Source organism: Micromonospora jinlongensis (assembly GCF_013410645.1).
Taxonomy (GTDB): domain Bacteria; phylum Actinomycetota; class Actinomycetes; order Mycobacteriales; family Micromonosporaceae; genus Micromonospora; species Micromonospora zamorensis.
This window is the reverse complement of record NZ_JACCHK010000001.1, coordinates 2,285,209-2,342,315: the sequence shown is the minus strand read 5'-3', so window position 1 is coordinate 2,342,315 and position 57,107 is coordinate 2,285,209. Positions and strand designations below refer to the sequence as shown.

Sequence of the window (57,107 nt, the reverse complement as noted above, 5' to 3'; positions counted from 1 at the left end):
CCATCAAGGCGGGCCGCGACCAGCGGCCATTGTTCCGCCGCTATCTCAGCTCCATCGGACTCCTGGAGGACGACGACATGACCCCCGAAGAGCACAACTGGCTGGCCACCGTCCACAAGAACCTCACCGTGCTGGACGGCCGCAACCCGATCGGGCAGATCTACCTGCGGCTGGCCGAGGGCCGGGACGACACCGGTGCGGCGGTGACCGACCACCCGAACCTGAAGAGTCTCGGCGCGCAGCTGACCGCGTTGCAGTCGGCGCTGTCCGCGCTGTCCAGCAAGGACTTCACCGACGAGACGGCGATCGCGCAGGGCGTACTGGCCTCGCTGACGCCGGAGAAGATCGCCGCGGCCATTCCACCCGCCATCGCCAAGCAGGTCGCCGACGAGCTGGCCCGCCGGCTGGTCGCCTGAGCGAGGGGCGGCCCGTAGCCGCCGGGCCGCCCCTCTTGGCAGTCCCAGTCCGCAACAACTGTTGGGCAATAAGTATTGCGCAACGGTCGTCGCGGATGGCATCGTGGCGGTATGGAAACCCCCGCCGTACGCCAGGTCACCGACTCGCGGGTGCTGGCCGCCATGGCCCACCCACTGCGTCGCCGCCTGATGGACGTGCTCAAGGTGCACGGGCCCTCGACCGTCGGTCTGCTCGCCGAACGCACCGACCAGGCACCGGCGAACGTCAGCCACCACCTCAAGGTGCTCGCCGCCGCGGACCTGGTCACCGAGGCCCCCGAGCTGGCCCGCGACCGGCGCGAACGGTGGTGGCGGCTGGTCACCCGCGGGCTGCGCTGGTCCAACACCGACTTCGACGCCGACCCGGCCGCCCGGGCGGTCGCCGACGCCGCCACCTCGCTCAACCTCGACCGGCACGTCGCACTGGCCCGCGCATGGCACGCCGCCGACGAGGCCGAGCAGGCATCCTGGCGCGACGCCGCGTTCTCCACCGACCACTGGCTGCGCCTCACGCCCGAGGAACTGGCCGAGCTGAGCCGCGAGATGATCGGCATCCTCTCGCGGTGGGCCAACCGGGACCTGCCCGACGACGACGCCGAGCGCCGCCCCGTCTTCGTGTTCGTCCACGGCGTGCCGGCGCGACCGTGACCGCCGCCACCCGCAGCGACCGGACCCCCGTCAGCCATGCCGGCGGATTGCTGCGGCACCGCGATTTCCGGCTGCTCTGGACCGGCCAGACGGTCAGCAGCATCGGCAGCAACGTCACCACTGTCGCGCTTCCGCTGGTTGCGGTCGCCGTCCTGGACGCCGGCACCTTCCAGGTGGCGGTGCTCACCGCCGCGGCCTGGCTGCCCTGGCTGCTGATCGGCCTGCCGGCCGGCGCGTGGGTGGACCGGCTGCCCCGCCGACCCGTGATGGTGGCGTGCGACCTGTTCCGCGCGCTGCTCTTCCTCAGCGTGCCGCTCGCCGCCGCACTCGACCGGCTCACCGTCTGGCACCTGCTGCTGGTGGCGCTCAGCGCCGGCGTGGCCCGGGTCTTCTTCGAAACAGCCGACCAGGTGTACCTGCCGGTGCTGCTGCGACCCGAGCAACTGCCGGAGGGCAACGCGAAGCTGCACGCCGCCCAGACCGCGAGCTATGTCGTCGGCCCCGGCGTCGCAGGTCTGATCGCCCAGCTCATCGGTGCGGTCACCGCTCTGCTGCTGGACGCGATCAGCTTCCTGGTCTCCGCGGTGTGCCTGCTGCGGATCCGCACCGTCGAACCGCGCGTTCGCCGAGTGGACCAGTCCCGGTCACTGCGCCGCGACATCGCCGAAGGGCTGCGCTTCGTCGCCCGAGACCCGTACCTGCGGGTGCTCACGGTCTTCGGCGCGGCCAGCAACATCGGGCTGACCGGCTACCAGGCCGTCCTGGTGGTCTTCCTGGTCCGTGAGTTGCGTCTCGAACCGGGCCTGGTTGGCGTCCTGATCGCCGTGATGAGCGCCGGAGGGATCATCGGGGCGTTGCTCGCCACCACGCTGGGCCGGCGCTGTGGCACCGCGCGGGCGCTGCTGATCGGGGCGGCGTTCACCGGCCCGCCGGCTCTGCTCATCCCGCTCGCCGCACCCGGCATCGGGCTGGCCTGGCCAGCCCTCGGAGGTCTGCTGATCGGCCTCGGCGTGGCCATCGGCAACGTCGTCAAGGGCGCCTTCCGGCAGACCTACACGCCGCACCACCTGCTGGGCAGGGTGACGGTGAGCATGCATCTGCTCAACTACGGCACGATCCCGCTGGCGGCCCTGCTGGCCGGCGCGATCGGCGCGCGGTATGGCGTCGGGACAGCAATATTCGTGATGACCGCCTGGTTGGCGCTCACCCCGTTGATTCTGTTGATCGGGCCGATCCGGAGGCGGCGGGACCTGCCCGCCGCCCCGGCGGCGTCTTGAGTGCGCTGCGACGGCGGCCGGAAGACCGGCCGCCGTCACCGGCACGGAGCTACATCGGGCGGACGTTGTCCGCCTGCGGACCCTTCTGCCCCTGGGTCACCTCGAACTCGACCTTCTGGCCCTCGTTGAGCTCCCGGTAGCCGCTCGAAGCGATCGCGGAGTAGTGGACGAACACGTCCGGCCCTCCGCCATCCTGCTCGATGAAGCCAAAGCCCTTTTCCGAGTTGAACCACTTAACCGTGCCGGTTGCCATGCATCTCTCCCTGTTCAAAGCGGCTGACCCTCGGCCTCTGGCCGATGATCGCCCGTACCTGTTCGACAGTAACGGGCAAAACCCCAATCCGCTGGCCGAAGTGCCGTAGGTCTTTGTGTGAAGTCGGGTGAACTCTGCGCGGCGGCATGCGAAACCCGCCCCGACCACCCGCCGCTGGGGCATGCTTGCGCCGATGACAGGTGCCGCAGCCGACGCGCTGACCGAGCTGGAACGCGAAATCGACGCGCCCGGCGCCGGCCTGGACCGGCTCCGGTTGGTCCCCACCCCGTTCGTACCCGAGGTGCGGTTGCACCTGGCCGAGGACGCGATCGTCTGGTGGGCTCGGATGGAAGCCGCCGCAGGCCACGCCCTACCCGCGCCGTACTGGGCGTCCGCCTGGGCTGGAGGCCAGGCACTGGCCCGTCACCTCCTGGACCACCCGGAACTGGCCGCCGGCCGCCGGGTGCTCGACCTCGCCGCCGGGTCGGGACTGGTCGCCATCGCCGCCGCCCTGGCCGGCGCCACGCAGGTGACCGCCAACGACATCGACCCGTACGCCGTCGCCGCCGTCACGCTCAACGCGCGCGTCAACCGGGTCGCCGTCGACGCCGTCGGAGACGACCTGCTCGACAGCGCCGACGCGGAAGCCGACCTGGTGGTCGCCGGCGACGTCTTCTACGACCGCGAGATGGCCGACCGGATGCTGCCGTTCCTCCAACGGGCCGCCGCCGCGGGTGCCGACGTGCTGGTGGGGGACCCCGGCCGGGGCCACCTGCCGACGGACCGCCTGACCGTGCTGGCCGACTATCCGGTGCCCACCACCGAACCGTCGGTCGACTCGTCGCTACGCCGGGTGCAGGTGCTGCGACCCGTCTGAGTGCGGACACCGCCTCCGGGGCGACCCCGAGACCGATACCAGGGGTGCCTGGGGGCTGTAACCGGATGTCCGAAGTGGTGCCGCGGCCATAGCGTACGAGGCATGACGCAATGGCTGGCACAGATCGGTGAACTGCCCGTTCTGCTGCTGATGGGTGCGCTCGGGCTCGTCATGCTCTTCGACGCCGTACCCCTGCTGGGTGTCCTGATCCCCGGCGACGTGGCGATCCTGGCCGCCGTCGGGGTGGGACGCCCGACCACCGGGCTGGCCACCTTCGCCGCAGTCCTGGTCGGCTGCCTGGCCGGCTGGTCGTTGAGCTTCCTCGTCGGCCGCCGCTACTCAGAGCAACTGCGGCACAGCCGGATCGGCGGCTGGATCGGCGAGGCGCGCTGGACGGCGGCGGAGGGCATCCTGCGTCGCGGTGGCGGTCGGATGATGGTCGTCGCGCCGTTCCTGCCCGTGTTCAACGCGCTGCTTCCGCTGGCCGCCGGTGGGCTGCGGATGTCGTACGGCCGATTCCTCGGCTGCGCCGCGATCGGCGCGACCGCCTGGGCCGGTCTCTACCTCGCGCTGGGCACCGCGTCACGGTCGCTGGCCGGGCTGCTCCCGGGGGACCCCAGCCCGCTGCTGGTCACCATGGGGGTCGGGGTGGTGTTGGCTTCCGTCGTGCTGCTGGGGGCTCGGCGGCGGTTGTTCGCTGTGACTGGCTGAGTTCTGGTTGCGGTTGCGGGTCGGTGGTTGCGGTTGAGGGTCGGTGGTTGCGGTGTGGGGGCGGGGCCTGCCGCGCCCGGCTCCGGGCGGTCAGGCTTGATCCCTGCGCCGGGCACGGCAGGCCCCGCCCCCGTCGTGGTTTCGGCTCGTGCGAGCGTTCCGCCGCCGTCGGTGGGTTATTGATCTTGGTGGTTCCTGGTCGACGTTTGGTTTTTGGGCTGGCTGTTACCAGCCTCTTGCTTTCCACTGGGGGAGGGCTGGGCGTTCGGCTCCCAGGGTGCTGTCGCTGCCGTGGCCGGGGTAGAACCAGGTGTCGTCCGGAAGTTGGTCGAACAGCTTGTGCTCGACGTCGTCGATCAGGGCGGCGAAACGCTCCGGGTCCTTGTCCGTGTTGCCCACGCCACCTGGGAAAAGACTGTCCCCGGTGAAGAGGTGCGGGGTGCCGGCCGGGTCCCGGTAGAGCAGTGCGATCGACCCCGGGGTGTGCCCCTTGATGTGGATGACCTCCAGCGCGCAGTCACCCACCGCCACGGTGTCGCCCTCGACCAGACGCTCCGCCTCGATCGGCAGCCCGGCGGCGTCGTCGGCGTGCACCAGCGCCCGGGCGCCGGTCGTGGCGACCACCTCCTCCAGCGCCACCCAGTGATCCATGTGCTGGTGGGTCGTCACCACGGCGGTGAGCCCACCGTCGCCGATCAGCTCCAGCAGCCGGGGCGCCTCGTTGGCGGCGTCGATCAGCACCTGCTCACCAGTGCCCGTGCACCGCAGCAGGTAGGCGTTGTTGTCCATCGGGCCCACCGACAACTTGCTGATGGTGAGCCCGTCCAGCTCCCGTACCGCCGGCGCGCCGCCGTGCGTGACGTCTCCGCTGTATGTCATGACGTTTCTAGATCCATTCCGGTGGAGTAGGCAGGGGACCGTCGGGCGTGACGGAGAGCGGTTCGCCGTCGGCGCGGCCGATCAGCCAGGCGGCTAGGTCGAAAACGGGACCGGTGACGATCGGGGCGCCGTCCCGGTCGCCGAGCACCACGTCGTGCTCGCTCCCGTCCACGCGTAGCACCATCGACGGCGGTGTCGGCCCCGTGGCGTGATGGCTGGCAGCCTCGCGCAGCAGTCGGTGGGCGAACGTCTCCGACCAGTCGGCGGGTCGGTAGTCGGCGGCCAGGTCGAGGTGGTGCACCTCGATCTCCCGCAGCCGGCCCCAGACGAGCAGCGCGGCCGGCCACGGGCCCTTACGCGCCTGCACCGTCGCCGCCCACGCCTCGGCGGGCATCGCCTCGACCGCCTCGGCGAACAGGTCGGCGGTGCGCCGCAGGTCGTCCAGGTGCTCCGCGGGCGGGCGGCCCGAGCCGGCGTCGATGTCCGCGGTGCGGGCCGCCAGCGACGAATACATCGGCAGCGCCTGCCCGGTGCGGGCCGCGGTGAGCAGGTTGACGAAGCCATCGGCGTTGCGCGCCACGTGGGCCAGCACGTGGCCGCGCGTCCAGCCCGGGAGCAGCGACGGGGCCGCCAGGTCCGCGGCGTCGAAAGAAGCGGCGGTACGCAGAAGTCGGCTGGTGGCCGCGTCCACCTCGCCCATCAGCAGCAGCGGGTCCGTGGTCACCCGTCGACCCTAGCGGTCCGCCGTCAGGACGTCGCCGGGGAAATCGCTTTCGGCGCGTCGGCGCGCGACCTACCGTCAGCGGCAGACGCGGCACCGGGACATCGGACGGAGGTGGTTGATCATGCCGGACGTGGCACGCGTGTTCCGCCATCACCAGCTTCGACACGATGAGGATGCCATGACGATCGATCTGACCGCCCTCGGCTGGGACGCCGAGCGGGCGGCGTACGCCGAACGACGCGGCGAGCACCACCCGGGTCGGGTGGCCCGGGTGGACCGGGGCGTCTGCACGGTGCTCACCGCGACCGGCCCGCTCCGGGCCAGCCTGGGCGGGGCGGTGCTCGCCGCCGCCGCCCGGGACCCGTCCGCGCTGCCCTGCGCCGGGGACTGGGTCCTGCTCACCCACTGGCCGGACCGCCGCGTCACAGTGGAGGCCGTGCTGCCCCGGCGGGGCGCGCTGATCCGGCGTACCGCCGGCAAGGACGCCAGCGGCCAGGTGCTGGCCGCCAACCTCGACGCGGCCGCCGTGGTGGAGCCGGTGCACCCCGAGCCGGACGTGGGCCGGATCGAACGGTTGCTCGCCCTGGCCCACGAGTCCGGCGCCCGACCGCTGGTCGTGCTGACGAAGGCCGACCTCGCGGCCGATCCGGCCGCGCTGGCCCGCCAACTCGCCGCGATCGCGCCCGGGGTGCCGGTGCTGCCGATCAGCGCGGAGCGTGGCATCGGGCTGGACCCGCTGCGCGCCGAGGTGACGCCCGGCCGCACGCTCGGCCTGCTCGGGCCCTCCGGGGCCGGCAAGTCGAGCCTCGTCAACGCCCTCGTCGGGGCGGTGATGATGCCCACCCAGGCGATCCGGCGCGTCGACGGCAAGGGTCGGCACACCACGACGTGGCGGGCGCTCGTACCGATCCCCGGTGGCGGTGCGGTGATCGACACACCCGGTGTGCGGGCGGTCGGCCTGCTGGACGGCGCGGCCGGGCTCGACCGGGCGTTCGCCGACATCGCCGGGCTGGCCGAGGGCTGCCGGTACGCCGACTGCGGGCACGACGGCGAGCCCGCCTGCGCGGTCCGCGACGCGCTGCACACCGGGGAGCTCTCCACCCGTCGGTGGGAGAACTGGCGGCGCCTCCAGGGTGAGGTGGCCCACGAGAGCCGACGGCGGGAGGCGCGGGTGGCGGCCGAGCGGCGCGGCGGATGGCGGTCGGCTCGACGTCGGACGGCCCGGCCGCCGTCGCCCGGGGGCTACTGACATTGACCGCCGGTCGGGACTGTGGCGGTGGGGCTGGCGGACCTTCCACCCGGCGTGATCGTGGGCTTGACGCGGTGCGGCCGACCGGGCTGAGCTGGGGGAATGTGCGGGCGGGGGAAAGTGTCATACCTCGGGGCTAGAGTTGCCGAGGCGTGTTTTCCGCGCCCGCACGACCGCTCACAATCACCCAGAGCGGGACAGATCCATCGCTTCGTCTTCTCCCGGGAGCACACGCACTGTGGCCGACCGACTGATTATCCGTGGCGCGCGCGAGCACAACCTGCGTGACGTCAGTCTCGACCTGCCCCGGGACGCACTCATCGTGTTCACCGGGCTGTCCGGGTCGGGCAAGTCGAGCCTGGCCTTCGACACGATCTTCGCCGAGGGGCAGCGCCGCTACGTCGAGTCGCTCTCGTCGTACGCCCGGCAGTTCCTCGGCCAGATGGACAAGCCAGACGTCGACTTCATCGAGGGTCTGAGCCCTGCCGTCTCGATCGACCAAAAGTCGACCTCGCGCAACCCGCGCTCGACCGTCGGCACCATCACCGAGGTCTACGACTACCTGCGGCTGCTCTACGCCCGCATCGGTGAGCCGCACTGCCCGGTCTGCGGTGAGCGGATCTCCCGGCAGAGCCCTCAGCAGATCGTCGACCGGGTCCTCGCGATGGCCGAGGGCACCAAGTTCATGGTGCTCGCGCCGGTCATCCGCGGCCGCAAGGGCGAGTACGTCGACCTCTTCGCCGAGTTGCAGGCCAAGGGCTACGCCCGGGCCCGCGTCGACGGCGTGGTGCACCCGCTGACCGAGCCGCCGAAGCTCAAGAAGCAGGAGAAGCACACCATCGAGGTGGTGATCGACCGGCTCACCGTCAAGCCCAGCGCCAAGCAGCGGCTGACCGACTCGGTCGAGGCAGCCCTGGGCCTGTCCAGTGGCCTGGTGCTGCTCGACTTCGTCGACCTCCCCGAGGACGACCCGGACCGGGAGCGCCGCTACTCCGAGCACCTGGCCTGCCCCAACGACCACCCGCTGGCCATCGAGGATCTCGAGCCCCGGGTCTTCTCCTTCAACGCGCCGTACGGCGCCTGCCCGGAGTGCACCGGCCTGGGCACCAAGAAGGAGGTCGACCCGGAGCTGCTGGTCCCCGACCCGGAGCGCAGCCTGCGCGAGGGCGCCATCCAGCCCTGGTCCACCGGGCACAACCTGGAATACTTCCTGCGCCTGCTGGAGGCTCTCGGCGAGGCTCAGCACTTCGACGTCGACACCCCGTGGCGGGCGTTGCCGGCGCGGGCGCAGAAGACGATCCTGCACGGCTCGGACGACCAGGTGCACGTGCGCTACCGCAACAAGTACGGCCGCGAGCGCTCCTACTACACCGGCTTCGAGGGCGTGGTGCAGTGGATCGAGCGCCGGCACTCCGACACCGAGTCCGAGTGGTCCCGCGACAAGTACGAGGGCTACATGCGCGACGTGCCGTGTGCCGCGTGCGGCGGCGCCCGGCTCAAGCCCGAGGTGCTCGCGGTCACCCTGGCCGGCAAGAGCATCGCCGAGGTCTGCAACCTGTCCGTGGGGGAGTGCGCCGACCTGCTCGCCGGCATCGAGCTGACCGACCGGCAGAAGATGATCGCCGAGCGGGTCCTCAAGGAGATCAACGCCCGGCTGCGGTTCCTGCTCGACGTCGGTCTGGACTACCTCTCCCTGGACCGGCCGGCCGGCACGCTGTCCGGCGGCGAGGCACAGCGCATCCGGCTGGCCACCCAGATCGGCTCCGGCCTGGTGGGCGTGCTCTACGTGCTCGACGAGCCGTCGATCGGGCTGCACCAGCGCGACAACCACCGGTTGATCGAGACGCTGATCCGGCTGCGCGGGCTGGGCAACACACTGATCGTGGTGGAGCACGACGAGGACACCATCCGCACCGCCGACTGGATCGTCGACATCGGGCCCGGCGCAGGTGAGCACGGCGGCAAGATCGTGCACAGCGGCTCGGTGCCGGCACTGCTGAAGAACAAGGAGTCGATCACCGGGGCGTACCTGTCCGGGCGTCGCTCCATCCCGACGCCGTCGACGCGCCGCCCGCAGGATGCGGCCCGGGAGCTGGTGGTGCACGGCGCGCGCGAGCACAACCTGCGCAACCTGACCGTCTCGTTCCCGCTCGGCCAGCTCATCGCGGTCACCGGGGTCAGCGGCTCGGGCAAGTCGACGCTGGTCAACGACATCCTGTACGCCGTGCTGGCCAACCAGATCAACGGCGCCCGGCTGGTGCCCGGCCGGCACACCCGGGTCTCCGGTCTGGAGCATGTGGACAAGGTCGTCGGCGTGGACCAGTCGCCGATCGGCCGTACGCCGCGCTCCAACCCGGCCACCTACACCGGGGTCTGGGACCACGTCCGCAAGCTCTTCGCCGAGACCACCGAGGCGAAGGTACGCGGGTACGGCCCGGGTCGGTTCTCCTTCAACGTCAAGGGTGGGCGCTGCGAGGCGTGCTCCGGTGACGGCACCATCAAGATCGAGATGAACTTCCTGCCCGACGTGTACGTCCCCTGCGAGGTCTGCAAGGGCGCCCGGTACAACCGGGAGACCCTGGAGGTGCACTACAAGGGCAAGACCGTCTCGGACGTGCTGGAGATGCCGATCGAGGAGGCCGCCGAGTTCTTCTCCGCCATCCCGGCCATCCACCGGCACCTCAAGACCCTGGTCGACGTCGGCCTGGGCTACGTCCGCCTCGGTCAGCCCGCGCCCACCCTCTCCGGCGGTGAGGCGCAGCGGGTCAAGCTCGCGTCCGAGCTGCAGAAGCGCTCCACCGGGCGGACGGTCTACGTGCTCGACGAGCCGACCACCGGTCTGCACTTCGAGGACATCCGCAAGCTGCTGATGGTGCTGGAGGGTCTGGTCGACAAGGGCAACACGGTGATCACCATCGAGCACAACCTCGACGTGATCAAGACGGCCGACTGGCTGATCGACATGGGTCCGGAGGGGGGCCACCGGGGCGGCACCGTGCTCGCCACCGGCACCCCCGAGGAGGTCGCCGAGGTGGCCGAGAGCCACACCGGCGAGTTCCTGCGCCAGGTGCTCAAGCTCGACGGCAAGGCCAAGGGCGCGGCCGCCGCCACCACCCGGGCGGCCAAGGCCAACGGTGTGACCAAGGCACGGGCCAGCCGCAAGGTGGCGGCCAGCGCCCGCTGACCTCGATTTCCCGAGGGCAGGTCCGGCTGGCTTCGGGTGTGGCGATTGCGGGGCGGGTCCGATCGGGTTCGTTCGCGTCCATTGCGGCGCGGGCGGGCCGGTCCGGGGCCCGCCCCGTCCCATTTCCTGGGTCGGACAGCTGCCGCGATGAACCATCCGGCACAGTTGCCCGTGTGGAGAAGTGTGACCGGCTTTCGGACCGGCGCAGCGGGCTAGAGAGAGGCGAGGCATGAGTGACGATCAGGCGCTGACCGGTCCGGGTACGCAGACACGTCGTACCCTGCTCACCGGTGTCGGGGTGGTCGGCGCGGCCGTCGTCCTGGCTGCCTGTGGCAGCGACGACGGCAGCGGCAGCGACACCCCCACCAGTGGCGGCCCCGCCGTGCCCAGCACTGGTGATGCTGGCGGCGGCGACCGGCAGGGCTCCCAGTCGCTGGCCACCACCGCCGACATCCCGGTCGGTGGCGGCAAGGTCCTCGCCACCGACGGCGTGGTCATCACCCAGCCCTCCCCGGGCCAGTTCAAGGGCTTCGACCCGATCTGCACCCACCAGAACTGCCCGGTCACGAACGTCGACGGCGGCACCATCAACTGCACCTGCCACGGCAGCAAGTTCTCGATCGAGGACGGCTCGGTGAAGGCCGGCCCGGCCACCAAGCCGCTGCCGCCGAAGAACATCAAGGTCACCGGCGACCAGATCTCGCTGGCCTGACCGTCCGCGGGTCGGCGACCGCCCCTCGGCCAGGCGTATCCGGCCGGCCTGATCGGTGCGGCGGTCGCCATCGCCCCCGGCCGGGCGTGTCCGGGTCCCCGGGTCGGTCGAGGGAGCCGGCCAGCTGATCGACTCGCGTTTCGGGAAGTCGGGGTGTCCGCGATCCCTCGACACCCCGACTTCCCGGAAGCCGAGTCGATCTAGAGCTTGAGTTGGGCTGTCGGTGCTGCGGACTAGGCTTGCTGACGTGGCTGACCCCTCGACCTACCGCCCCGCACCCGGCACCATCCCGGAGCTACCGGGGGTCTACCGCTTCCGCGACGGCACCGGCCGGGTGATCTACGTCGGCAAGGCGAGAAACCTGCGCAGCCGGCTCAACTCCTATTTCGGCGACGTCTGGAACCTGCACGAGCGCACGCGGCAGATGGTCACCACTGCCGAGTCGGTGGACTGGATCACCGTCGGCACCGAGGTCGAGGCGCTCCAGCAGGAGTTCACCTGGATCAAGCAGTACGACCCCCGGTTCAACGTCCGCTACCGCGACGACAAGTCGTACCCCTATCTGGCCGTGACCCTCAACGAGGAATACCCGCGGCTACAGGTGATGCGTGGCGCCAAGCGCAAGGGGGTGCGCTACTTCGGTCCGTACTCGCACGCCTGGGCCATTCGGGAGACCCTCGACCTGCTGCTGCGGGTGTTCCCCGCCCGGACGTGCTCCGCCGGCGTGTTCAAACGCGCCGGCCAGGTTGGTCGTCCCTGCCTGCTCGGCTACATCGGCAAGTGTTCGGCGCCGTGCGTCGGCACCGTCTCCGCCGACGAACACCGCGCGATCGTGGACGGGTTCTGCGACTTCATGGCCGGGCGCACCGACACCATGGTGCGCAAGATCGAGCGCGAGATGACCGAGGCGAGCGAGCAGCTGGAGTTCGAGCGGGCCGCCAAACTGCGCGACGACGTGGCCGCGCTGCGCCGCGCCATGGAGAAGCAGACCGTGGTGTTGGGCGACGGCACCGACGCCGATGTCGTCGCGTTCGCCGACGATCCGCTCGAGGCGGCCGTGCAGGTCTTCCACGTCCGCGACGGCCGGGTCCGGGGGCAGCGCGGCTGGGTGGTGGAGAAGACCGAGGACCTGACCACCGGCGACCTGGTGCACCACTTCTGCACCCAGGTGTACGGCGGTGAGCACGGGGAGGCCGACGTGCCCCGGGAGCTGCTGGTGCCCGAGCTGCCCGCCGACGCCGACGCGCTGGCGGAATGGCTCTCCAACCACCGGGGCAGCCGGGTGTCGCTGCGGGTGCCGCAGCGCGGCGACAAGCGCTCACTGATGGAAACGGTCGAGCGCAACGCCAAGGACGCGCTGGCCCGGCACAAGCTGAAGCGATCCGGTGACCTCACCACCCGGGGCAAGGCATTGGACGAGATCAGCGAAGCACTGGACATGCGCACCTCGCCGCTGCGCATCGAGTGCTTCGACATCTCCCAGATCCAGGGCACTGACGTGGTGGCCAGCATGGTGGTCTTCGAGGACGGGTTGCCTCGCAAGAGCGAATACCGGCGGTTCATCGTCCGTGGCGCCACCGACGACCTCTCCGCGATGTCCGAGGTGCTGCGCCGTCGCTTCGCCCGCTACCTGGACGCGCGGGCGGAGACGGGCGAGGTGGGCGTCGAGTCGGCCGACGACCCGATCACCCCGGAAGACGCGGCTGAGCCGCAGGTCGGTGTGCTGATCGATCCGACCACCGGCCGTCCGCGGAAGTTCGCGTACCCGCCGCAGTTGGTGGTCGTCGACGGCGGTGCTCCGCAGGTCGCGGCGGCCGCGCAGGCCCTTGCCGACCTGGGCATCGACGACGTGGCGTTGTGCGGCCTGGCCAAGCGGCTGGAGGAGGTCTGGCTCCCCGACGACGAGTTCCCGGTCATCCTGCCGCGCACCTCGGAGGGTCTCTACCTGCTGCAACGCATCCGCGACGAGGCCCACCGGTTCGCCATCACCTTCCACCGGCAGCGCCGCTCGAAGCGGATGACCGAGTCGGCACTCGACCACGTACCCGGCCTCGGCGAGGTGCGGCGCAAGGCGTTGTTGCGGCACTTCGGCTCACTCAAGCGGCTCTCTGCCGCAACGGTCGAGGAGATCACCGAGGTGCCCGGGGTGGGTCGACGCACCGCCGAGGCGATCCTGGCCGCCCTCGACAAGGACACGAAGACCGACGAAAGCGCGGAGGCGACCCCCGGCACCTGACGCCGCCCTCGCGCCCCTCGGCGGTCAGTCGCGGCACGCATGATCGTGCTCGATCGTGGTTGTAGTGGCCTCGTCGGCGCCGGGTGGGGCCTGTTTCCTGGATCGAGCACGATCTTGGGGGCTGCGCGGTCCCTGGCATCCCCGGCGACGGCGTCCGATATCGCCCGCCGCCCGCAGCCCGGCCCACCGCCAACCCGCTGCCCGCCGCTCGGGTCAAGATCCGCGCAGCTTCAGGGAACTTGCTGCCTCGCCGCGATCTGAGGCAGCAGTTTCCCGGAAAGTGCGCGGATCTTGGATTGCCCACGCGGGGTGGGGTTGGGTGTGGTGTCCGGTTCGCGGTTCCGGCCGTGGGGTGGTTGTCCGGTTTGGGGCGGGCTGTCCCGTGGCCGGGGCCACCGTGGGGGCGGAATCGTGGGCCGGGCGGGGTCGTTATACCTGGCATGCCACCGCGACTTTCGGGTCGTGGGGCAGGGCGCACCGGCCGGGAACATCCGCTGGGCCGCCCCGGTTACATCCCCCGCAACGCCCGAGCAGGTCCCCCGAGGATCGCCGGCGTTTGTCGCGAGACTTTCCCGCACGGTCGCCGTACCCCCTTGTGAGGTGCCGTGCGGACACCCCCGATGCAGAGGAGCACGCCATCATGCGTACCGATCTGATTCGTAAGACCGCACTCACCGCCGCTGGTCTGGCTTTCACCGGTGGTGCGATCGTCGGACCTGTCACCGCCGCGTATGCGGCGTCGGATGCGAAGCCGGCCTCGCAGGCGCAGTCGGATCGTAAGCCGGCCGGTGAGCGTCAGCTGGGTGTGCGCTACGAGGCGCAGCCGAACTTCTACTACTGCGGGCCCGCCGCGACCCGTAACGCCCTGAGTGTGCAGGGTAAGAACATCAACGTTGATGACATGGCCAAGGAGATGGGCACCACCGAGGCCGGCACCAACTCCATCAACGACATCACCCCCGTGCTGAACAAGGAAACCGGTAAGAACGACGCCTACCGGTCGGTCGAGATCAAGAACTCGAACGCCGACGCGAAGCAGACCGACAAGCTGCGCGCTGACATCGTCAAGACCGTTGACGACGGTCGGGCCGTGATCGCCAACATCGCCGGCACCAGCACCGACACTGATGGCACCACCCACTCCTACGAGGGCGGGCACTACATCAGCGTCGTCGGCTACCGCGACAACGGCAACATCGTCAAGATCGCCGACTCCGCCGACCCGAACACCGCCTCCTACGAGGTCACCGTCGAGCACCTCGCCGACTGGATCGCCACCCGCGGCTACGCCACCAGCTGACCGCGACCCACACACCACGAAGGGCCGGACCCCACCACGGGGACCGGCCCTTCGTCACGTCCTCAGTCCTCGGCGAGGACGGCCAGGATCTGCTCGCCGTACTTGGCGAGCTTGTTCTCGCCGACCCCGCTGACGCGGGACAGCTCGGCAAGCGAGCCCGGCGCGTCGCTGGCGATCTGTCGAAGAGTGGCGTCGTGGAAGATCACATACGCAGGGACGCCCTGCTCTTTGGCGGTGGTCGCCCGCCAGCCGCGCAGCCGCTCGAAGAGCGACGCGGCGGCCGGGGCCAGCTCGGCCACGACGGTGGCCGAGCCGCGCGGCTTCGACGAGCGGCTCGAAGCTGGCTTCTCCGGCTCGCGGCGCATCGTGACCGTGCGGCGGCGACCCAGCACGTCGGCGCTGGCCTCGGTCAGCGCCAGCGTGCCGTAGTCACCCTCGACGGCGAGCAGCCCTTCGGCGAGCAGTTGCCGGACGACGCCCCGCCACTCCGCCTCGCTCAGTTCGGAGCCGATGCCGAAGACGGTCAGCGAGTCGTGACCGTACTGGCTGATCTTGTCGTTCTGCTTGCCGAGCAGGATGTCGATGCAGTGCCCCGCGCCGAACCGCTGGTTGCGCTCACGGTCGAGGCGGAAGACCGCGGAGAGCAACTTCTGGGCGGCGACCGTGCCGTCCCAGGTCTCCGGTGGGGTGAGGCAGGTGTCGCAGTTGCCGCAGGCGGCCGTGGACGTCTCGCCGAAGTATTCGAGCAACTGGACCCGCCGGCAACGCACCGTCTCGCAGAGGGCGAGCATCGCGTCCAGGTGGGCGGCGAGGTTGCGGCGGTGGGCAAGATCGCCGTCGGACGTCTCGATCATCTTTCGTTGCTGGACGACGTCCTGCAGCCCGTACGCGAGCCAGGCGGTGGACGGCAGGCCGTCCCGCCCGGCGCGGCCCGTCTCCTGGTAGTAGCCCTCGACGGACTTGGGCAGGTCGAGGTGGGCGACGAACCGCACGTCGGGCTTGTCGATGCCCATGCCGAAGGCGATCGTGGCCACCATGACCAGACCGTCCTCCCGCAGGAAGCGCTGCTGGTTGGCGGCGCGGGTGGCCGCGTCCAGACCCGCGTGGTACGGCAGTGCGGCGACCCCGTTGGCGACGAGGAACTCGGCGGTCTTGTCGACCGAGGCCCGGGACAGGCAGTAGACGATCCCGGCGTCGCCGGGGTGCTCGTCGCGCAGCAGCGTCAGCAGTTGCTTGCGCGGCTCCCGCTTGGGCACGATCCGGTACTGGATGTTGGGCCGGTCGAAGCTCGCCACGAAGTGCCGGGCGTCGTCGAGGTTGAGCCGGGTGGCGATCTCGGTGCGGGTGGCGCTGGTCGCGGTGGCGGTCAACGCGATCCGCGGCACCTCCGGCCACCGCTCGTGCAGCATCGACAGCGCCAGGTAGTCGGGGCGGAAGTCGTGCCCCCACTGGGACACGCAGTGCGCCTCGTCGATCGCGAACAGGGAGATGCGACCCCGGTCCAGCAGGGCGAGGGTGGACCGGACGCCGAGCGCCTCCGGGGCGAGGTAGAGCAGGTCCAGCTCGCCGGCGACGAAGGCCGCCTCGACCCGACGCCGGGCGTCGAGGGTCTGGGTCGAGTTGAGGAACCCGGCGCGGACGCCGACTGCGGTGAGCGCGTCCACCTGGTCCTGCATGAGGGCGATCAGCGGGGAGACGACGACCGCGACACCGTCGCGGACCAGGGCGGGGATCTGGTAGCACAGCGACTTGCCACCACCGGTGGGCATCAGCACCAGCGCGTCGCCGCCGGCGACCACGTGGTCGATCACGTCCTGCTGGAAACCGCGGAAGGCGTCGTAACCGAACACCCGGCGCAGCACCGGCAGCGCGTCCTCGGTACGCAGGTCGGTGGGGGAAGCCATCCGCGGAGTCTACGAGCCCACCCCGACACCGCCGACCCGGCGCACCCGAGCGAAGGGCGTTCACCCCACGACCCGTGGCGGGTGCGCGGGCTTGCGCCGGTGGCGGGATAGAGTCGCTGATTGACCAATCGCGGCCAACGGCGGCCGCGGCGCCACGGCTTGGGGGTACGGGTGAGCGAGGCGCGCACAACCGGTGACCGGATCGACGACCCGGCGGCGGTTGACGGGCAGGTGTCGGCCGAGTCGGAGACCACACTCGTGGTCGTCACCGGCCTCTCCGGCGGTGGCCGCAGCACGGTTGCCAGGGCTTTGGAGAACGTCGGCTACTACGTGGTCGACAACCTGCCGCAGGCACTGATGCTGGACATGGCCGAGCTGGCGTTCAAGGCGGGCGGGGCCGCTCGGCGTACCGCGATGGTGCTGGACGTGCGGTCCCGGGCCTTCTCCACGGACCTGGCCGGGGCGATCCGTGAGCTCAAGGACCGCGGGTTCTCGCCCCGGGTGGTCTTTGTCGACGCCGACGACGAGGTGTTGATCCGACGGTTCGAGAGTGTGCGCCGGTCGCATCCGCTTCAGGGCGACGGGCGGCTGGCCGACGGCATCGCCGTGGAGCGCGGGCTGCTCGAGGAGGCGCGCGACCAGGCAGACGTGATCGTCGACACCAGCCACCTGAACGTCAACCAGCTCCGTCGGCGCATCGAGGAGTTGTTCGGCGGCGAGGACGCCCGCCGGCTGCGGGTCACCGTGCTGTCGTTCGGCTTCAAGTACGGTCTGCCGCCGGACGCCGACTTCGTGCTGGACGCCCGCTTCCTGCCCAATCCGTACTGGGTGCCGGAGCTGCGGGAACACACCGGTCGGGAGGAGGCGGTGAGCGCGTACGTGCTGGGTCAGGAGGGTGCGGACGCCTTCGTCGCCTCGTACGCCGACCTGGTCAACGCCACCACCGCCGGCTTCGAGCGGGAGGGTAAGCGGTACCTCACGGTCGCCGTGGGCTGTACCGGCGGCAAGCACCGCAGCGTGGCCATCGCCGAGGAGCTGGCCGGGCGGTTGCGCCACTCCGGGTTGGCGGCCAACGCCCAGCACCGCGACCTGGGGCGGGAATGACGGCCCGGCGGGTGGTGGCGTTCGGCGGCGGGCACGGGCTGTCCGCCTCGCTGCGCGCGCTGCGTCACTGCGCCCCCGAACTCGACCTCGACATCACCGCTGTGGTCACCGTGGGTGACGACGGGGGTTCCAGTGGCCGGTTGCGGGCCGAGCGGGGTGGTCTGCCCCCGGGTGATCTGCGTCAGGCGCTGGTGGCGCTGGCCGGGGACCACCCGGCGACCCGCCGCAGCGCCGGGCTGTTCCAGCACCGCTTCGCCGCCGTGCCGGCCGGCGTACCCCCGCTCGGCGAAGCCGACCCGGCCCCGACGGCGACCGACGGCCGCAACCCCGACCCGCGCGACCAGGACGCAGACAGCCAGGGCCCAGACGACCAGGGCGCCCACGGTCCCGGCGTGACCGTCCCCGGCGCTGAGCGGGCGAGCACCCGCACCGACGGGCTGGCCGGGCACGCGGTGGGCAACCTCGTGCTCTGCGGCCTCATGGAGATGCTGGGCGACCCGGTGGCCGCGCTGGAGCACGCCGGCGCGATGCTGGGCACCGTCGGCCGGGTGCTGCCGATGTCCCGTCAGCCGGTCGGCATCGAGGCGCAGGTCCGCGGTGTCGACCCGGCCGCCCCCGACGAGGTACGCACCGTGCGCGGCCAGCACCAGGTGGCGGTCACCACCGGGCGGGTCGAGTCGCTGCGCCTCACCCCGTCCGCCCCGCCGGCCTGCGCCGAGGTGATCGAGGCGATCAGGGCGGCGGACTGGTTGATCTTCGGACCGGGCAGCTGGTACACCAGCGTTCTCCCGCACCTGCTGGTGCCGCAGTTGGCCGACGCTATTGTGTCCACCTCGGCCCGGCGGTTGGTCACGTTGAACCTCGCGGCCGAGAAGGAAACCCTCGGGCTCTCCGTCGCCGATCATCTCGCGGCGCTGCACTGGTACCTGCCCGAGCTCAAGGTGGATCTCGTGCTCGCCGACGCCAAGGCGGTGGGTGACCCCGAACCGGTCGAACGTGCGGCAGAATCGCTGGGTGCCCGCCTGGTCCTCGCCCCCGTCGCCGTCACCGGTGGCACTCCCCGCCATGATCCGGCTGCCCTGGGCGCCGCACTGGTGCCTGTCCTGGGTGCCGATCGTTAGACACGTACGTAATCTCCGGCGACACGCCGGAACCGGTCCGTGAGGGGACGCACAATGGCGATGACGGCCGCGGTCAAGGACGAGCTGAGTCGGGTCGACGTGCCCAAGCCCTGCTGTCGGCGGGCGGAGATGGCCGCACTGCTGCGCTTCGCCGGCGGGCTGCACATCGTCTCCGGCCGCGTGGTGGTGGAGGCTGAACTGGACACCGGGGCGGTGGCCCGACGGCTGCGCCGGGAGATCGCGGAGGTCTACGGGTACCCGAGCGAGATCCACGTGCTGGCCTCCGGCGGGCTGCGCAAGGGCAGCCACTTCATCGTGCGCGTGGTCAAGGACGGCGAGGCTCTCGCCCGGCAGACCGGCCTGCTCGACGTGCGGGGTCGTCCGGTGCGCGGGCTGCCCCCGCACGTGGTGGCGGCGAACGTCTGCTGCGCGGTCTCCGCCTGGCGGGGCGCGTTCATGGCGCACGGCTCGCTCACCGAGCCCGGCCGCTCCAGCGCGCTGGAGATCACCTGCCCGGGGCCGGAGTCGGCGTTGGCGCTGGTCGGCGCGGCCCGCCGGATCGGCATCACCGCGAAGAACCGAGAGGTACGCGGGGTGGACCGGGTGGTGGTCAAGGACGGCGACGCCATCGCCGCGCTGCTCACCCGGATCGGCGCGCACTCCAGCGTGCTGGCCTGGGAGGAGCGCCGGGTGCGCCGCGAGGTGCGGGCCACCGCCAACCGGCTGGCCAACTTCGACGACGCCAACCTGCGCCGCTCGGCGCGCGCGGCGGTCGCCGCCGCCGCCCGGGTCACCCGTGCGCTGGAGATCCTCGCCGACGAGGCGCCCAACCACCTGACCGACGCCGGGCGGCTGCGCCTGGAGCACCGGCAGGCCTCGCTGGAGGAGTTGGGCGCGTTGGCCGACCCTCCGCTGACCAAGGACGCCATCGCGGGGCGGATCCGCCGGCTCCTGGCGCTGGCCGACAAGCGGGCCCGCGACCTTGGCATCCCGGATACGGAAGCGGCCGTCACGCCCGACATGCTCGTGGTCTGATAGGACGGTGGGGCCGCACGGTGCGCCCGGGGCACTACCCGGCGCAGCGTGGTCTCGCACGCTCGGATATGGTCGCTGCGTACGGCAAGGGGGCCGACACCGGCACTCCTCGTCGTGCCCCACCGCCTCGGGCGGTCAGGTCCTCAGACCGCGCGGCGGGGTGGCCGAGATGAACCGTCGACGGCCGGCTCCAACGGTCGGCGCACACCATTCCCGCCGGCCCGTTGTCTGAAGCCGGCGGACCAGAACGCGAGGAGATGGGACCTGTGACCATCCGGGTTGGCATCAACGGCTTCGGCCGCATCGGCCGTAACTTCTTCCGGGCAGTGCTGGCGTCTGACGCCGACATCGAGGTCGTGGCGGTGAACGACCTGACCGACAACGGCACGCTCGCCCACCTGCTCAAGTACGACAGCATCCTCGGTCGCCTGCCGTACGAGGTCAAGGCCACCGCCGACGAGATCACCGTCGGTGGCAAGACCATCAAGGCGTACGCCGAGAAGGACCCGTCGAAGCTGCCGTGGGGCGAGGTCGGCGCCGACGTCGTCATCGAGTCCACCGGCTTCTTCACCGACGCCACCAAGGCCAAGGCACACGTCGACGGCGGGGCCAAGAAGGTCATCATCTCCGCCCCGGCGAAGAACGAGGACGTCACCGTCGTCATGGGTGTCAACCACGACACCTACGACCCGGCGAAGCACACCATCATCTCCAACGCTTCGTGCACCACCAACTGCCTCGCCCCGATGGCGAAGGTCCTGCACGACACGTTCGGCATCCAGCACGGTCTGATGACGACGATCCACGCGTACACCCAGGACCAGAACCTCCAGGACGCGCCGCACTCGGATCTGCGTCGTGCCCGGGCCGCCGCGCTGAACATCGTCCCCACCTCCACCGGTGCCGCCAAGGCGATCGGCCTGGTCCTGCCGGACCTCAAGGGCAAGCTCGACGGGTACGCCCTGCGGGTGCCGATCCCGACCGGCTCGGTCACCGACCTCACCGTCAACGTGGGTCGCGAGACCACCGTGGACGAGGTCAACGCCGCGCTGAAGGCTGCCGCGGACGGCCCGCTCAAGGGCATCCTGGTCTACAACGAGGACCCGATCGTCTCCAGCGACATCGTCACCGACCCGGCGTCGTGCATCTTCGACGCGCCGCTGACCAAGGTTGTCGGCAACCAGGTGAAGGTCGTCGGCTGGTACGACAACGAGTGGGGTTACTCCAACCGCCTGGTCGACCTGGTCAAGCTGGTCGGTTCGTCGCTGTGAGCATCCGGACCCTCGACGACCTGCTCGCCGAGGGGGTGTCGGGTCGGCGCGTGCTGGTGCGCGCCGACCTGAACGTCCCGCTCGACAAGCAGACCGGTGACATCACGGATGACGGGCGGATCCGCGCGGTGCTGCCGACCCTCGGCGCGCTGGTCGAGGCCGGCGCGAAGGTGGTCGTCTGCTCGCACCTGGGCCGCCCGAAGGGCGCGCCGGACCCGCAGTTCAGCCTGGGCCCGGTCGCCGGGCGGCTCGGTGAGCTGCTCGGCGCCCCGGTGCACTTCGCCACGGACACCGTCGGCGATTCCGCCCGTTCCACCGTCGCGGACCTGGCCGACGGCCAGGTCGCCCTCCTGGAGAACCTGCGGTTCAACGCGGGTGAGACCAGCAAGGACGAGGCCGAGCGGGCCGCGTTCGCCGACCAGCTCGCCGCGTTCGGCGACGCGTACGTGGACGACGCGTTCGGCGCGGTGCACCGCAAGCACGCCAGCGTCTTCGACGTGCCGGCCCGGCTGCCGCACGTCGCGGGCCGACTGGTGCTGCGTGAGGTCGAGGTGCTCTCCAAGCTCACCGGTGACCCCGAGCGCCCGTACGTGGTGGTGCTCGGTGGGTCGAAGGTGTCCGACAAGCTCGCCGTGATCGAGGCGCTGCTGCCCACCGTCGACCGGCTGCTCATCGGTGGCGGGATGTGCTTCACCTTCCTCAAGGCCCAGGGTCTGGAGGTGGGCACCTCGCTGCTGGAGAAGGACATGGTCGACACCTGCCGCAACCTGCTGGAGCGGTCCGGCGGCAAGATCATGCTGCCGGTCGACGTGGTGGTGGCGGACGCGTTCGCCCCGGATGCCGCGCACGACACGGTCCGCGTCGACGGCATCCCGAGCCACCGGCTCGGGCTGGACGTCGGCCCGGAGACGGTCGCCGGTTTCAGCGCCGCACTGTCCCAGGCGAAGACGATCTTCTGGAACGGCCCGATGGGCGTGTTCGAGATGCCGGCCTTCGCGGCGGGCACCCGGGGCATCGCCGAGGCGATCACCAAGGCCGACGCGTTCAGCGTCGTCGGTGGCGGTGACTCGGCGGCGGCGGTCCGTGCCCTGGGGCTGGACGAGTCGTCCTTCGGGCACATCTCCACGGGCGGCGGCGCCTCCCTGGAATACCTCGAGGGCAAGACCCTCCCCGGCATCGCGGCCCTGGAGAACTGAATGTCGAGCACCACCCGTCGGCCGTTGATGGCCGGCAACTGGAAGATGAACCTCAACCACCTCGAGGCCAACCTGCTGGTGCAGAAGCTGGCGGCGAGCCTCACCGAGAAGCAGCTCACCGACGTCGAGACGGTCGTGCTGCCGCCCTTCACCGACCTGCGTACCGTGCAGACCGCTGTGGACGGCGACAAGCTGCTGATCGGCTACGGCGGGCAGGACCTGTCGCCGCACGCGTCCGGCGCGTACACCGGGGACATCTCCGGTCCGCTGCTGGCCAAGCTCGGCTGCACGTACGTGGTGGTCGGGCACTCCGAGCGGCGGGCCTACCACCACGAGGACGACACGCTGGTCAACGCCAAGGTGAAGGCGGCGCTGACGCACGGCCTGACCCCGATCCTCTGCGTGGGGGAGGGGCTGGACGTGCGCGAGCAGGGCACCCACGTGGCGCACTGCTCGGACCAGCTCGACGGGGGCCTCGCCGGGCTCACCCCCGAGCAGGTGCGCCAGGTCGTGATCGCGTACGAGCCGGTCTGGGCGATCGGCACGGGCAAGACCGCGACGCCGGAGGACGCCCAGGAGGTCTGCGGGGCGGTCCGCCAGCGACTGGCGGAGCGCTTCGACCAGGACACCGCGAACCAGGTCCGGGTCCTCTACGGCGGCTCCGTCAAGGCGTCAAACGTCGCCTCGATCATGGCCCAGCCGGACGTGGACGGGGGCCTGGTGGGGGGTGCCAGCCTGGACGCGGAGGAATTCGCTCAGATCTGCCGCTTCCCGGAGCACCTCGCTCGCTGATCGCTCGGTATCCTTGACACCGCCCGTCCGCCGGTCGGTGCCACCGTGCCCGATCAGACCGGGCGAGGATCGCTACGAGAGGAACTGACCCCAGCCATGCCGATCTGGTTCGCATACACGTTGATCGTGTTGCTGGTCATCACGAGCATTCTGCTCACCCTGCTGATCCTGCTGCACCGCGGCAAGGGCGGCGGTCTGTCGAGCATGTTCGGCGGTGGCGTCAGCTCCAGCCTCGCCGGGTCGTCGGTCGCGGAGAAGAACCTGGACCGTTACACCGTTCTGGTGAGCGTTGTCTGGTTCGCCTCCATCGTCGGCCTCGGGCTCTGGCTGCGCCTGCAGATGAACAGCATCTCCTGAGCAAGCGCGTCAAGTCGTACAATCTGCGCGCGGTCCGTCACACGACGGGCCGCGCGCAGGCTTTTCTCCGCTGCACCGCGTCGCCCGCCGCGCACCCCTGCACGACGGCGGGTCCCCTCCGACGACAGGAGCGAGCAGCCGTGCCGAGTGGCAACGTCATCCGCGGCGCCCGAGTCGGGTCCGCACCCATGCGCCCCGACGAGCGGCACCAACCCGCCCCCCGACAGGACGTCACCTACTGGTGCCGCAACGACCACCGGATCGACATCCGGATCGCCGCGGACGCCGAGGCGCCGGCCCTGTGGGACTGCCCCCGCTGCGGCCTGCCCGCCGGGCGGGACGCGCAGAATCCGCCCGGCCGGGTCCGCGCCGAGCCGTACAAGAGCCATCTGGCGTACGTGAAGGAGCGGCGTACCGCCGAGGAAGGCGAGGCGCTGCTGGCCGAGGCGCTCGCAGCGCTCCGCCGTCGCCGCGGCGAATAAGAAGGAAGGGCCCCTGTCGAGGGGCCCTTCCTGTCGGTCAGCGGAGGCTGCGCAGCCGGGCGGGTACGTCGGCTGCGGCGGCCCGATCCAGCAGCCAGCGGGTGCGACTCACACCGTGCACCCCGGCGGCCGGCAACTGCACCGGCCCGGCGCCGGCCAGCGCCATACCCACCGCGCGGGCCTTGTCGGCGCCGCCGGCCACCAACCAGACCTCCTCGGCGGTGTTGATCGCCGGCAGGGTGAGGGTGGTCCGCACGGCTGGCGGCTTGGGGCTGCCCCGCACGGCGCTGCACGGGCGGGTGTCGTAGTGCACCGGGTGCTCGGGGAAGATCGACGCCACGTGCCCGTCCTCGCCGACACCGAGCATCAGCACGTCGAAGTGCGGCAGTGTGGCGTGCCCAGGTCGGGCGGCGCGGGCCAGCTCCTCCCCGTACCAGGCCGCGGCGGCCTCGGGGTCGTTGCCGGCGGGGCCGTCGGAGGCCGGCATCGGGTGCACCCGCGCCGGGTTGAGCGGCACCACGTCCAACAGGGCGGCCCGCGCCTGGGTCTCGTTGCGGTCCGGGTCGCCGGCGGGCAGGAACCGCTCGTCACCCCACCACACGTCGACCCGCGACCAGTCCACCGCGTCGCGGGCGGGCAGCGTCGCCACCGCCCGGTACACGGCGGCGGCGATCCGACCGCCGGTGAGGACCACCGACGCCTCGCCCCGGTCGGCCTGGGCGTCGAGCATCTTCACCAGCAACCGGGCCGCCACGGCCTGCGCCAGCAGATCGGCGTCGGCGTGGACGGCGACACTCGCCTCACTCATGGGTTGCGCCTTCGTTTCCCGACCGCGTGCGGTCGCTGTCGCGTCGTACCCGGGCTGGAGGCCCGAGGTGGCGGGGCGAATGCCCCGGAGGTTCCGGGGCAGGGCCCGGTGGGTGACCCGGCCCTGCCCCGACGTTGTCGTGCCCCGGTCGGGCTCAGCCCTCGCCGCTCGTGCCGGCGTGTGCGGTGACCCCGGCCTCGGCGCGCCGGGCGGTGGCCGGATCCTTCCAGACGTGCACCCGTTGCGGGGGACGCTGCTCCAACCCCCGCAGACCGACCGTCGCACCCAGCGCCTCCGCGTACACCTGGTCGGCGTCCAGACGGCGCAGCTCCTCGGCAAGCTCGTCGCCGAGCGGACGGCGGACCAGCGGCAGAGCCCGGTCGTCCTGGCCGGTCCGCCGGAACACCGCCATGCTCTCCTCGCGGGTCAGCGTGAGCTGGTCGCCGTTGGCGCAGCTCAACTGCACCTCGCGCATCCGGGGGAACTCGTTGGTGTCCACCCGGCGCGGGGTGATGCCGAGCCGGCTGGACAGCCAACCGACCATCAGCGCCGCCGTCGGGTCGCTGGGCGGCGCGACGACGGTCGCCTCGGTGACCCGCTCGCTGGTGGTGTCGAACGCCCCGGCGACCAGGGTCCGCCACGGGGTGATCCGGGTCCACGCCAGGTCGGTGTCGCCCGGGGCGTAGTCCCGGGCACGCTGGTGCAGCGCCTCCACCGGGTCGGCGGCCTGCGCCGAGTCGGTGATCCGCCGGTCGGCGACCACCCCGAGGAAGTCGGTGGCGATCTCCGCCGGTGGCTCGCCGTGCCACCAGGTGACCACCGGCACGTCGGGGACGAGCAGCGGCATCACGACCGACTCGGCGTGCAGGGCCAGCCGCCCGTACATCCGGGTGACCACCGCCTCGCACGGGCCGAGCCGGCCACCGACGACGATCTCCGCGTCCAGCCGGTTGCGGTCCCGCTCGATCTCGGAGCGAACCACCACCACCAGCCGGCACGGGTGGGCGGCAGCGGCGATCGTCGCCGCCGCCTCCGCCTCCCGGACCCGCTTCTCGTCCACCACCACGATGAGGGTGAGCGCCATGCCGCTGGCCACCCCGCCGGCACTGCGACGCTCGGCGGCGAGCGCCTTGACCACCTCGTTGCCGGTGGTGTCCCACAACCCGATCATGCTCGTCTCCAAGCGCGGCCCTCACGGGCCAGCATCTCGTCGGAGGCGCGTGGACCCCACTCGCCGGCCCGGTACGGCTCCGGTGTGGTGCCAGCCCAGGCGTGCTCCAGCGGGTCGATCACCTGCCAGCTCTGCTCGACCTCGGACGCGTCCGGGAACAGGGTGCGGTCGCCGATCAGCACGTCCAGGACCAACCGCTCGTACGCCTCGGGGCTGGACTCGGTGAACGCCTCGCCGTACTGGAAGTCCATCGCGATGTCCCGGACCTCCATCGTGGTGCCCGGCACCTTCGAGCCGAACTTGAGCACCACACCCTCGTCCGGCTGCACCCGGATCACGAGCTGGTTGTTGCCCAGCGACTCCATGTCGGCGTCGTTGAATGGCAGGTGCGGCGCCTTCTTGAACATGATGGCGACCTCGGTGACCCGCCGGGGCAGTCGCTTGCCGGCCCGGATGTAGAACGGCACCTCGGCCCAGCGGCGGTTCTGGATGCCCAGCCGCACCGCCACGTACGTCTCCGTGGTGGAGTCGCTGGGAACGTCCTGCTCCTCCAGGTAACCGACAGCGCGCTCGCCGCCCACCCAGCCGGGCAGGTACTGACCGCGAACGGTGTCCCGGGCCACGTCCTTGGGCAGGGTGATGGCCTTGAGCACCTTCAGCTTCTCGGCCCGGATCTCGTCGGCGTCGAAGCTGGTCGGCTCCTCCATCGCCACCAGGGCGAGAAGTTGCAGGAGGTGGTTCTGGAGCACGTCACGGGCGGTGCCGACGGTGTCGTAGAAGCCGGCGCGGGTGCCGATCCCGACATCCTCGGCCATGGTGATCTGCACCGAGTCGACGTACTTGGAGTTCCACAGCGGCTCGAACAGGTTGTTGGCGAACCGCAGGGCCAGGATGTTCTGGACCGTCTCCTTGCCCAGGTAGTGGTCGATCCGGAAGACGTCCTCCCGGGTGAACACGTCGTCGACGAGGTCGTTGAGCGACTTCGCCGACGGCAGGTCGTTGCCGAACGGCTTCTCCACGACGACCCGACGCCAACCGCCGGACTTCTCGTTGTCGGCCATCCCGGTGCGGGCCAGCTGCTTGAGCACGACGGGGAACGCGGCCGGGGGGATGGAGAAGTAGAACGCCGCGTTGCCGGTGATGCCGTGGGTCTGGCGCAGGTCGTCCAGCGTCGAGGCGAGCTGGTCGAAGGCCGCGTCGTCGTCGAACGACCCGCCGACGAACTTGATGTTGCCGGCCAGCCGTGCCCACACCTCGTCCCGCCACGGAGTACGAGCGTGCTTGCGGGCAGCCTCGCAGGCCAGCGTCTCGAAGTCGCCGTCTCCCCAGTCGCGGCGCGCGAAACCGAGCACCACGAAACCCGGCGGCAGCAGCCCCCGGTTGGCCAGGTCGTAGACGGCAGGGAGCAACTTCTTGCGGGCCAGGTCGCCGGTCACCCCGAAGATCACCAGAGCGCAGGGCTCCGGGATCCGGGGCAACCGGCGGTCCTGCGGGTCGCGCAGCGGGTTCACCGAGCCACCTTCGGTTCGCGACTGCGGGGCTTGCAAACCCGGCTCACTCCTCGCGCTCACGGTGCCCCCCTCGCTTCCGCCTCAGTCACGTCGTCCATCCTCACGCCCGCAGATCACCACCGGCCGCGTCGAGCAGTTGGGCGACACCGGCGGCACGGTCGGTCAGATGCAACCGCAGCACCGGGCGCTCCCGGCCGGCGAGAGCCTGCCGGTCCCCGGCAGCCTGCGCCGCCTGCAACTCACCGAAGGTGTACGGCTTGCCCGGCACCGCCAGGTCCTCCGCGACCGCGCCGGTCACCTGGAGGTAGCTGCCCACCTGCGGGCCGCCCTTGTGGTACTGACCCGTCGAGTGCAGGAACCGCGGCCCCCAACCGAAGGTGACCGGCCGACCGCCCGCCTGGGCCAGCAGCGGCCGCAGCTTGGCCGTGTCGGCGTCGGCGAACCGGTCGAGGTACGCCATCACCGCGAGGTAACCGTCGTCGCCCAGCCCGTCGAGCAGCCAGCGCAGCACCCCGGCCAGGTCCCCGGGAGCGCCCTGCGGCGCGTACACCTCGATCGCGCCCTCGGTGAACGACGGCGTCTCCGCCGGCAGGCCCGAGGCCAGGATCTTGTTGGTGTTCTCCTTGGACTCGGTGACGTTCGGCTGGTTGAACGGGTCGATGCCGAGCACCACACCGGCCACCGCGGTCGCGTACTCCCAGGCCAGGAACTGCGCGCCCAGCGGGCCGTTGACAGCCACGTCCGGGGCCGCGCCGCCACCCGGCATGTCACCAGGTGCCAGCGCGCCGCCGTAGCTGACGGTCAGCACGTCCGCACCGCTGGCGCCGGGGCTCTGCGGAGACTCCACGACCACCGGCAGGATGCCCACCCCGGCCTTGCCGGTCGACTCGGCGATCAGCTGCTCGGCCCAGTCGCCGAGCCCGTCGATGCCGGTGCCGTCGGAGACCAGCGCGATCTTGTCCCGGGCCAGCGTCGCCGCCGCGCCCAGGGCGGCGCCCAGGGCGAGCGCCGGGTTGTCCCGGTCCGCGCCGAGCGACGCGGCCAGCGCGTCGGCCTGGTCGAGCAGTTCCGCGACCTCGACCCCGGCCAGCGCCGAGGGCACCAGGCCGAACGCGGTCAGCGCCGAGTACCGGCCGCCGACGTTCGGGTCGGCGAGCACGGTGAACGCGCCCATCTCGGTCGCGGTGGCCTCCAGCGGCGAGCCCGGGTCGGTGACGATGACGAAGTGCCGGCCGGCCTCCGCCTCCGTCATCCCGGCGTCCAGGAACGCCTGCCAGTAGGCGCGCCGGTGGCTGTCGGTCTCCACCGTCGAACCGGACTTGCTCGCCACCACGACGACGGTGCGCTCCAGCCGGTCACCGAGCGCCGCCCGGACCTGGCCCGGGTCGGTGGTGTCCAGCACGGTCAGCGGGCGGCCCAGGGTCCGCGTGATCACCTCGGGGGCCAGTGACGAGCCACCCATCCCGGCGAGCACCACGTGGTCAAGGTCGGCCAGCTCCGCGGTCAGCTCGGCCAGCTGCGCCAGCAGCTCCCGGCTGCGCTGGTGGGTGTCCACCCAACCGAGCCGGATCTTCGCCTCGGCCTCGGCGTCCGAACCCCACAGGCTCGCGTCCTTGCCGGCCAGCTTGCCCGGGACGCCGGCCTTGACCAGCGCGTCCCGGGTCGAGGCGGGAGCGGACTTGTCGACCGCGTCCGCGCCGTACACGGCCAGCCCGGCGGCGGCCTCCACGGGCCCTGCCAACAGGTCACTCATGCCGTCACTCCGCTTCGCTGCGTGCCGTCATGAGGCACTGTGGCACTGAGCTTGCTGATTCGCTCGCTGCGCTCGCTCATGCGCCACCGGCCTTCTCGGCGCCCTTGGCGTTGCCCTTGGCGGCCTTGTTCGGAGAACCCTTACCCTTCGCCGCCGCCTCCAGCGACTTGCGGACGCCCTCGAGCAGCTCCTGCCAGCTGGCCTCGAACTTCTCCACGCCCTCGCGCTCCAGCGTGGCGATCACGTCGGACATGTCCACCCCGACCGCCTCCAGGTCCGCGAAGACCTTGCGAGCCGCGTCGTAGGCGCTGGTGATGGTGTCGCCGCGGGTCTCGCCGTGATCGGCGTACGCGTGGATGACCGACTCCGGCATGGTGTTGACCGTGCCGGGGGCGATCAGCTCCTCGACGTAGATGGTGTCGCGGTAGTCCGGGTTCTTCGTCGAGGTGGACGCCCACAGCGGCCGCTGCGGGTGCGCCCCCGCGTCGGCGAGCGCCTTCCAACGGTCGGAGGAGAACACCTCGGTGTAGCGCTCGTACGCCAGCTGGGCGTTCGCGACGGCGGCCTTACCCCGGAGCGACTTGGCCTGCTCGGAGCCGATCTTCTCCAGCCTCTTGTCGACCTCGGCGTCGACCCGGGAGACGAAGAACGACGCGACCGAGCCGATGGTGGACAGGTCGTGGCCGTTGGCCTTGGCCTGCTCCAGGCCGGCGAGGAACGCCTCCATCACCGCCGAGTAGCGGTCCAGGCCGAAGATCAGCGTCACGTTGACGCTGATCCCCTCGGCCAGCGTGTCGGTGATCGCCGACAGGCCCTCCTCGGTGGCCGGGATCTTGATGAAGAGGTTGGGGCGGTCGACCAGCCACCACAGGGCCTTGGCCTCGGCCACCGTCCGGTCGCTGTCGTGCGCCACCCGGGGGTCCACCTCGATGGAGACCCGGCCGTCGACACCCTGACTGCCGTCGTACGACGGGCGCATCACGTCGCAGGCCCACCGCACGTCGTACGTGGTGAGCATCCGCACCGACTCCTCGACCTCAATGCCACGGGTGGCCAGGTCGCGCAGCTGCCAGTTGTACTCGTCGGCGTCGCTCAGCGCCTTTGCGAAGATCGTCGGGTTGGTGGTGACACCGGCCACGTGCTTCTCACGGCGGAGCTGGTCCAGCCCGCCGGAGCTCAGTCGTACCCGGGAAAGATCGTCGAGCCACACCGCCACGCCCGCGGCGGTGAGCTCATTCAGCTTGTCCGTCATGCCGTCCACGCTCCCTCAGTTGCCGGTCGTGAAACCGGTGATGTCGCCCACCCGGGCCAGCGAGGCGTGCGCCGCCGCCACGATCCGGTCGCCGGTGAAGCCGAACTGCTCGAAGAGCACGGTGTGCGGGGCGCTCGCTCCGTAGTGCTCGAGGCTGACGCTTTCGCCGAGGTCGCCGACGACGCCGCGCCAGGACATCGCGATGCCCGCTTCCACGCTCACCCGTGCCTTTACCCCGCGTGGGAGCACCGACTCCCGGTACGCCTCATCCTGCTCGTAGAACCACTCCTGGCAGGGCATCGAAACCACCCGGGTGGGGGTGCCGTCGGCCTCCAGGCGCTCCCGCGCGGTCAGGCAGAGCTGCACCTCGGAGCCGGTGCCGACGATGATCACCTGAGGCTTGCCGTTGGACGCCTCGGCCAGCACGTAGCCGCCCTTGGCGACCCCCTCCGCGCTGCCCAGGACGTCCCGGTCCAGGGTCGGCAGCGGCTGGCGGCTCAGCGCCATCGCGGTCGGCCGGTCGGTGTGCTCCAGGGCCATCCGCCAGGCCCAGGCGGTCTCGTTCGCGTCCGCCGGGCGGACCACGTCCAGACCCGGGATGGCGCGCAGCGCGGTCAGGTGCTCCACCGGCTGGTGGGTCGGGCCGTCCTCGCCCAGGCCGATCGAGTCGTGCGTCCAGACGTAGGTCACCGGCAGCTTCATCAGCGCGGCCAGCCGCACCGACGGGCGCATGTAGTCGCTGAACACCAGGAACGTGCCGCCGTACGGGCGGGTGCCGCCGTGCAGCGCGATGCCGTTGAGGATCGCTCCCATGGCGTGCTCACGGATGCCGAAGTGCAGCGTGCGGCCGTACTCGTGGCCCGGGAAGTCCTTGGTGGCGTGCGAGGCCGGGATGAACGACGGCTCGCCCTTCATGGTGGTGTTGTTGCTCTCCGCCAGGTCGGCCGAGCCACCCCACAGCTCCGGCAGCACCGGCGCGAGGGCCTCCAGCACCTTGCCGGACGCGGCCCGGGTGGCCACGCCCTTGGCGTCGGCGGGGAAGACCGGCAGCGCGTCGGCCCAGCCGTCGGGGAGCACCCGGCCGGCCATCCGCTCGTAGAGCGCGGTGCGCTCCGGGTTGGCCTTCTTCCAGGCGTCGAACTCGCCGGTCCATGCCTGCTCGGCGTCGGAGCCGCGACCCATCACCGTGCGGGCGTGGGCGAGCACCTCCTCGTCGACCTGGAAGGTCTGCTCCGGGTCGAAACCGAGGATCCGCTTGGTGGCCTTCACCTCGTCGGCGCCGAGCGCCGAGCCGTGGATCTTGCCGGTGTTCTGCTTGTTGGGAGCGGGCCAGCCGATGATGGTGCGAAGGGCGATGAAGGAGGGACGGCCGGTCTCCGCCTTGGCGGCCAGCAGCGCGGCGTGCAGGGCCTCGACGTCCTCGTGGTAGTCGCCCTGGTCGGCGTCGCCGCTACGCCAGTCGACGGTCTGCACGTGCCAGCCGTACGCCTCGTAGCGGGCGGCCACGTCCTCGCTCTTGGCGATCCGGGTGTCGTCCTCGATCGAGATCTCGTTGTCGTCGTAGATCACCGTGAGGTTGCCCAGCTGCTGGTGCCCGGCGAGGGCGCTGGCCTCGTGGCTGATGCCCTCCTCGATGTCGCCGTCGGAGACGATGCACCAGATGTTGTGGTCGAAGACCGATGCGCCCGGCTCGGCGTCCGGGTCGAACAGGCCGCGCTCGCGACGGGCCGCCATGGCCATGCCGACCGCGTTGCCCAGACCCTGCCCGAGCGGGCCGGTGGTGGTCTCGACGCCCGGGGTGTGCCCGTGCTCGGGGTGGCCCGGCGTGAGTGAGCCCCACTGCCGCAGCGACTTCAGGTCGGACAGGCTCAGCGGGTAACCGGACAGGAACAGCTGGATGTAGAGAGTCAGGCTGGAGTGTCCGGCGGAGAGGACGAACCGGTCACGGCCGGGCCAGTTCGGGTCGGCCGGGTTGTGCCGCATGACCCGGTTGAAGAGGAGGTACGCCGCGGGCGCAAGGCTCATCGCGGTGCCCGGGTGGCCGTTGCCGGATTTCTCCACGGCATCCATGGCCAGCACGCGGACGGTGTCGACGGCCCGGCGATCGAGGTCGGACCAGTTCAGTGCGGATTGCTCGGGTCGTTTGGCAGCCACGATGGTTGTGCTCCTCGGCAGATGGGCGGAACCCTCACTGATGACCCTATCGAGCGTCCCTAAACACGCGCCCGGGGATCTCCGCATGGTGTGCGCTACGTGACGAACCCGTTGCACCGTTCAACCCGGTGGTGTGACCGTCCGCACCGTTGTCGGGTCGGCCGGGCAGCCAAAACGACAACGCGTAGTGTGTGGGTCGGTATGCGGACCCGAGCGGTCCCGACCGATCCGATCTCCCCGTGCCCGATGCCGGAAGGTGGCAATCCGTGAGCATGATCACCGAGCGCCCCGCGAGCAACCCGGCCGGGCAGCACCCGGCGCGGGCGGCCGAGGGCCCGGTGGCCCGGCGGGACGTACGCGCTGTCCTCTCTGCGTACGTGGCGCTCACCAAGCCGCGGATCGTCGAGCTGCTGCTGGTCACCACCATCCCGGCGATGATGCTCGCCGAGGGCGGGCTTCCGTCGCTGTGGTTGATGGCCATCGTGTTGATCGGCGGCTCGCTCGCCGCCGGCGCGGCCAGCGTGCTCAACTGCTACATCGACCGGGACATCGACCAGTTGATGCGGCGTACCAAGCGTCGGCCGTTGCCGGCGCACACCGTGTCGCCACGCAGCGCGCTGGTCTTCGGCCTGGTGCTGGCGGCGGTGTCGGTGGCCCTGATGGCGGCGTTCACCAACCTGCTCGCCGCCGGGCTGACCCTTGCCGCCATCGTCTACTACGACGTCGTCTACACCCTGTGGCTCAAGCGCTCCACCCCGACGAACACCTTCTGGGGTGGCGCGTGCGGGGCGGCCCCGGTCCTGATCGGATGGGCGGCGGTGACCGGCTCGCTGGCGCCGGCCGCCTGGGGGCTCTTCGCGGTGGTCTTCTTCTGGCAGATGCCGCACTTCTACCCGCTCGCCATGAAGTACAAGGACGACTACGCGCGGGCCGGCATTCCGATGCTGCCGGTGGTGGCGTCGACCCGACGGGTGAACGCCGAGATCCTGATCTTCGCGTGGCTCACCGTGCTCACCTCCCTGGCTGTCTGGCCGCTGGGGCTCAGCGCGATCTACGGCGTGCCGACGCTGGTGGTGGGTGCCATCTTCATCGTCGAGGCACACCGACTCTGCCGGCGCGCGACGCGGGGCGAGGCGGTCAAGCCGATGCGACTCTTCCACTGGTCGACCACGTACCTGACGATCGTGTTCGTGGCCGTCGCGCTCGACGCGCTGATCTGACCCCGCCCCCGCGTTTCCGACCGGCCGGACGGACCGGTGCCGTTCATCGGCTGACTAATCACGCCCATGGATGAGTTGTCCGGTTTAACGTCACATCAGGGTAACTTTCGGCATGAGCCGGATGGGCTCAACCTGCGGTGGATGCGCAAGGTTTTGCCAGGAAGATTTGCGGTGAAAAGTCCGTATATAAACGGACAGCTTGCCTGTGGTCAGGCTTAAACCTGTAGGTAATTGGCATCACAAAAGGTTCATGGTTCTCGCCCGAGAGGGTGCGAGTCTGCTTAGGCTTCGCGTCATGGCAGATGGTTCCGATACGACGCTGACGGCCGAGCAGACCGCCGGCGAGCAGACGCCCCAGGGCCTGGTTGCGGGCCTCAAGGCGTTCGCCGCCGGACACGGCGGCGCGAAGGCGGTCATCGAGTACGTCGGCAAGCGTGGCGCGCGAATCGTCCTGGTCGGTTCCGACGGTGAGTGGGGCGACCAGTTCGCCGACGACACCGTCACCGCCCGGGAGGCGTGCGCCAAGGCGGGAGTCACCGTCGAGAACGCCTGGGAGCGTGAACTGATGGACCAGATGCGTCCGAGCAACGACCTGTGGCGGTCGATGGCCCGGCGCACGATGGCCCGCTGAATAGACAGCTGAATTGACCACCCATCACCAGTCGACCCGGGGGAAACCCCGGGTCGCTCTCGTCACCTGCGCCGACCTCGCCGACCTGGACCCCGACGACCGGCTGGTCCTCGCCCCGCTCAGCGCCCATGGCATCGCCGTCGACGCCCCGGTGTGGGACGACCCCGATGTCGACTGGTCCTCGTACGACCTGGTCGTGCTCCGCTCACCCTGGGACTACGCGCTGCGCCGCGACGAGTTCGTCGCCTGGGCGGCAACCGTCCCGACGCTGGTCAACCCGGCCGACGTGGTCCGCTGGAACACCGACAAGCGCTACCTGGCCGAGCTGACCGCCGCCGGGGTGCCGACCGTGCCGACGTCCTGGGTCGAGCCGGGGGAGAGCTGGCAACCGCCCGCCGAGACCGGCGAGTACGTGCTCAAGCCCTCGGTCAGCGCCGGCAGTCAGGACACTGGCCGCTACGACCTGGCCGACCCGGAGCACCGGGACCTGGCCGCCGCACATGTCCGCCGGCTCTCCGACGCCGGCCGGGTGACCATGGTGCAGCCGTACCTGCGCGCCGTCGACACCGAGGGTGAGACGGCACTGCTCTTCCTGGCCGGGCCGGACGGGCTCACGTTCAGCCACGCGATCCGCAAGGGGCCGATGCTGACCGGGCCGGACCTCGGCCCGGACGGGCTCTACAAGGCCGAGGAGATCACCTCCCGTACCGCCCGACCCGAACAGCTCGCAGTTGCCGAGAAAACCCTCGCCACGGTGCCCGGCGGCACCCGGCAGCTGCTCTACGCCCGGGTCGACCTGATCCCCGGCCCCGACGGCGAGCCGGTCCTGGTCGAGCTGGAGCTGACCGAGCCGTCGCTCTTCATCGGGTACGCCGACGGGGCCCCCGATCGCCTCGCCGCCGCGATCGCCACCCACCTGGCCCGCCACGCCTGACCGTCCCCGGCGCGGCGCGCCCCATGCGCCCGCGCAGGGCGCGCGCCACGTGCGCCCGCACAGGGCCAAGATCTGCGGCGCAACGCGCCCTGCGCCAACGCGCCCTGCGCCAACGCGCCCTGCGCCAACGCGCCCTGCGCCAACGCGCCCTGCGCCAACGCGCCCTGCGCCAACGCGCCCTGCGCCAACGCGCCCTGCGCCAACGCGCCCTGCGCCAACGCGCTCCGCGCCAAGATCCGCGCAACTTCGGTGAAGTTGGTGTCTCAGGGCCCCGGGACACAGCACTTTCCCCGAAGTTGCGCGGATCTTGGCCTGGTTGGCCGGGTGGCCGGGTGGCCTTGGGCCTGGGCGGCCGGGCGTCGGGTGGCGGATGGTGCGTCGTCGACGGGCGTCGGTCGCGCCGGGAGCGACTCCGTGGGGCGCGCCAGCGAGGCTTCCTCAGTCAAGATCGCGCAAGATCCTGGATGTAGTTGCATCCGGCGCGCCCGACACCACTACATCCTGGTTCGAGCACGATCTTGGCGCGGGCGCGGGCGCGGGCGCGGGCGCGGGCGCGGGCGCGGGCGCGGGCGCGGGCGCGGGCGCGTGCGCGGGGCGCGGGGCGCGGGGCGGCAGGCGTCGTCCGGCCGCTCCTTGCGGAAGCGAAGGACCGGACGCCCGACGCGGGAGGGCTCGGACCGACCGACGGCGCGGGACGCGGGCCGCGCCCTGGGGGTCAGGCGGTGACCGGTACGGGGTCGGCGGCGTTGGTCGCTGCGACGTCTGCTGCCGGGGTGACCGGGCGGCGTTCGCGGGTCGACCACTGCACCGACAGCGCGGCCAGCAGCACCAGGCAGGAGCCGAGCATGTGCGCGCCGACCAGGATCGCCGGCACGTGGGTGAAGTACTGCACGAAGCCGATCAGGCCCTGACCCAACTCCACGGCGACCAGCACGATCGCGGCGCGGGTGGCCCGCTGTGCGCCGACGGCGCGGAACGCGAAGATCAGCGCCACCGACAGCCCGATCAGCAGGAAGACCCCGTCCGCGTGCACCTGCGAGATCGTCTCCGGGTCGAGCCCGTTGCGAGCGGCGCCGTGGTCGCCGGCGTGCGGGCCGCTGCCGGTGACCCAGGTGCCGACGACCAGCACGGCGACGGTGACGCCGGTGGTGACCCGGGCCAGCGCGCGCAGCGGTGCGGGCACCACGGCCACGGTCGGGCCGTCGGGGTCGCCGATGCGCCGCCAGAGGGCGTACGCGGCGGCGATCACCGCCATCGAGGCGAGGAAGTGCAGCCCGACCACCCATGGGTTGAGGTTGGTCAGCACGGTGATGCCACCGATCACCGCCTGGGCGGGGATGCCCAGGAAGACCGCCACGGCCAGGGCGAGGAGCCCGGGTCGGCGGGGCCGGTGCAGAAGCACGGCCAGCACGGTGGCCAGCGCGATGAGACCCACCGCGAAGGCCAGCATGCGGTTGCCGAACTCGATCACCCCGTACACGCCCATCTCGGGCGTGGTGACGTAGGAATCGTCGGTGCACCGGGGCCAGGTGGGGCAACCGAGGCCCGAGGCGGTCAACCGGACGGCCCCGCCGGTGACGACGATGCCCACGTTCGCGATGATCGAGGCGAGCGCGAGGCGGCGCAGCAGGATGCCGGAGACCGGACGGACGATTCGGTTCACGGCGCAAATCCTACGCACCGTAGTGATCGAGGTTCGTCCGACTCCGTCGGACCGGTGGTTCGGATCACCGGGGCCCGGGTTTGCGACCCTCCGGGTAATTACGTAACGTTGGCGTTGTGAAAAACGTGGCGGCGCTCTCCGGGCACCAGCCGACGGCTGTTCCGGCCGTCGGCGTGTCCGCGTCCGCGCTCGTCACGACCACCTCCACCGCCCTCGGCGGCAGTGCGGCGACCGAGATCTCCACCCGGGACCGGGTCACCCAGTTGCTGCTGGAGCGGGGTGCGACCACCGCCGCTCAGCTTGGCGCGGCCCTCGGGCTCAGCCCGGCGGCGATCCGGCGGCACCTGGACGCGATGCTCGCCGACGGTGACGTCTATGCCCGCGAGCAGACCGTGCAGGGCAGCCGCGGGCGAGGGCGTCCGGCCAAGGTGTTCATGCTGACCGAGGCCGCCCGGGTGCGCTGTGGCACACACCACTACGACAACATGGCCACCGCCGCGTTGCGCTGGATCGCCCGCAGTGGCGGTTCGGACGCGGTCGAGGCGTTCGCCACCGAGCAGGTGTCGGCCCTGGAATCCCGCTGTTTAGCGGCCATGGAGGACGCCGGCGAGGACCCTCTCGCGCGTGCCGAGGCACTCGCCGCGGCGCTCACCGCTGAGGGTTACGCTGCCAATGCGACCACGATCGCCTCCGGCGGTCAGCTCTGCCAGCACCACTGCCCGGTGGCGCACGTGGCCGCCGAGTTTCCCCAGCTGTGCGAGGCCGAGACCGCGGTGATCTCCCGTCTGGTCGGCACCCACGTGCAGCGCCTGGCCACCATCGCGCACGGCGACGGGGTGTGCACCACGCACATTCCGACCCAGCCGGGCCGTGTTCAATCCGGTAATCCCGTCACCACTGTGAGGACAGATAGATGACCGAGCAGATCGTCCAGCCCCTGACCCAGGAAGAGCAGCTCGCGGCCCTGGGTCGGTACGAGTACGGCTGGTCCGACCCGGACGCCGCCGGGGCGGTCGCCCAGCGCGGCATCAACGAGGCGGTGGTGCGGGACATCTCGGCCAAGAAGAACGAGCCGGCGTGGATGCTCGACCTGCGGCTGAAGGGCCTGCGGCTGTTCGGCCGCAAGCCGATGCCGGCCTGGGGCGCGGACCTCAGCGGCATCGACTTCGACAACATCAAGTACTTCGTGCGGTCCACCGAGAAGCAGGCCACCAGCTGGGAGGACCTGCCGGAGGACATCAAGAACACCTACGACCGGCTGGGCATCCCGGAGGCGGAGAAGCAGCGGCTGGTCGCGGGTGTCGCGGCGCAGTACGAGTCCGAGGTCGTCTACCACAAGATCCGTGAGGACCTTGAGGAGCAGGGAGTTCTCTTCCTGGACACCGACACGGCGCTGCGCGAGCACGAGGACGTCTTCAAGGAGTACTTCGGCACGGTGATCCCGGTCGGCGACAACAAGTTCGCCGCCCTGAACACCTCCGTGTGGTCCGGTGGCTCGTTCATCTACGTGCCGAAGGGTGTGCACGTGGAGATCCCGCTGCAGGCCTACTTCCGGATCAACACGGAGAACATGGGCCAGTTCGAGCGGACGCTGATCATCGTCGACGAGGGTGCGTACGTGCACTACGTCGAGGGCTGCACCGCGCCGCTCTACTCCTCCGACTCGCTGCACAGCGCTGTCGTGGAGATCATCGTCAAGAAGAACGCGCGCTGCCGTTACACGACCATCCAGAACTGGTCGAACAACGTCTACAACCTGGTCACCAAGCGCGCCGTCTGCCACGAGGGCGCGACCATGGAGTGGGTCGACGGCAACATCGGCTCCAAGGTGACGATGAAGTACCCGGCGGTCTACATGACCGGCGAGCACGCCAAAGGCGAGGTGCTCTCGGTGGCGATGGCCGGCGAGGGTCAGCACCAGGACGCTGGCGCCAAGATGGTGCACGCCGCGCCGCACACCTCCTCGACCATCATCTCCAAGTCGATCGCCCGGGGCGGCGGCCGCACCTCGTACCGGGGTCTGGTGCAGGTGCTGGAGGGCTCGCACCACAGCCGGAGCACGGTCAAGTGCGACGCGCTGCTGGTCGACACCATCTCCCGCTCGGACACCTACCCGTACGTCGACATCCGTGAGGACGACGTGTCGATGGGTCACGAGGCGACCGTGTCCAAGATCAGCGACGACCAGCTCTTCTACCTGATGAGCCGGGGCCTGAGCGAGGACGAGGCGATGGCCATGATCGTGCGTGGCTTCATCGAGCCGATCGCCAAGGAGCTTCCGATGGAGTACGCCCTGGAGCTCAACCGTCTGATCGAGCTTCAGATGGAGGGCGCGGTCGGCTGACGCCGCCGCTCCCGCGTGGCGGGCCGGGAACCTCGGCCCGCCACACCAGGACCCCACCTCGTCGTCACGGAACAGACAGACCAAGGAAGAAATGACTACCCAGGCTTCCGCGCCACCCAGCACCAAGTCGCAGGCGCTGCGCTCGTACGACGTCGCCGACTTCCCGGCCCTCACCGGCCTGGAGGAGGAGTGGCGTTTCACCCCGCTCAAGCGCCTCCGCGGCCTGGCCACGGCGGACACCTCCGCCGCCACCGGCCGGGGCGTCACCATCGAGCACCCGGACCTGCCGGCCGGGGTGTCGGTGCGGCTCGTCGAGCCGAGTGACGCCAGCGTCGCGTCCGCGCCGGTGCCAACCGACCGGATCAGCGCGCTGGCGCACGGCGGTGCCGCGCGGGTCGCGCTGGTCGAGGTGGCGGCCGACGCGGTGGTGTCCGACGCGGTGATCGTCCGGTTGCTGGGCGCGTACCCCGAGGAGCTGGCCTTCGCCCGGACCCAGGTCCAGGTGGGTCGGTTCGCGGAGGCCACTGTCGTGTTCTCCCAGGAGGGCTCGGCCACGCTGGCCGACAACGTCGAGGTGTTCGTCGCCGACGGCGCGAAGCTGACCCTGGTCACGATCGCCGACTGGGCCTCCGACGCGGTCCAGGCGCAGCACATCCAGGTGAAGCTGGGCCGCGACGCCCGGGTCGTGCACATCCAGGTCTCCCTCGGTGGTGACCTGGTCCGGCAGTTCACCAGCGTGGAATACACCGGTCGGGGTGGCGAAGCCGAGCTGTACGGCGTCTACTTCGCCGACTCCGGTCAGCACCTGGAGCACCGGCAGCTGGTCGACCACTCCGTGCCGGACTGCCGCAGCTACGTCGGCTACCGGGGCGCCCTGCAGGGCGAGGACGCGCACACCGTCTGGGTGGGCGACGTGCTGATCCGCGCCGAGGCGACCGGCACCGACACGTACGAGATCAACCGGAACCTGCTGCTCACCGACGGCGCTCGGGCGGACTCCGTACCCAATTTGGAGATCGAGACCGGCGAGATCGCCGGCGCCGGCCACGCCAGCGCGACCGGCCGCTTCGACGACGAGCAGCTCTTCTACCTGATGGCCCGGGGTATCCCGGAGAGCGAGGCCCGCCGCCTGGTGGTCCGCGGCTTCTTCGCCGAGCTGATCAACAAGATCCCGGTGGAGTCCCTGCGTGAGCGCCTGGGCGACGCGATCGAGGCCCGGCTGGCCAAGGCGGGCGCCTGATGATCCGAATCTGCTCCACCGAGGACGTACCGAAGGGCACCGCCATCAGCGCGGACGTCGACGGTACGTCGATCGCCCTGGTGCACGGCGAGGACGGCAACTTCTACGCCGTGTACGACGAGTGCTCGCACGCCGCCGTCGCCCTCTCCGAGGGTGAGGTCGACGGCTGCACGCTGGAGTGCTGGTTGCACGGCTCCCGTTTCGACCTGCGCACCGGTGAGCCGACCGGGCTACCCGCCACCGAACCCGTCCCCGTCTACCCCGTCGAAGTCCGCGACGGCGACATCTACCTCAGCCTGACGCCGAGTAATGGAGTGACCCGATAATGAGCACCCTGGAGATCCGCGACCTGAAGGTGTCGGTCAAGCTGCCCGAGGGTGAGCTCAAGCCGATCCTGGCCGGCGTCGACCTGACCGTGAAGTCCGGCGAGACCCACGCGATCATGGGCCCGAACGGCTCCGGCAAGTCCACCCTGGCGTACTCGATCGCCGGTCACCCCAAGTACGAGATCACCGGCGGCACGGTGACCCTCGACGGCGAGGACGTGCTCGCCATGACGGTCGACGAGCGGGCCCGCGCCGGCCTCTTCCTGGCCATGCAGTACCCGGTCGAGGTGCCCGGCGTCTCGGTGGCCAACTTCCTGCGCACCGCGAAGACCGCCATCGACGGCGAGGCGCCGAAGCTGCGTACGTGGGGTGGCGAGCTGCGCGGCGCGATGGAGCGCCTGCAGATGGACCCGGCGTTTGCCCAGCGCAACGTCAACGAGGGCTTCTCCGGTGGTGAGAAGAAGCGGCACGAGATCGTCCAGCTGGAGCTGCTCAAGCCGAAGATCGCCATCCTCGACGAGACCGACTCGGGCCTCGACGTGGACGCGCTGCGCGTGGTCAGCGGGGGCGTCAACCGGGTCCGCGACACCGGCGACACCGGCGTGCTGCTGATCACCCACTACACGCGGATCCTGCGCTACATCAAGCCGGACTTCGTGCACGTGTTCATCGCCGGCCGGATCGTGGAGCAGGGCGGCCCGGAGCTGGCCGACAAGCTCGAGGCCGAGGGCTACGAGCGGTACGCCGCCGGGGCCGGCACGGCCAAGGCCTGAGCGGGAGAGGCGCTGCCGAGATGACCAGCATCGCGATCCCTGAGGGGATGCCGCAGTACGACGACGTGCCGCGTTTCGACGTGGCCCGGGTACGCGCCGACTTCCCGATCCTGGATCGGGAGGTCAACGGGCACCCGCTGGTTTACCTCGACAGCGCCAACACCTCGCACAAACCCCGCCAGGTGCTCGACGTTCTCGACGAGCACTACGCGCGGCACAACGCCAACGTCTCGCGGTCGGTGCACTCCCTGGGTACCGAGGCCACCGAGGCGTACGAGGGGGCGCGTGCGAAGGTCGCCGCGTTCATCAACGCGCCCAGCGTCGACGAGGTGGTGTTCACCAAGAACTCCACCGAGGCGATCAACATCGTGGCGTACGCCTTTTCGAACGCCTCGCTGCGTCCGGACGCGGACCCGCGGTTCCGCCTGGGCCCGGGCGACGAGGTGGTGATCTCCGAGATGGAGCACCACTCGAACATCGTCCCGTGGCAGCTGCTCTGCGAACGGACCGGCGCGACCCTGCGCTGGTTCCCCGTCACCGACCAGGGCCGACTGGACGAGTCGGGCCTGGAGGACCTGGTCACCGAACGGACGAAGATCGTCTCGTTGGTGCACGTGTCGAACATCCTCGGCACGCTCAACGCGACCTCCCGCATCACCGCGCGGGTCCGCGAGGTGGGCGCGCTGCTGTTGCTGGACTGCTCGCAGTCGGTGCCGCACCTGCCCATCGACGTGGTCGACCTGGACGCCGACTACATCGTGTTCACCGGCCACAAGATGTGCGGCCCGACCGGCATCGGGGTGCTCTGGGGCCGGGGTGAGCTGCTCGCGGCCATGCCACCGGTCTTCGGCGGCGGCTCGATGATCGAGACGGTCACCATGGCCCGCTCGACGTTCGCCGCCCCGCCGGCCCGGTTCGAGGCCGGCACCCCGCCGATCGCCGAGGCGGTCGCGCTCGGCGCTGCCGTCGACTACCTGACCGGCGTCGGCATGCGGGCCATCCAGTGGCACGAGAAGGAGCTGACGGCGTACGCGCTGGACGCCTTCGGCTCGGTGCCGGACCTGCGGATCTTCGGTCCGACCGTGCCCGTGGGCCGGGGCGGCACCATCTCGTTCGCGCTCGGCGACGTACACCCGCACGACGTGGGTCAGGTGCTCGACTCGCTCGGCGTGCAGGTGCGGGTGGGTCACCACTGTGCCAAGCCGGTGTGCAGCCGGTTCGGTGTCCCGGCCATGACCCGGGCCTCGTTCTACCTCTACACCACCACCGAGGAGATCGACGCTCTGGTGGCCGGTCTGGAGCAGGTGCGGAAGGTGTTCGACTGATGCAGCTCGACCAGCTCTACCAGGAGATCATCCTGGACCACTACAAGCGCCCACACGGGCGTGGTCTGCGCGACGCCGAAGACTCGGGCGACCGGGTCGAGGAGGCGCACCACGTCAACCCGACCTGCGGCGACGAGGTCACCGTCCGGGTGGCCACCGACGGCACGGTGTTGCACGACATCTCGTACGACGGCATGGGCTGCTCGATCAGCCAGGCCTCGGCGAGCGTCCTGCACGAGTTGCTGCGCGGTCGGGGTGCCCGGGAAGCATTCGAGGTGCACGAGGCGTTCGTGGAGTTGATGTCCGGACGTGGTCAGGTCACGCCGGACGAGGACGTGCTGGGTGACGGGGTGGCCTTCGCGGGTGTGGCCCGTTACCCCGCCCGGGTCAAGTGCGCACTGCTGCCGTGGATGGCGTTCAAGGACGCCGCGGCACGCGCGGGTGTGGGCGCGAGCCCGGAGGTGAAGGCGTGACCGAGCGTCAGCGAGCCAATCATTGTTGCAGCACCGTGGCGCCTCTCGGCGTCACGGAGCGAAGCGGAGGGACGGCATGAGCGAGAACACGGCTACCGAAGCGACGCCGGAGGCCGGTGACGCCGTCGCGGCGTCGCAGGTCGACTCCGTGACGACCGACGCCACCGCGACGCCGGAGGCCGGCGACGCACCGACGGCCGGCGTCAGCAAGGCCATGATCGCCGACATCGAAGAGGCCATGAAGGACGTCGTCGACCCGGAACTCGGGATCAACGTCGTCGACCTGGGCCTGGTGTACGGCGTGCACGTCGACGACGAGAACGTCGCCACCCTGGACATGACGCTCACCTCGGCGGCCTGCCCGTTGACCGACGTGATCGAGGACCAGACCCGGCAGGCGCTGACGACCGGCCCGGGCGGCGGCCTGGTCAACGACATCCGGATCAACTGGGTGTGGCTCCCGCCGTGGGGCCCGGACAAGATCACTGACGAGGGTCGGGACCAGCTCCGTTCCCTCGGCTTCAACGTCTGAGCCGACTCCGGTCGGCTCTGCCCGTCGAGCGCGATGCCCCAGGGGCGTCGCGCTCGACGCGTTCCACCCCTGCCGCGCCGTTCCACCCGGCAAGATCGCGCAACATCCCGGTTGTAGTGGTGTCGGCACGCGGTGAGGCCACTAAAACCAGGATCGAGCACGATCTCTCGGGCCCACGCCAGGTCGAAGATCCGCGCAACATCAGCGATGTTGCTGCCTCCCGCGTCCCGGAGGCAGCAACATCCCCGAAGTTGCGCGAATCTTGGTCGCGGGGTCGCGGGGTCGCGGGGTCGCGGGGTCGCGGGGTGCGGGGTGCGGGGTGCGGGGTGCGGGGTGCACGGCGCGGGGGCACGGAGGCGTGGGGCGGCAGGGCGGAGGGGCACGGGAAATCCGGTGGCGCGGGCGTGGGTTCGGCGCGCAGGATGCGCGTGTGATTGAGGCGTACCCGATGCAGGTCCCTGTCCGTGCGGCCACCGCCGTGCGTCGACAGCGGCCGGTCCGGGGACGAGCCTCGACCCGACACCGACGTCCGTGAGCGGGGCGTTCCTGGCCGGTCTGGTGGCCGGCTACGGCGTCGCCATCCCCGTCGGCGCGATCGCGATCCTGATCCTGGGCCTGAGTGCGCGTACCTCGTTTCGGGTCGGTGCGGCTGCGGCGCTCGCGGTGGCGACGGCCGACGGGCTCTACGCGGCGGCCGCCGCGCTCGGGGGTGCCAGCCTGGCCGGGATCATCGCGCCGGTCGCCGGGCCGCTGCGGGTGGTCGCCGCCGCCGTCCTGCTCGGTCTCGCCGCGCACGGCCTGTGGCGGACCTGGTCAACCCACCGGTCGCGGCAAACGCCGACGGCACCCGTCGGGCGGGGCCTGAGCACGCCGGGGCGGGCCTACGCGGCGCTGCTCGCGTTGACCTTGCTGAACCCGATGACGGTGCTCTACTTCACCGCGCTGGTGCTCGGTCGGCGGGACACCGCCGACGCGGGTCCGGGCGCGGCGGCGCTCTTCGCGGCCGGTGTGTTCCTGGCGTCGGCGAGCTGGCAGCTGCTCATCGCCGGCGGCGGCACGATGGTCGGCCGGGCGCTGACCGGGCCGCGTGGCCGGCTGGTCACCGGCCTGGTCTCCAGCGCGCTGATCGCCGCGCTGGCGGTGGCCGCGCTGCTGCCGGGCTGAGCGCCGCGCCCGACCGCCCAATCTGCGCTGTCGTGCCGTACGGTCGGGCGGTGACCAGTCGACCCGCAGCCGGGGGAGGCCGGTGGGTGGAGGTCGACCCGGCCCGCGTCGGGCGCTGGGTCGAGGGCTTCGCCGACCGGCACGGCCCGCACACCACCACCAAGCGGGAGTACGGCCTGCTGCTCACCGCCGCGGACGGGGCCACCGCCGAGCTGTACGCCCCACCCGGCGCACCGGTCGGCGGCGACGTCCCCGGGTTCGTGGCCGCCGCCGTGACGCCCCGCCGGATCGGCCTGCTGCTGGCCCGCAAGGGCGCGGTGGCCGTCGGCGTGGCCCAGGGCGCCGACCTTGTCGTCTCCAAGGTGGACACCCGTTATGTGCAGGGGCGCACCGCCGCTGGGGGATGGTCCCAGCACCGGTTCGCCCGGCGGCGCGACAACCAGGCCAAGGCGGCGCTGGGCGATGCGGCGGACCTGGCCGTACGCCTGCTGTTGCCGGAGGCGGCGGCGCTGACGGCCGTGGTCTGCGGCGGTGACCGGAAAGCGGTGGACACTGTGCTGGCCGATCGGCGGTTGGCCCCGCTCGTGCCGCTGCGGGCCGAGCGGCTGCTCGACGTACCGGAGCCTCGGCACGCGGTGCTCGTCGCCGCGGTGGCGGCCGCTCGTGCGGTGCGGATCCGGTTGCGCGACCCGGCACCCGACTGACGTCTGCGCTCGGCTTACCTCGGCGCTCGGCGGAGAGAAACCGGCGTTCCTGGCGTGCTGCCGTGCTGACGGTCCGAGGATGGGCGCATCGCCCCGGTAACCCGTGGCCGCGACACTCCAGGGAGATCATCATGTCCGACGCGCAGATCCTGCGTACCGTCCTCGACCGGTGGAAGTCGGCGGTCGACGCCCACGAACCGGACCGGGTCGCGTCGTACTTCACCGAAGACGCGATCTTCCAGGGGCTGCACCCGTACACCGTCGGCCGTGCCGGGGTTGCCGCGTACTACGCCGCCCAGCCGCTCGGCCTGACCGCCGCCTATGAGATCCGGGAGACCCGGCGTCTCGCCGATGACCTGGTCCTCGGCTACCTCGAGGTCGAGTTCGACTTCGCCGACCGTCCGGCGCTGACGGTCCACCTCGGCGTGCTGCTAAGCCGGACTGACGAAGACTGGCTCATCAGCCACTACCAGGTCTCCAGGCTGAACTAACCCGGGCTTCCCGTACCGCGCTCCCGCGCCTGCCCCGCCCCCGCGCCCCGCCCCCGCGCCCCGCCCCCGCGCCCCGCCCCCGCGCCCCGCCCCCGCGCCCCGCCCCGCCCCCGCCCGCGTCGATCATGGAGTTGTGGTGGTGGGCGAAGGTTGCTTGTCTGCCCATACCGGGCACCACGACTCCATGATCGACGGGGACGGGGGCGAGGGCGGGGGCGAGGGCGGGGGCCAGTTTCAGAGCTGGTCGGTGCCGAAGGTGTCGCAGGTCTTCGGGTCGCCGCTGTCGTGGCCCTGCTGGAACCAGCGCTGCCGCTGCTGCGAAGTGCCGTGGGTGAACGAGTCCGGGTTGACCTGCCCGCCGGAGCGTTCCTGGATGCTGTCGTCGCCGATCGCCTCGGCGGCCTTCAGCGCCTCAGTGATGTCGCCCGGGGTGATCGACTTGAACAGCGGTTCCTGGCCGGTCTTGTCCTTGGTCTCGGTGGCGTGCTTGGCCCAGGCGCCGGCGTAGCAGTCGGCCTGCAACTCCAGCCGCACCGAGGCGGAGCGGGGGCCGCTCTGGTCGCCCCGGCCGGCCTTCTCGTTGGTGCCGAGCAGGTTCTGGACGTGGTGGCCGTACTCGTGGGCGAGCACGTAGGGCTGGGCGAACTCGCCCTTGGCGCCGAACCGGGAGGACAGCTCCTCGTAGAAGCTCAGGTCGATGTAGACCTGCCGGTCGGCGGGGCAGTAGAACGGGCCGACGCCCGAGTCGGCCTGACCGCAGCCGGTGTTCACGGCGGCCTGGAAGTAGTTGGTGTCGGTCGGCTCGTACTTCCCGTTGCCCAGTTCCGGGTACGCCTCCTGCCAGTAGCCCTGGATGCTGTTGACGTAGGCCAGGTTGCGGCAGCGCAGGTCGTCGAAGCGCTGGGGGTTGTCGCGCGAGCACAGCTGCTCCAGGTCGGTGCCGCCGGCCTGCCCGCCCTCCTCGCCGTTGGTCATCGCGTTCAGGCCGAACCCACCGCCGAGCAGTGCGACCAGCACAGCCACCACGATGCCGATCAGCCCGCCGCGGCCACCGCCGCCGGGAAGTGGAATGCCGAGGCCTCCGCCCCCTCCACCGCCCCGCCCCCGGTCGTTGACCTGGGAGGTGTCGAGCTCGGCCCGCTCGTTGAGTTCCATACTGACCCCGATCGCCGTATGCCGGTGAATGTCGTCTGAATGTCGTTCTGTCCTCTGAATGCCGGACGGGGTCCGGACAGCGCTTCCGGTACCCGATGATCTTGATCGGTAATCCGGGCGGGCCGCCCAGCGACGCCCGGTACACTTGTCGGGTGCTGCGCTGCGAAGGCTGAACCGCCCCGCGCCGTCGGGCCCCTTGAGCCCGCCGGCCGTTTCGCGTGCCCCGAGTCAGCCTTCCAGACCCCGAGAGCGAGCCCGAAAACATGATCACTGCCACCGGCCTGGAACTGCGTGCCGGTTCCCGGATCCTGCTGTCCGACACCACGCTGCGCGTACAGCCCGGTGACCGGATCGGCCTGGTCGGTCGCAACGGCGCCGGCAAGACCACCACGCTGAAGGTGCTCGCCGGGGAGGGCCAGCCGTACGGCGGCCAGATCGACCAGCGCAGCGCCATCGGCTACCTCCCGCAGGACCCGCGCACCGGCGACCTGGACGTGACCGGCCGCGACCGGGTGCTCTCCGCACGCGGCCTGGACGTCCTGATGTCGCAGATGCAGGAGGTCGAGGCCCGCCTCGCCGAGGACGCCAGCGACAAGTTGGTCCGTCGCTACGGCGCGCTGGAGGACCAGTTCGCCGCCCTGGGCGGGTACGCGGCGGAGGCCGAAGCCGCCCGGATCTGCGCCAACCTCGGCCTGCCGGACCGGGCTCTCGCGCAGACCATCGGCACCCTCTCCGGTGGTCAGCGCCGCCGCATCGAGCTGGCCCGGATCCTGTTCCGCGACGCGGGCGAGAACGGCGGCGGCATCCTGCTGCTCGACGAGCCGACCAACCACCTCGACGCCGACTCGATCACCTGGCTGCGCGGCTTCCTCGCCAACCACAAGGGCGGCCTGATCGTGATCTCCCACGACGGCGCCCTGCTGGAGTCGGTGGTCAACAAGGTCTGGTTCCTCGACGCCACCCGGTCGGTCATCGACGTGTACAACCTGGGCTGGAAGGCGTACCTGGAGGCACGCGAGACCGACGAGCGGCGCCGACGCCGGGAGCGGGCCAACGCGGAGAAGAAGGCCGGCGCGTTGATGGCGCAGGCCGACAAGATGCGGGCGAAGGCCACCAAGACCGTGGCCGCGCAGAACATGGCCCGCCGTGCCGAGAAGCTGATCTCCGGCCTGGAGGAGGTGCGGGTCTCCGACCGGGTGGCCAAGGTGCGCTTCCCCAGCCCCGCGCCGTGCGGCAAGACCCCGCTCACCGCGACCGGCCTGTCCAAGTCGTACGGCTCGCTGGAGATCTTCACCGACGTCAACGTCGCGGTCGACCGCGGCTCCCGGGTGGCCATCCTGGGGCTCAACGGCGCCGGCAAGACGACCCTGCTGCGGATGCTCGGCGGTCTGCTCAGCCCGGACACCGGCGAGGTGCACGCGGGTCACGGCCTGCGCCTGGGCTACTACGCCCAGGAGCACGAGACGCTGGACGTGGAGCGGACGGTCCTGGAGAACATGCGCGCCGCCGCCGTCGAGCAGTCCGACACCGACCTGCGCAAGATCCTCGGCGCGTTCCTCTTCTCCGGTGACGACGTGAACAAGCCGGCCGGGGTGCTGTCCGGTGGCGAGAAGACGCGGCTGGCGCTGTCCACCCTGGTCTGTTCCGGCGCCAACGTGCTGCTGCTCGACGAGCCGACGAACAACCTCGACCCGGTCAGCCGGGAGCAGGTGCTCGACGCGATCGCCAACTACCCGGGCGCGATCGTCCTGGTCACCCACGACCCGGGCGCGGTGCTCGCGCTCAAGCCGGACCGCGCGATCCTGCTGCCCGACGGTGACGAGGACGCCTGGAGCGACGACCTGCTCGAGCTGGTCGAGCTGGCCTGACCGGCTCGGCCTGGCTCGGCCGTCGCGTCCTGGGGGCGGCCGACCGGGCCGTCCTCAGCCGGGCAGGTCGACCAGCCTGCCGAGCACACCGGAGCTGACCAGGATCAGCACGCCGATGCCGATGAAGATGGTCGGCACCAGCCAGTGGCCGGCGCGTTCGACCAGCCGGACCACCCGGGGATGCCCGCCCAGCCAGGCGCCGCCGGCACACCACAGCGCGATGAGCAGCACGAAGACCAGGAGGAACACCGCGCTGTCGGCCGCGCCGAGGGCCCGGAAGACGGGTACGTAGACGGCCACGTTGTCGGCGCCGTTCGCGATCGTCACCCCGGCCACACCGAGCGTTCCGGTGACGACCGCGGGGGTCACGTCGTCGTCGGAGGCGCGCAGCGCGCGTACGCCCAGCGCGATCGGCAGCAGGCCGAGCAGCCCCGTCCACGGATCCGGTACGACCAGCAGCCCCGCCGCGACCACCGCGCTGGCCAGCGCGAGCGCACCGATTCCGAGGTATTGACCAGCGACAATCTGCCAAGGGCGGGGTCGACCGGTGGTGCGCGCCGCGACGAAGAACAGGGTCAGGATGACGATGTCGTCGATGTCGGTCGCGGCGAAGACCACGGCCGCTCCGGCCGCGGTGCTCAACAGGTCGATCACGAGCGAAGGCTACGGGTTGTCGGCAGGCGTCACCGTGCCGCGGTGGTACGCCCGGAGGCAGCGCGGGGGCCGATCGCCAGGATCACTCTATCGGGAAGCTGACATTGCATAGCGTGTCGGTTGGCGAAGAGTTGATATCTGGCGCATGATCGTCCGAGGCGGTCTAATAGGTGGGACCGTATCCGAACCGCACAGTCTGGGACGTGAGGACACAGCATGGCAGCCACTGGCACAGCCACCAGCACTGAGAAGGGTCGCCGGATCGTCGGAGCCGAGCGTCAGACGCTCGCCAAGGACCTGGTAAAGCGGTACACCTCGGGGGAGAGCATCCGCGCGTTGGCGGCCTCGACCGGCCGTTCCTACGGGTTCATCCACCGAGTGCTCACCGAGTCCGGGGTGCAGCTGCGTCAGCGCGGTGGTGCCCGGCGCCGCAAGAAGGCGTGACCCGCCACTCAGCGTCGTCCAGCAGCGCCGCGCCCCGGGCCGCCTGGTGACCGCCGAGGCGACCGGGGTCCGGCTGACTTGCGACGGGCCGGTCGCCACGGTGACGTTGTGCCGGCCCGACGTGCTCAATGCTCAGACGCCGGCCATGTGGCGGGCGATGAGCGACTTCTCCCGCGACCTGCCCGGCGACGTGCGGGTGGTGGTGGTCCGGGGCGAGGGGCGTGCGTTCTCCGCCGGCCTCGACCTCGCGGTGGCTGGCGCGTCCGGCCCGGGCTCGTTCGCGGAGCTGGCCACGCTGCCCGAGCAGGAGTGCGCCGAGCGCATCGCGGAGTTCCAGGGCGGCTTCACCTGGCTGCACCGGCCGGACGTCATCTCCGTGGCGGCCGTGCAGGGTCACGCGATCGGTGCGGGCTTCCAACTCGCCCTCGCCTGTGACCTGCGTGTCCTCGCCGCCGACGCGAAACTGTCGATGGCCGAGGTGACCCTCGGCCTGGTGCCCGACCTGGCCGGCACGAAACGGCTCGTCGAGCTGGTCGGTTACTCGCGGGCGCTGGAGATCTGCGCCACCGGCCGCCGGTTGGACGCCACCGAGGCGGACCGGATCGGGCTGGCCACTCTGGTGGTGTCACCAGCCGAGCTGGACGGCGCGGTCCAGGACCTGACCGCTGGCCTGCTGTCCGGGGCCCGCGACGCGGTGGTGGAGATCAAGGCGTTGCTCGCCGGTGCGGCCGGGCGGTCGCACGCCGACCAGCAGCGCGCCGAGCGCGAGGCGCAGACCCGTCGGCTGCGCGACCTGGCCGGCCGGGGAGAATAGGGTAAGGACCGCGCGGGAAGATCCGGGTTACGACCGAGGTTGTCACAGTCGTCGGGAGAATTGACCTGACGGCGCGGTCTGCCCGACGACCCGGAGGTGAGCGATGTCCAACCCGATGTCCGGAGGTGGCATGGCCGGGTGGAGCATGCTCCGGTCGATGCGCAACCGGGACGAGGTTTCCACCCACCGACTGAAGCGCGGGGTGGCCCGGCGCATCGTCGCCTTCGCCCAGCCCTACCGGCGCGACATCATCGTCTTCCTGGCCACCGTGGTGTTGGCCGCCATCATCGGCGTCGCCACCCCGGTGCTCGCCGGTGACGTGATCAACGCGATCAACCGGGGCGGCACCGAGGCCGGCCGGCTCGTGGTGCGGCTGGCCCTGTTCATCGCCGCGCTGGCGGTCGCCGACGCGCTGCTCTCCCTGGCCCAGCGGTGGTATTCGGCGCGCATCGGCGAGGGCATCATCTTCAACCTCCGCACCCGGGTCTATGACCACGTGCAGCGGATGCCGTTGCAGTTCTTCACCCGTACCCAGACCGGTGCCCTGGTCAGCAGGCTCAACAACGACGTGCTGGGTGCCCAGCGGGCGTTCACCTCCACCCTGTCCGGTGTGGTCAGCAACGTCATCCAGCTGGTGCTCACCGCAGCGGTGATGTTCACCCTCTCCTGGCAGATCACCGCGCTCTCACTGGTGCTGCTGCCCATCTTCATCATTCCGGCCCGCCGGGTCGGTCGGCGGCTGGCCGACATCACCCGCGAGGCGTACAACCTCGACGCCAAGATGAACGCGACCATGACGGAGCGGTTCGGGGTGGCCGGCGCGCTGCTGGTGAAGCTCTTCGGTCAGCCCGAGATCGAGGCCGGCCGGTTCGCCGGCCGGGCCGAGCGGGTCCGCGACATCGGCATCCAGTCCGCGATGTACTCCCGCACGTTCTTCGTGGCGATGCTGCTGGTCGCCTCGCTGGCGCAGGCGCTCACCTACGGTCTCGGTGGCTGGCTGGCGGTGACCGGCGGCGTCAGCGCGGGCACTGTCGTCACGCTCGCGTTGCTGCTCACCCGCCTGTACGGCCCGCTCACCGCACTGTCCAACGTCCGGGTCGACGTGATGAGCGCCCTGGTCTCCTTCGACCGGGTCTTCGAGGTGCTCGACCTCAAGCCGGGCATCGTGGAGAAGCCCGACGCGGTGCCGGTGCCCCGGGGCACCGGCCGGGTCGACTTCCGCGACGTGCGGTTCCGCTACCCGAGCGCCGCCGAGGTCTCGCTCGCCTCGCTGGAGGAGGTCGCCACTCTGGACCGGACGGTCAACGAGCCGGTGCTCAAGGGCGTCTCGTTCAGCGTGGAGCCGGGGCAGATGGTCGCGCTGGTCGGCCCGTCCGGCGCCGGCAAGTCGACCCTGTCGATGCTGATCTCCCGGATCTACGACGTCACCGACGGCCAGGTGCTGGTCGGTGGGGTGGACGTGCGCGACGCGACGCTCGCCTCCCTGCGGGACGAGATCGGTGTCGTCACCCAGGATTCGCACCTGTTCCACGAGACGATCGCCGAGAACCTTCGCTACGCCAAGCCCGACGCCACCGACGACGAGATCTGGGCCGCGCTGGCCGGCGCGCAGGTGGCCGACCTGGTCCGGGCGCTGCCCGACGGGCTGGACACCACCGTCGGGGAACGCGGCTACCGGTTCTCCGGCGGCGAGAAGCAGCGCATCGCGATTGCCCGGTTGCTGCTCAAGGCGCCGTCGATCGTGATCCTCGACGAGGCGACCGCCCACCTGGACTCGGAGAGCGAGGCGGCGGTGCAACGGGCGTTGTCGGTGGCGTTGACCGGGCGGACCGCCCTGGTGATCGCACACCGGCTCTCCACCGTGCGCGACGCCGACCAGATCCTGGTCCTCGACGGCGGCCGGATCGTCGAGCGGGGGCGGCACGACGAGTTGGTAGCGGTCGGCGGGCTCTACGCCGAGCTGTACCGCACCCAGTTCGCGGTCGCCGACTCGCCCACCCCGTTCGTCGACGCGACCGGCCCCGAGCCGGTGGTCATGCCGCTGGGCACCTACCGCGCCGACGAGGTGCTGCCGCCCGCCGCGGCCAACTGACGTCCCGCCGGCACCGGATCGGGGGTCGCGGCGCGCGCTGATCGACTCCGGTTCCTGGAAGTCGGGGTGTCCTGGTCGCGTCGACAGCCCGACTTCCTGAAAGCCGAGTCGATCAGCGCCGTTCCGGCAGGCCGGTCGCCACGCGCAGCTCGGCGAACGCCAGACCCAGCGTGACCGGGGTGAAGTGCGCGTTCAGGCCGCTCGGGTTGGGCAGCACCCACAGCCGGGCGCCGGCCAGTGACTCCGGCTGCGGCCCGAAGGTGGCTTTCGGCCGCTGAAAACCGATCCGGTACGCGGTCACCCCCACCACCGCCACCCAGCGGGGCTGGTAGCGGCCCACCTTGTCGGTCAGGATCGCGGCGCCGTCGAGGAGTTCCTCGCTGCTCAGTTCGTCCGCGCGGGCGCTGGCCCGGGCGGCCATGTTGGTGATGCCGAGCCCGAGTGCGGGCAGCTCGTCCTGTTCGCTGGGGTGCAGCAGCCGGGGGGTGAACCCGCCCCGGTGCAGCGCGGGCCAGAACCGGTTGCCGGGTCTGGCGAAGTGCCAGCCGGTGGCGGCCGACCAGAGGCCGGGGTTGATGCCGACGAAGAGCACCGCCAACCCCGGCGCGAGGACGTCGGGGATGGTCCGGTCAGCGGCCGCCGCCAGTTCTGCCCGGGTCGGACGGGCCGCTGCCAGTTCTGCCCGGGTCGGACGGGCCGCTGCCAGCTCTGCCCGGGCCGTCCCGGCCGCCGCCAGCTCTGCCCGGGTCGGTCGGGCCGTCCCGGGCGCCGCCAGTTCCGCCTGGGTCGGTCGGGCCGTCCCGGGCGTCGCCAGCTCCGCCTGGGTCGGTCGGGCCGTCTCGGGCGCCGCCAGTTCCGCCTGGGTCGGCCCGGCCGTCTCGGGCGTCGCCGTCGGGTGACGGTCGGCCCGGTGCCCGGGTTCCGGCCGACCGGTGTGCCGCGCGTTGATCGACTCGGGTTCCTGGAAGTCGGGGTGTCCTGGTCGCGTCGACCGCACGGTTTCCTGAAGGCCGAGTCGGTCAACGGCCGGGTAGTCGGGCTGAGCCCGCTCGGGCGGCGTCACGGCACGGCCAGGTCGGCCCCCGTCGGGGGTCACAGCCCGCGCAGCGCGCCGCCGTCGACCGGGAGGGTGATCCCGGTGAGGTAGCTCGCGGCGGGGGAGAGCACGAACGCGGCCACCCGGCCGAACTCGGCAGGGTCGCCGAGGCGACGCAGCGGGATGGCGGCCTCCGCCTCGGTGCGGGCGCGTTCCGGGTCGCCTGTCGCGGCGAAGAGCTCCCGGTTGCGGTCGGTCAGGATCCGGCCCGGCAGCAGCCCGACCACGCGTACCCCACGCGGGCCGTAGTCGTCGGCGATGTCCTTCGCTGCGCCGACCAGGCCGGGCCGCAGACCGTTGGAGATGCCGAGGCCGGGCACCGGGCCTCGGGCCGAGGTGGAGAGCACCAGCCCGATCGCACCGCCCTCGGGCAGCGCGGCGGCGACCGTGCGCACCGCGCGGATGGTGCCCAGGAAGACGGTCTCGAAGGAGAGCCGCCACTGCTCGTCGCTGATCGCGGCGGCGTTGCCCGCCGGTGGCCCGCCGACCGAGATCAGCGCGCCGTCGAGCCGGCCGAAGTGCTCCCGGGCGGCGGCGACGAGCTGCTCCGGGGTCTCCGGGTCGGCCAGGTCGGCGGTCAGCCCGACGGCATGCTCGGGACCGCCGAGCTGCTGCGCGGCGGCGGCCACGGCGTCCGGGTCCCGTGCCGAGAGGACCACCCGTGCCCCGTCGGCGACCAGGCACTGCGCGGTCGCGAAGCCCAGGCCGCGAGAGGCACCGGTGAGGACGTACACGTGGTCGGTCAGGCCTAGATCCATAAGGTCGATCCTGCCGCATCCGGCACACCGTCGCCACCACCTGCGGGTGGACGCGAGGCGGGGCGCAGCAGACGTACCCGGCCGGCGATCTGCACCGCCACGGCGCCGCCGGCGCGGCCCACGGCCGGCAGCCGGCGCGGACGTGGCGCCCCGAGCCCGTCGTAGCGCAGGCGCGCCTCGCGGACGGCCAGCTCCTCGGCGGCGGCCGGGGGCAGCGCACCCTGTTCGCGCATCGCACGGGCCAGGTCCCAACCATCGCGCAACGACCCGGCGGTGGGTCGTCCGGCCGCCCAGCCGGCGAAGGTCGTCGACCAGCCGGCGCCGAGGCCGGCGGCGAGCAGTGGCCAGTGTCGGGCCACCTCGCCGGCACGTTTGCGTATCAGGGCCGCCCGGGTGGCGGCCAGTTGGGTCGGCGCGAACCCCGGCGGCGGTGGCCCTCCGGCGACCAGCGTCGCGACCAGTGCCGCCTGTCGCTCGGCGAGCCCGCCGACATCGCCGGGCGACCGCCTGCCGCTGTCGTCGCGTGGCTCGGTCATGTCACGGCCGGGAAGCCCGCGGCGGCGGCCAGGGCGTCCAGTTCGGCGCGCAGCTCGGCTGCCGGCGGGTAGTGGCCGTCCCGTTCCAGCAGCAGCGCCGGCGGTCGCTGTCGGGCGCAGAGCGCGCCGACCAGCTCCAGCACCGCCGCTGGCACCGGATCGGTGTGGGTGTCGTGGTAGAAACCGCCGTGCTCGGCGCCGCCGGCCACGTGGACGTACGCGACCCGCTCCAGCGGCAGACGGTCCAGCAACGCGAGCGGGTCGGTGCCCCGGTTGCGGGCGTTGGCGTGCACGTTCGCCACGTCCAGCAGCAACAGTGCGCCGGTCCGGTCGAGGATCTCGGTGAGGAAGTCCGCCTCGTCCAGCTCGTCGTCGGGCCAGTCGACCAACGCGGCGATCGGTTCCAGCGCGATCGGCACCGGCAGGTCGGCCTGCGCCCGCGCCACGTTGGCGCAGACCGCGTCGACCGCCTCCCGGCTGCGCGGCAGCGGGAGCAGGTGCCCGGCCTCCAGGCCGCCGGCTCGGACGAACGCGATGTGCTCGCTGACCAGCGGGGCATCGACCTGCTGTGCCACGGCGGCCAGGTGGGCGACCCGGGCCGGATCGACCGGCTCGGCGCCGCCGAGGGAGAGCCGCACCCCATGGGGTACGACAGTCACGCCGCGCTCGCGCAGCTGCGCAAGACCCGGCGGGAGCGGCCCGGACGAGGGCACCCCCTCGGCCACCACCTCGACGAAGCGCAGGCCGGGCAGTTCGGCCACGAAGCCGGCGATCTCCGGACGCCAGCCGATGCCGACGCCGGACGGGCCGGTCATCCGCCGCACCCCCCGCCACCGCCGCAGCCGCCACCGCCGCAGGAGCTGCCGCCGTCCGAGCCGGAGCTGTCGCCCCCACCCGAGGATCCGTCGGAGCCCCCCGTCCAGCCGCTGCCGGCGGCGGCCTGGCGCTGGATCTCGGCCTGCTCGGCGAAGCCGGGGTCGAGCGCCCAGAGCGAGGCGGTGCCGTACAGGGCCACGCCCATCGCCGCGCCGGCAGCTCCGTAGGTGGCGTAGGACGGCGCGGAGGCCGGAGCGAGGTGGGTGTGCTCACGGCGTACACCGCGCAGCGTGGACCGACCGGCCCGGGTGAGCACGGGCGCCCGGCGCAGCACCAGCGTGACGATCAGGAGCGCGACAAGGGTCAGCAGCAGGTAACCGACCGGGCGTCCGCTGAACAGACCGGAGACCAACCGGAGCACGCCGAGGCCCAGCAGGGCGATCAGGATCGTGGTCCAGAAGCGGGCACGCGTGCGTTGCGCGTCGTCGGTCAGCAGGCCCCGCTGCTCCAGGCCGTTGCGGATCTGGTGCAGCGCGACACGTACGCGCTCGTCCTGCGGCAGGTCCCCGACCCGGGCGTGCTGATGCGCGGCCCAGTGGATGGCCTGGTCCAGAGGGGTGAGCCCGGTCGGCGCGGCC

54 protein-coding genes (2 of these 54 only partly in view) are annotated in these 57,107 nt (G+C 71.3%); 36 read left to right on the top strand and 18 right to left on the bottom strand.

Annotation, left to right across the window (positions count from 1 at the left end):
- The 3 genes from HNR22_RS09925 to HNR22_RS09915 all read left to right on the top strand — a co-directional run.
- Positions 1–416 carry the end of a hypothetical protein gene (locus HNR22_RS09925; RefSeq protein ID WP_179780114.1) on the top strand. The gene continues 457 nt to the left of window position 1, outside the view, so only the last 416 of its 873 coding nucleotides appear in the window; its start codon lies off the left edge, out of view; the stop codon is at positions 414–416.
- A 111-nt stretch (positions 417–527) separates the two neighbouring features.
- Positions 528–1,103 carry an ArsR/SmtB family transcription factor gene (locus HNR22_RS09920; protein ID WP_179780113.1) on the top strand — a complete coding sequence of 192 codons (576 nt, stop codon included), beginning with the start codon at positions 528–530 and terminating at the stop codon, positions 1,101–1,103.
- Positions 1,100–2,380 carry an MFS transporter gene (locus HNR22_RS09915; RefSeq protein WP_179780112.1) on the top strand — a complete coding sequence of 427 codons (1,281 nt, stop codon included), beginning with the start codon at positions 1,100–1,102 and terminating at the stop codon, positions 2,378–2,380. Before HNR22_RS09920 ends, HNR22_RS09915 begins: the two co-directional genes overlap by 4 nt.
- 49 nt (positions 2,381–2,429) lie before the next feature.
- Here HNR22_RS09915 and HNR22_RS09910 read toward each other — a convergent pair whose 3' ends face one another.
- Positions 2,430–2,633 (bottom strand): cold-shock protein, encoded by a 204-nt coding sequence (locus tag HNR22_RS09910; protein ID WP_007462771.1) that lies wholly within the window; start codon positions 2,631–2,633, stop codon positions 2,430–2,432.
- 193 nt (positions 2,634–2,826) lie between these two features.
- Here HNR22_RS09910 and HNR22_RS09905 point away from each other — a divergent pair, with 193 nt between their 5' ends.
- Together HNR22_RS09905 and HNR22_RS09900 are read left to right on the top strand one after the other, a co-directional pair.
- A complete protein-coding gene (locus tag HNR22_RS09905; RefSeq protein ID WP_425488047.1) occupies positions 2,827–3,510 on the top strand; it encodes a class I SAM-dependent methyltransferase in 684 nt (227 codons plus the stop codon).
- Between the two features lie 102 nt (positions 3,511–3,612).
- Positions 3,613–4,221: a DedA family protein gene (locus tag HNR22_RS09900; protein ID WP_179780110.1), complete on the top strand. Its 609-nt coding sequence runs from the start codon at positions 3,613–3,615 to the stop codon at positions 4,219–4,221.
- Positions 4,222–4,446: 225 nt separating this feature from the next.
- Here the strand turns inward: HNR22_RS09900 and HNR22_RS09895 are convergent, their stop codons facing one another.
- Together HNR22_RS09895 and HNR22_RS09890 are read right to left on the bottom strand one after the other, a co-directional pair.
- The gene (locus HNR22_RS09895) at positions 4,447–5,100 is read right to left on the bottom strand and encodes an MBL fold metallo-hydrolase (RefSeq protein WP_179780109.1); all 654 of its coding nucleotides are present in this window, start codon (positions 5,098–5,100) and stop codon (positions 4,447–4,449) included.
- Positions 5,101–5,107: 7 nt separating this feature from the next.
- Positions 5,108–5,824: a maleylpyruvate isomerase family mycothiol-dependent enzyme gene (locus HNR22_RS09890; protein ID WP_179780108.1), complete on the bottom strand. Its 717-nt coding sequence runs from the start codon at positions 5,822–5,824 to the stop codon at positions 5,108–5,110.
- Between the two features lie 178 nt (positions 5,825–6,002).
- Between HNR22_RS09890 and rsgA the strand changes: the two genes are divergently transcribed.
- The 5 genes from rsgA (at position 6,003) to HNR22_RS09865 (ending at position 14,505) form a co-directional block, all read left to right on the top strand.
- Positions 6,003–7,073, top strand: a complete 1,071-nt coding sequence (rsgA, locus tag HNR22_RS09885; RefSeq protein WP_179780107.1) for a ribosome small subunit-dependent GTPase A — start codon at positions 6,003–6,005, stop codon at positions 7,071–7,073.
- Positions 7,074–7,311: 238 nt separating this feature from the next.
- A complete protein-coding gene (gene uvrA / locus HNR22_RS09880) occupies positions 7,312–10,257 on the top strand; it encodes an excinuclease ABC subunit UvrA (protein ID WP_179780106.1) in 2,946 nt (981 codons plus the stop codon).
- Between the two features lie 229 nt (positions 10,258–10,486).
- Positions 10,487–10,969, top strand: coding sequence for a Rieske (2Fe-2S) protein (locus HNR22_RS09875; protein ID WP_179780105.1), 483 nt, complete (start codon positions 10,487–10,489; stop codon positions 10,967–10,969).
- A gap of 247 nt (positions 10,970–11,216) precedes the next feature.
- Complete coding sequence (gene uvrC / locus HNR22_RS09870; RefSeq protein WP_179780104.1) at positions 11,217–13,205, top strand: excinuclease ABC subunit UvrC; 1,989 nt, start codon at positions 11,217–11,219, stop codon at positions 13,203–13,205.
- A 640-nt stretch (positions 13,206–13,845) separates the two neighbouring features.
- Positions 13,846–14,505 carry a C39 family peptidase gene (locus tag HNR22_RS09865; protein ID WP_179780103.1) on the top strand — a complete coding sequence of 220 codons (660 nt, stop codon included), beginning with the start codon at positions 13,846–13,848 and terminating at the stop codon, positions 14,503–14,505.
- 62 nt (positions 14,506–14,567) lie between these two features.
- On the opposite strand, the gene recQ is transcribed toward HNR22_RS09865, so the two are convergent.
- Entirely contained in the window at positions 14,568–16,409 is a 1,842-nt protein-coding gene (recQ, locus tag HNR22_RS09860; RefSeq protein WP_179780102.1) for a DNA helicase RecQ, read from the bottom strand.
- Positions 16,410–16,580: 171 nt separating this feature from the next.
- Between recQ and rapZ the strand changes: the two genes are divergently transcribed.
- The 8 genes from rapZ to HNR22_RS09820 all read left to right on the top strand — a co-directional run bounded on the left by rapZ (position 16,581) and on the right by HNR22_RS09820 (position 23,767).
- On the top strand, positions 16,581–17,513 hold the full coding sequence (gene rapZ / locus HNR22_RS09855; protein ID WP_425488046.1) for an RNase adapter RapZ: 933 nt from the start codon (positions 16,581–16,583) through the stop codon (positions 17,511–17,513).
- On the top strand, positions 17,510–18,634 hold the full coding sequence (locus tag HNR22_RS09850; protein ID WP_179780101.1) for a gluconeogenesis factor YvcK family protein: 1,125 nt from the start codon (positions 17,510–17,512) through the stop codon (positions 18,632–18,634). The genes rapZ and HNR22_RS09850 overlap by 4 nt, the downstream gene beginning before the upstream one ends.
- A gap of 54 nt (positions 18,635–18,688) precedes the next feature.
- A complete protein-coding gene (whiA, locus tag HNR22_RS09845; protein WP_030337350.1) occupies positions 18,689–19,669 on the top strand; it encodes a DNA-binding protein WhiA in 981 nt (326 codons plus the stop codon).
- Between the two features lie 266 nt (positions 19,670–19,935).
- Entirely contained in the window at positions 19,936–20,940 is a 1,005-nt protein-coding gene (gene gap / locus HNR22_RS09840) for a type I glyceraldehyde-3-phosphate dehydrogenase (RefSeq protein ID WP_179780100.1), read from the top strand.
- Positions 20,937–22,136: a phosphoglycerate kinase gene (locus tag HNR22_RS09835; RefSeq protein WP_179780099.1), complete on the top strand. Its 1,200-nt coding sequence runs from the start codon at positions 20,937–20,939 to the stop codon at positions 22,134–22,136. Before gap ends, HNR22_RS09835 begins: the two co-directional genes overlap by 4 nt.
- Entirely contained in the window at positions 22,137–22,928 is a 792-nt protein-coding gene (gene tpiA, locus HNR22_RS09830) for a triose-phosphate isomerase (RefSeq protein WP_179780098.1), read from the top strand.
- Between the two features lie 96 nt (positions 22,929–23,024).
- The gene (secG, locus tag HNR22_RS09825) at positions 23,025–23,285 is read left to right on the top strand and encodes a preprotein translocase subunit SecG (RefSeq protein WP_179780097.1); all 261 of its coding nucleotides are present in this window, start codon (positions 23,025–23,027) and stop codon (positions 23,283–23,285) included.
- A 140-nt stretch (positions 23,286–23,425) separates the two neighbouring features.
- Positions 23,426–23,767 carry an RNA polymerase-binding protein RbpA gene (locus tag HNR22_RS09820; RefSeq protein ID WP_088949250.1) on the top strand — a complete coding sequence of 114 codons (342 nt, stop codon included), beginning with the start codon at positions 23,426–23,428 and terminating at the stop codon, positions 23,765–23,767.
- Between the two features lie 37 nt (positions 23,768–23,804).
- Here HNR22_RS09820 and pgl read toward each other — a convergent pair whose 3' ends face one another.
- The 6 genes from pgl to tkt all read right to left on the bottom strand — a co-directional run bounded on the left by pgl (position 23,805) and on the right by tkt (position 32,416).
- Complete coding sequence (gene pgl / locus HNR22_RS09815) at positions 23,805–24,575, bottom strand: 6-phosphogluconolactonase (protein ID WP_179780096.1); 771 nt, start codon at positions 24,573–24,575, stop codon at positions 23,805–23,807.
- A 154-nt stretch (positions 24,576–24,729) separates the two neighbouring features.
- Entirely contained in the window at positions 24,730–25,746 is a 1,017-nt protein-coding gene (locus tag HNR22_RS09810) for a glucose-6-phosphate dehydrogenase assembly protein OpcA (protein WP_088949248.1), read from the bottom strand.
- A complete protein-coding gene (gene zwf, locus HNR22_RS09805; RefSeq protein WP_088949247.1) occupies positions 25,743–27,257 on the bottom strand; it encodes a glucose-6-phosphate dehydrogenase in 1,515 nt (504 codons plus the stop codon). The genes HNR22_RS09810 and zwf overlap by 4 nt, the downstream gene beginning before the upstream one ends.
- Before the next feature lie 100 nt (positions 27,258–27,357).
- The gene (locus HNR22_RS09800) at positions 27,358–29,010 is read right to left on the bottom strand and encodes a glucose-6-phosphate isomerase (RefSeq protein ID WP_179780095.1); all 1,653 of its coding nucleotides are present in this window, start codon (positions 29,008–29,010) and stop codon (positions 27,358–27,360) included.
- A gap of 76 nt (positions 29,011–29,086) precedes the next feature.
- Complete coding sequence (tal, locus tag HNR22_RS09795) at positions 29,087–30,262, bottom strand: transaldolase (RefSeq protein ID WP_179780094.1); 1,176 nt, start codon at positions 30,260–30,262, stop codon at positions 29,087–29,089.
- A 15-nt stretch (positions 30,263–30,277) separates the two neighbouring features.
- Positions 30,278–32,416 (bottom strand): transketolase, encoded by a 2,139-nt coding sequence (gene tkt / locus HNR22_RS09790; protein WP_179780093.1) that lies wholly within the window; start codon positions 32,414–32,416, stop codon positions 30,278–30,280.
- A gap of 266 nt (positions 32,417–32,682) precedes the next feature.
- Between tkt and HNR22_RS09785 the strand changes: the two genes are divergently transcribed.
- From HNR22_RS09785 to HNR22_RS09775, 3 genes are all read left to right on the top strand, one after another.
- A complete protein-coding gene (locus HNR22_RS09785) occupies positions 32,683–33,636 on the top strand; it encodes a heme o synthase (protein WP_179780092.1) in 954 nt (317 codons plus the stop codon).
- 295 nt (positions 33,637–33,931) lie between these two features.
- Entirely contained in the window at positions 33,932–34,267 is a 336-nt protein-coding gene (locus tag HNR22_RS09780) for a hypothetical protein (protein ID WP_088949242.1), read from the top strand.
- A 13-nt stretch (positions 34,268–34,280) separates the two neighbouring features.
- Positions 34,281–35,201 carry an ATP-grasp domain-containing protein gene (locus tag HNR22_RS09775; RefSeq protein WP_179780091.1) on the top strand — a complete coding sequence of 307 codons (921 nt, stop codon included), beginning with the start codon at positions 34,281–34,283 and terminating at the stop codon, positions 35,199–35,201.
- 715 nt (positions 35,202–35,916) lie between these two features.
- On the opposite strand, the gene HNR22_RS09770 is transcribed toward HNR22_RS09775, so the two are convergent.
- The gene (locus HNR22_RS09770) at positions 35,917–36,882 is read right to left on the bottom strand and encodes a COX15/CtaA family protein (RefSeq protein ID WP_179780090.1); all 966 of its coding nucleotides are present in this window, start codon (positions 36,880–36,882) and stop codon (positions 35,917–35,919) included.
- Between the two features lie 98 nt (positions 36,883–36,980).
- Here HNR22_RS09770 and HNR22_RS09765 point away from each other — a divergent pair, with 98 nt between their 5' ends.
- From HNR22_RS09765 to HNR22_RS09715, 11 genes are all read left to right on the top strand, one after another.
- Positions 36,981–37,781: a helix-turn-helix transcriptional regulator gene (locus HNR22_RS09765; protein ID WP_425488045.1), complete on the top strand. Its 801-nt coding sequence runs from the start codon at positions 36,981–36,983 to the stop codon at positions 37,779–37,781.
- Entirely contained in the window at positions 37,778–39,208 is a 1,431-nt protein-coding gene (sufB, locus tag HNR22_RS09760) for a Fe-S cluster assembly protein SufB (protein ID WP_179780089.1), read from the top strand. Before HNR22_RS09765 ends, sufB begins: the two co-directional genes overlap by 4 nt.
- A 91-nt stretch (positions 39,209–39,299) precedes the next feature.
- The gene (sufD, locus tag HNR22_RS09755) at positions 39,300–40,448 is read left to right on the top strand and encodes a Fe-S cluster assembly protein SufD (protein ID WP_179780088.1); all 1,149 of its coding nucleotides are present in this window, start codon (positions 39,300–39,302) and stop codon (positions 40,446–40,448) included.
- Positions 40,448–40,774 (top strand): non-heme iron oxygenase ferredoxin subunit, encoded by a 327-nt coding sequence (locus HNR22_RS09750; RefSeq protein WP_099855780.1) that lies wholly within the window; start codon positions 40,448–40,450, stop codon positions 40,772–40,774. The genes sufD and HNR22_RS09750 overlap by 1 nt, the downstream gene beginning before the upstream one ends.
- Entirely contained in the window at positions 40,774–41,547 is a 774-nt protein-coding gene (sufC, locus tag HNR22_RS09745) for a Fe-S cluster assembly ATPase SufC (protein WP_030337317.1), read from the top strand. Before HNR22_RS09750 ends, sufC begins: the two co-directional genes overlap by 1 nt.
- A gap of 20 nt (positions 41,548–41,567) precedes the next feature.
- Complete coding sequence (locus HNR22_RS09740) at positions 41,568–42,872, top strand: cysteine desulfurase (protein WP_179780087.1); 1,305 nt, start codon at positions 41,568–41,570, stop codon at positions 42,870–42,872.
- Positions 42,872–43,345 (top strand): Fe-S cluster assembly sulfur transfer protein SufU, encoded by a 474-nt coding sequence (gene sufU / locus HNR22_RS09735; protein WP_088949233.1) that lies wholly within the window; start codon positions 42,872–42,874, stop codon positions 43,343–43,345. Before HNR22_RS09740 ends, sufU begins: the two co-directional genes overlap by 1 nt.
- A gap of 76 nt (positions 43,346–43,421) precedes the next feature.
- Entirely contained in the window at positions 43,422–43,877 is a 456-nt protein-coding gene (locus tag HNR22_RS09730) for a metal-sulfur cluster assembly factor (protein WP_088949232.1), read from the top strand.
- Positions 43,878–44,408: 531 nt separating this feature from the next.
- Positions 44,409–45,041 (top strand): LysE family transporter, encoded by a 633-nt coding sequence (locus tag HNR22_RS09725; RefSeq protein ID WP_179780086.1) that lies wholly within the window; start codon positions 44,409–44,411, stop codon positions 45,039–45,041.
- Positions 45,042–45,091: 50 nt separating this feature from the next.
- Positions 45,092–45,745: an acVLRF1 family peptidyl-tRNA hydrolase gene (locus tag HNR22_RS09720; protein WP_179780085.1), complete on the top strand. Its 654-nt coding sequence runs from the start codon at positions 45,092–45,094 to the stop codon at positions 45,743–45,745.
- Between the two features lie 131 nt (positions 45,746–45,876).
- Entirely contained in the window at positions 45,877–46,236 is a 360-nt protein-coding gene (locus tag HNR22_RS09715) for a YybH family protein (protein ID WP_179780084.1), read from the top strand.
- A 234-nt stretch (positions 46,237–46,470) separates the two neighbouring features.
- Here the strand turns inward: HNR22_RS09715 and ypfJ are convergent, their stop codons facing one another.
- Positions 46,471–47,391: a KPN_02809 family neutral zinc metallopeptidase gene (ypfJ, locus tag HNR22_RS09710; RefSeq protein WP_179780083.1), complete on the bottom strand. Its 921-nt coding sequence runs from the start codon at positions 47,389–47,391 to the stop codon at positions 46,471–46,473.
- Between the two features lie 263 nt (positions 47,392–47,654).
- On the opposite strand from ypfJ, the gene HNR22_RS09705 reads away from it, so the two are divergent.
- On the top strand, positions 47,655–49,259 hold the full coding sequence (locus HNR22_RS09705; protein ID WP_179780082.1) for an ABC-F family ATP-binding cassette domain-containing protein: 1,605 nt from the start codon (positions 47,655–47,657) through the stop codon (positions 49,257–49,259).
- 54 nt (positions 49,260–49,313) lie between these two features.
- Here HNR22_RS09705 and HNR22_RS09700 read toward each other — a convergent pair whose 3' ends face one another.
- A complete protein-coding gene (locus HNR22_RS09700; RefSeq protein WP_343059763.1) occupies positions 49,314–49,913 on the bottom strand; it encodes a cadmium resistance transporter in 600 nt (199 codons plus the stop codon).
- 216 nt (positions 49,914–50,129) lie between these two features.
- On the opposite strand from HNR22_RS09700, the gene HNR22_RS09695 reads away from it, so the two are divergent.
- The 3 genes from HNR22_RS09695 to HNR22_RS09685 all read left to right on the top strand — a co-directional run bounded on the left by HNR22_RS09695 (position 50,130) and on the right by HNR22_RS09685 (position 53,263).
- Positions 50,130–50,357, top strand: coding sequence for a helix-turn-helix domain-containing protein (locus HNR22_RS09695; protein WP_007462679.1), 228 nt, complete (start codon positions 50,130–50,132; stop codon positions 50,355–50,357).
- A 46-nt stretch (positions 50,358–50,403) separates the two neighbouring features.
- Complete coding sequence (locus HNR22_RS09690; RefSeq protein WP_179780081.1) at positions 50,404–51,171, top strand: enoyl-CoA hydratase-related protein; 768 nt, start codon at positions 50,404–50,406, stop codon at positions 51,169–51,171.
- Positions 51,172–51,286: 115 nt separating this feature from the next.
- Complete coding sequence (locus HNR22_RS09685) at positions 51,287–53,263, top strand: ABC transporter ATP-binding protein (protein ID WP_179783484.1); 1,977 nt, start codon at positions 51,287–51,289, stop codon at positions 53,261–53,263.
- A gap of 112 nt (positions 53,264–53,375) precedes the next feature.
- Here the strand turns inward: HNR22_RS09685 and mug are convergent, their stop codons facing one another.
- From mug to HNR22_RS09660, 5 genes are all read right to left on the bottom strand, one after another.
- Positions 53,376–53,969: a G/U mismatch-specific DNA glycosylase gene (gene mug / locus HNR22_RS09680; RefSeq protein WP_218907519.1), complete on the bottom strand. Its 594-nt coding sequence runs from the start codon at positions 53,967–53,969 to the stop codon at positions 53,376–53,378.
- A 386-nt stretch (positions 53,970–54,355) separates the two neighbouring features.
- A complete protein-coding gene (locus tag HNR22_RS09675) occupies positions 54,356–55,117 on the bottom strand; it encodes an SDR family oxidoreductase (protein WP_179780080.1) in 762 nt (253 codons plus the stop codon).
- Entirely contained in the window at positions 55,108–55,653 is a 546-nt protein-coding gene (locus HNR22_RS09670) for an SCO6045 C-terminal-like domain-containing protein (protein ID WP_179780079.1), read from the bottom strand. The genes HNR22_RS09675 and HNR22_RS09670 overlap by 10 nt, the downstream gene beginning before the upstream one ends.
- Positions 55,650–56,468 (bottom strand): MbnB/TglH/ChrH family RiPP precursor modification enzyme, encoded by an 819-nt coding sequence (locus HNR22_RS09665; protein ID WP_179780078.1) that lies wholly within the window; start codon positions 56,466–56,468, stop codon positions 55,650–55,652. The genes HNR22_RS09670 and HNR22_RS09665 overlap by 4 nt, the downstream gene beginning before the upstream one ends.
- A protein-coding gene (locus HNR22_RS09660) for a TIGR04222 domain-containing membrane protein (protein ID WP_179780077.1) crosses the window boundary here: on the bottom strand, positions 56,465–57,107 show its 3' portion. 281 nt of this gene lie beyond the right edge of the window; 643 of the gene's 924 nt are visible here — the last part of the coding sequence; its start codon lies beyond the right edge, outside the window; the stop codon is at positions 56,465–56,467. The genes HNR22_RS09665 and HNR22_RS09660 overlap by 4 nt, the downstream gene beginning before the upstream one ends.

Coding starts and splice junctions, on each gene's coding strand:
- HNR22_RS09920 (WP_179780113.1), top strand. CDS start 528: ATGGAAACCCCCGCCGTACGCCAGGTCACCGACTCGCGGGTGCTGGCC.
- HNR22_RS09910 (WP_007462771.1), bottom strand. CDS start 2,633: ATGGCAACCGGCACGGTTAAGTGGTTCAACTCGGAAAAGGGCTTTGGC.
- HNR22_RS09905 (WP_425488047.1), top strand. CDS start 2,827: ATGACAGGTGCCGCAGCCGACGCGCTGACCGAGCTGGAACGCGAAATC.
- HNR22_RS09900 (WP_179780110.1), top strand. CDS start 3,613: ATGACGCAATGGCTGGCACAGATCGGTGAACTGCCCGTTCTGCTGCTG.
- HNR22_RS09895 (WP_179780109.1), bottom strand. CDS start 5,100: ATGACATACAGCGGAGACGTCACGCACGGCGGCGCGCCGGCGGTACGG.
- rsgA (WP_179780107.1), top strand. CDS start 6,003: ATGACGATCGATCTGACCGCCCTCGGCTGGGACGCCGAGCGGGCGGCG.
- HNR22_RS09875 (WP_179780105.1), top strand. CDS start 10,487: ATGAGTGACGATCAGGCGCTGACCGGTCCGGGTACGCAGACACGTCGT.
- HNR22_RS09865 (WP_179780103.1), top strand. CDS start 13,846: ATGCGTACCGATCTGATTCGTAAGACCGCACTCACCGCCGCTGGTCTG.
- recQ (WP_179780102.1), bottom strand. CDS start 16,409: ATGGCTTCCCCCACCGACCTGCGTACCGAGGACGCGCTGCCGGTGCTG.
- HNR22_RS09850 (WP_179780101.1), top strand. CDS start 17,510: ATGACGGCCCGGCGGGTGGTGGCGTTCGGCGGCGGGCACGGGCTGTCC.
- whiA (WP_030337350.1), top strand. CDS start 18,689: ATGGCGATGACGGCCGCGGTCAAGGACGAGCTGAGTCGGGTCGACGTG.
- tpiA (WP_179780098.1), top strand. CDS start 22,137: ATGTCGAGCACCACCCGTCGGCCGTTGATGGCCGGCAACTGGAAGATG.
- secG (WP_179780097.1), top strand. CDS start 23,025: ATGCCGATCTGGTTCGCATACACGTTGATCGTGTTGCTGGTCATCACG.
- pgl (WP_179780096.1), bottom strand. CDS start 24,575: ATGAGTGAGGCGAGTGTCGCCGTCCACGCCGACGCCGATCTGCTGGCG.
- HNR22_RS09810 (WP_088949248.1), bottom strand. CDS start 25,746: ATGATCGGGTTGTGGGACACCACCGGCAACGAGGTGGTCAAGGCGCTC.
- HNR22_RS09800 (WP_179780095.1), bottom strand. CDS start 29,010: ATGAGTGACCTGTTGGCAGGGCCCGTGGAGGCCGCCGCCGGGCTGGCC.
- tal (WP_179780094.1), bottom strand. CDS start 30,262: ATGACGGACAAGCTGAATGAGCTCACCGCCGCGGGCGTGGCGGTGTGG.
- HNR22_RS09780 (WP_088949242.1), top strand. CDS start 33,932: ATGGCAGATGGTTCCGATACGACGCTGACGGCCGAGCAGACCGCCGGC.
- sufB (WP_179780089.1), top strand. CDS start 37,778: ATGACCGAGCAGATCGTCCAGCCCCTGACCCAGGAAGAGCAGCTCGCG.
- sufD (WP_179780088.1), top strand. CDS start 39,300: ATGACTACCCAGGCTTCCGCGCCACCCAGCACCAAGTCGCAGGCGCTG.
- HNR22_RS09750 (WP_099855780.1), top strand. CDS start 40,448: ATGATCCGAATCTGCTCCACCGAGGACGTACCGAAGGGCACCGCCATC.
- sufC (WP_030337317.1), top strand. CDS start 40,774: ATGAGCACCCTGGAGATCCGCGACCTGAAGGTGTCGGTCAAGCTGCCC.
- HNR22_RS09740 (WP_179780087.1), top strand. CDS start 41,568: ATGACCAGCATCGCGATCCCTGAGGGGATGCCGCAGTACGACGACGTG.
- sufU (WP_088949233.1), top strand. CDS start 42,872: ATGCAGCTCGACCAGCTCTACCAGGAGATCATCCTGGACCACTACAAG.
- HNR22_RS09730 (WP_088949232.1), top strand. CDS start 43,422: ATGAGCGAGAACACGGCTACCGAAGCGACGCCGGAGGCCGGTGACGCC.
- HNR22_RS09715 (WP_179780084.1), top strand. CDS start 45,877: ATGTCCGACGCGCAGATCCTGCGTACCGTCCTCGACCGGTGGAAGTCG.
- ypfJ (WP_179780083.1), bottom strand. CDS start 47,391: ATGGAACTCAACGAGCGGGCCGAGCTCGACACCTCCCAGGTCAACGAC.
- HNR22_RS09705 (WP_179780082.1), top strand. CDS start 47,655: ATGATCACTGCCACCGGCCTGGAACTGCGTGCCGGTTCCCGGATCCTG.
- HNR22_RS09695 (WP_007462679.1), top strand. CDS start 50,130: ATGGCAGCCACTGGCACAGCCACCAGCACTGAGAAGGGTCGCCGGATC.
- HNR22_RS09685 (WP_179783484.1), top strand. CDS start 51,287: ATGTCCGGAGGTGGCATGGCCGGGTGGAGCATGCTCCGGTCGATGCGC.
- HNR22_RS09675 (WP_179780080.1), bottom strand. CDS start 55,117: ATGGATCTAGGCCTGACCGACCACGTGTACGTCCTCACCGGTGCCTCT.
- HNR22_RS09670 (WP_179780079.1), bottom strand. CDS start 55,653: ATGACCGAGCCACGCGACGACAGCGGCAGGCGGTCGCCCGGCGATGTC.
- HNR22_RS09665 (WP_179780078.1), bottom strand. CDS start 56,468: ATGACCGGCCCGTCCGGCGTCGGCATCGGCTGGCGTCCGGAGATCGCC.